The organism is Vibrio sp. Isolate25 (genome assembly GCF_022398025.1).
GTDB classification, from domain to species: Bacteria; Pseudomonadota; Gammaproteobacteria; order Enterobacterales; family Vibrionaceae; genus Vibrio; species Vibrio coralliilyticus_A.
In genome coordinates, this window is the sequence record NZ_JAKEUT010000001.1 from 806,137 (window position 1) to 863,807 (window position 57,671).

General features: G+C 44.0%; 47 protein-coding genes, 2 tRNA genes and 1 pseudogene (2 of these 50 only partly in view). 19 read left to right on the plus strand and 31 right to left on the minus strand.

What is annotated here, in order from left to right; all coding sequences use genetic code 11:
- A protein-coding gene (locus L1D15_RS03510; protein WP_239874688.1) for a phosphatase crosses the window boundary here: on the plus strand, positions 1 to 455 show its 3' portion. Its footprint begins 292 nt before the window's first position; the window shows 455 of its 747 coding nt (coding positions 293–747); its start codon lies beyond the left edge, outside the window; it ends in the stop codon at positions 453 to 455.
- 60 nt (positions 456 to 515) lie between these two features.
- On the opposite strand, the gene L1D15_RS03515 is transcribed toward L1D15_RS03510, so the two are convergent.
- The gene (locus tag L1D15_RS03515; protein WP_239835143.1) at positions 516 to 986 is read right to left on the minus strand and encodes an Lrp/AsnC family transcriptional regulator; all 471 of its coding nucleotides are present in this window, start codon (positions 984 to 986) and stop codon (positions 516 to 518) included.
- A 151-nt stretch (positions 987 to 1,137) separates the two neighbouring features.
- On the opposite strand from L1D15_RS03515, the gene L1D15_RS03520 reads away from it, so the two are divergent.
- Entirely contained in the window at positions 1,138 to 2,100 is a 963-nt protein-coding gene (locus tag L1D15_RS03520; protein WP_239864142.1) for a hypothetical protein, read from the plus strand.
- 29 nt (positions 2,101 to 2,129) lie between these two features.
- Here the strand turns inward: L1D15_RS03520 and L1D15_RS03525 are convergent, their stop codons facing one another.
- Entirely contained in the window at positions 2,130 to 3,692 is a 1,563-nt protein-coding gene (locus L1D15_RS03525; RefSeq protein WP_239874689.1) for a PAS domain-containing methyl-accepting chemotaxis protein, read from the minus strand.
- 419 nt (positions 3,693 to 4,111) lie between these two features.
- On the opposite strand from L1D15_RS03525, the gene L1D15_RS03530 reads away from it, so the two are divergent.
- The 7 genes from L1D15_RS03530 to cqsA all read left to right on the plus strand — a co-directional run bounded on the left by L1D15_RS03530 (position 4,112) and on the right by cqsA (position 12,859).
- Positions 4,112 to 5,461 carry a diguanylate cyclase gene (locus L1D15_RS03530; protein WP_239874690.1) on the plus strand — a complete coding sequence of 450 codons (1,350 nt, stop codon included), beginning with the start codon at positions 4,112 to 4,114 and terminating at the stop codon, positions 5,459 to 5,461.
- Positions 5,462 to 5,571: 110 nt separating this feature from the next.
- The gene (locus L1D15_RS03535) at positions 5,572 to 6,267 is read left to right on the plus strand and encodes a transporter substrate-binding domain-containing protein (RefSeq protein WP_239874691.1); all 696 of its coding nucleotides are present in this window, start codon (positions 5,572 to 5,574) and stop codon (positions 6,265 to 6,267) included.
- Positions 6,268 to 6,551: 284 nt separating this feature from the next.
- Positions 6,552 to 7,496: a ribosome biogenesis GTPase YlqF gene (gene ylqF, locus L1D15_RS03540; RefSeq protein ID WP_239835148.1), complete on the plus strand. Its 945-nt coding sequence runs from the start codon at positions 6,552 to 6,554 to the stop codon at positions 7,494 to 7,496.
- A gap of 94 nt (positions 7,497 to 7,590) precedes the next feature.
- Positions 7,591 to 8,568 carry a GTP-binding protein gene (locus L1D15_RS03545; protein WP_239875111.1) on the plus strand — a complete coding sequence of 326 codons (978 nt, stop codon included), beginning with the start codon at positions 7,591 to 7,593 and terminating at the stop codon, positions 8,566 to 8,568.
- 404 nt (positions 8,569 to 8,972) lie between these two features.
- On the plus strand, positions 8,973 to 10,373 hold the full coding sequence (gene clcA, locus L1D15_RS03550) for a H(+)/Cl(-) exchange transporter ClcA (protein ID WP_239874692.1): 1,401 nt from the start codon (positions 8,973 to 8,975) through the stop codon (positions 10,371 to 10,373).
- Positions 10,374 to 10,491: 118 nt separating this feature from the next.
- Positions 10,492 to 11,460, plus strand: a complete 969-nt coding sequence (locus L1D15_RS03555) for a TDT family transporter (RefSeq protein WP_239864148.1) — start codon at positions 10,492 to 10,494, stop codon at positions 11,458 to 11,460.
- A 217-nt stretch (positions 11,461 to 11,677) separates the two neighbouring features.
- Positions 11,678 to 12,859, plus strand: coding sequence for an alpha-hydroxyketone-type quorum-sensing autoinducer synthase (gene cqsA, locus L1D15_RS03560; RefSeq protein WP_239864149.1), 1,182 nt, complete (start codon positions 11,678 to 11,680; stop codon positions 12,857 to 12,859).
- Between the two features lie 37 nt (positions 12,860 to 12,896).
- Here cqsA and L1D15_RS03565 read toward each other — a convergent pair whose 3' ends face one another.
- The 4 genes from L1D15_RS03565 to L1D15_RS03580 all read right to left on the minus strand — a co-directional run bounded on the left by L1D15_RS03565 (position 12,897) and on the right by L1D15_RS03580 (position 20,427).
- Positions 12,897 to 14,954 (minus strand): hybrid sensor histidine kinase/response regulator, encoded by a 2,058-nt coding sequence (locus L1D15_RS03565; protein ID WP_239874693.1) that lies wholly within the window; start codon positions 14,952 to 14,954, stop codon positions 12,897 to 12,899.
- A gap of 119 nt (positions 14,955 to 15,073) precedes the next feature.
- Positions 15,074 to 18,115, minus strand: coding sequence for an SMC family ATPase (locus L1D15_RS03570; protein ID WP_239874694.1), 3,042 nt, complete (start codon positions 18,113 to 18,115; stop codon positions 15,074 to 15,076).
- 9 nt (positions 18,116 to 18,124) lie between these two features.
- The gene (locus tag L1D15_RS03575; protein ID WP_239874695.1) at positions 18,125 to 19,255 is read right to left on the minus strand and encodes an exonuclease SbcCD subunit D; all 1,131 of its coding nucleotides are present in this window, start codon (positions 19,253 to 19,255) and stop codon (positions 18,125 to 18,127) included.
- Between the two features lie 83 nt (positions 19,256 to 19,338).
- Complete coding sequence (locus L1D15_RS03580) at positions 19,339 to 20,427, minus strand: ketoacyl-ACP synthase III (RefSeq protein WP_239864153.1); 1,089 nt, start codon at positions 20,425 to 20,427, stop codon at positions 19,339 to 19,341.
- A 175-nt stretch (positions 20,428 to 20,602) separates the two neighbouring features.
- Between L1D15_RS03580 and trxC the strand changes: the two genes are divergently transcribed.
- Both trxC and L1D15_RS03590 read left to right on the plus strand, forming a co-directional pair.
- The gene (gene trxC, locus L1D15_RS03585; RefSeq protein WP_239874696.1) at positions 20,603 to 21,037 is read left to right on the plus strand and encodes a thioredoxin TrxC; all 435 of its coding nucleotides are present in this window, start codon (positions 20,603 to 20,605) and stop codon (positions 21,035 to 21,037) included.
- A 198-nt stretch (positions 21,038 to 21,235) separates the two neighbouring features.
- Complete coding sequence (locus tag L1D15_RS03590) at positions 21,236 to 22,396, plus strand: MFS transporter (protein WP_239874697.1); 1,161 nt, start codon at positions 21,236 to 21,238, stop codon at positions 22,394 to 22,396.
- Between the two features lie 7 nt (positions 22,397 to 22,403).
- On the opposite strand, the gene L1D15_RS03595 is transcribed toward L1D15_RS03590, so the two are convergent.
- Both L1D15_RS03595 and L1D15_RS03600 read right to left on the minus strand, forming a co-directional pair.
- Positions 22,404 to 22,793 (minus strand): nitrous oxide-stimulated promoter family protein, encoded by a 390-nt coding sequence (locus L1D15_RS03595; protein ID WP_239864156.1) that lies wholly within the window; start codon positions 22,791 to 22,793, stop codon positions 22,404 to 22,406.
- Positions 22,793 to 23,308, minus strand: a complete 516-nt coding sequence (locus L1D15_RS03600; protein WP_239874698.1) for a GNAT family N-acetyltransferase — start codon at positions 23,306 to 23,308, stop codon at positions 22,793 to 22,795. Before L1D15_RS03600 ends, L1D15_RS03595 begins: the two co-directional genes overlap by 1 nt.
- Positions 23,309 to 23,412: 104 nt before the next feature.
- Between L1D15_RS03600 and L1D15_RS03605 the strand changes: the two genes are divergently transcribed.
- Together L1D15_RS03605 and L1D15_RS03610 are read left to right on the plus strand one after the other, a co-directional pair.
- Positions 23,413 to 23,850, plus strand: coding sequence for a DUF4174 domain-containing protein (locus L1D15_RS03605; RefSeq protein ID WP_239874699.1), 438 nt, complete (start codon positions 23,413 to 23,415; stop codon positions 23,848 to 23,850).
- 206 nt (positions 23,851 to 24,056) lie between these two features.
- Positions 24,057 to 26,387, plus strand: coding sequence for a cytochrome c peroxidase (locus L1D15_RS03610; RefSeq protein WP_239874700.1), 2,331 nt, complete (start codon positions 24,057 to 24,059; stop codon positions 26,385 to 26,387).
- Positions 26,388 to 26,431: 44 nt separating this feature from the next.
- Here the strand turns inward: L1D15_RS03610 and nirD are convergent, their stop codons facing one another.
- The 13 genes from nirD to L1D15_RS03675 form a co-directional block, all read right to left on the minus strand.
- The gene (nirD, locus tag L1D15_RS03615) at positions 26,432 to 26,758 is read right to left on the minus strand and encodes a nitrite reductase small subunit NirD (protein WP_239874701.1); all 327 of its coding nucleotides are present in this window, start codon (positions 26,756 to 26,758) and stop codon (positions 26,432 to 26,434) included.
- Positions 26,755 to 29,238, minus strand: coding sequence for a nitrite reductase large subunit NirB (gene nirB / locus L1D15_RS03620; protein ID WP_239874702.1), 2,484 nt, complete (start codon positions 29,236 to 29,238; stop codon positions 26,755 to 26,757). The genes nirD and nirB overlap by 4 nt, the downstream gene beginning before the upstream one ends.
- 10 nt (positions 29,239 to 29,248) lie before the next feature.
- Entirely contained in the window at positions 29,249 to 30,091 is an 843-nt protein-coding gene (locus tag L1D15_RS03625; RefSeq protein WP_239874703.1) for an ABC transporter ATP-binding protein, read from the minus strand.
- Between the two features lie 12 nt (positions 30,092 to 30,103).
- Positions 30,104 to 31,072: an ABC transporter permease gene (locus tag L1D15_RS03630; protein ID WP_040121562.1), complete on the minus strand. Its 969-nt coding sequence runs from the start codon at positions 31,070 to 31,072 to the stop codon at positions 30,104 to 30,106.
- A 62-nt stretch (positions 31,073 to 31,134) separates the two neighbouring features.
- Positions 31,135 to 32,508, minus strand: a complete 1,374-nt coding sequence (locus tag L1D15_RS03635) for a CmpA/NrtA family ABC transporter substrate-binding protein (RefSeq protein ID WP_239874704.1) — start codon at positions 32,506 to 32,508, stop codon at positions 31,135 to 31,137.
- A gap of 261 nt (positions 32,509 to 32,769) precedes the next feature.
- Positions 32,770 to 33,351: an ANTAR domain-containing protein gene (locus L1D15_RS03640; protein ID WP_239874705.1), complete on the minus strand. Its 582-nt coding sequence runs from the start codon at positions 33,349 to 33,351 to the stop codon at positions 32,770 to 32,772.
- Positions 33,352 to 33,444: 93 nt separating this feature from the next.
- Positions 33,445 to 34,401, minus strand: a complete 957-nt coding sequence (locus L1D15_RS03645; RefSeq protein WP_239874706.1) for a glycosyl transferase family protein — start codon at positions 34,399 to 34,401, stop codon at positions 33,445 to 33,447.
- Positions 34,398 to 35,279, minus strand: a complete 882-nt coding sequence (gene cobA / locus L1D15_RS03650) for a uroporphyrinogen-III C-methyltransferase (RefSeq protein WP_019274439.1) — start codon at positions 35,277 to 35,279, stop codon at positions 34,398 to 34,400. The genes L1D15_RS03645 and cobA overlap by 4 nt, the downstream gene beginning before the upstream one ends.
- 11 nt (positions 35,280 to 35,290) lie before the next feature.
- Positions 35,291 to 37,888, minus strand: a complete 2,598-nt coding sequence (locus tag L1D15_RS03655) for a nitrate reductase (protein WP_239874707.1) — start codon at positions 37,886 to 37,888, stop codon at positions 35,291 to 35,293.
- Between the two features lie 406 nt (positions 37,889 to 38,294).
- A tRNA-Cys gene (locus tag L1D15_RS03660) sits at positions 38,295 to 38,368 on the minus strand.
- 12 nt (positions 38,369 to 38,380) lie between these two features.
- Positions 38,381 to 38,467, minus strand: a tRNA-Leu gene (locus tag L1D15_RS03665).
- 286 nt (positions 38,468 to 38,753) lie between these two features.
- Positions 38,754 to 39,401 (minus strand): HAD-IA family hydrolase, encoded by a 648-nt coding sequence (locus L1D15_RS03670; RefSeq protein WP_239864179.1) that lies wholly within the window; start codon positions 39,399 to 39,401, stop codon positions 38,754 to 38,756.
- 229 nt (positions 39,402 to 39,630) lie between these two features.
- Complete coding sequence (locus L1D15_RS03675) at positions 39,631 to 40,131, minus strand: flavodoxin (protein WP_239864180.1); 501 nt, start codon at positions 40,129 to 40,131, stop codon at positions 39,631 to 39,633.
- Between the two features lie 149 nt (positions 40,132 to 40,280).
- Between L1D15_RS03675 and L1D15_RS03680 the strand changes: the two genes are divergently transcribed.
- Positions 40,281 to 40,751 (plus strand): CreA family protein, encoded by a 471-nt coding sequence (locus L1D15_RS03680; RefSeq protein WP_239835173.1) that lies wholly within the window; start codon positions 40,281 to 40,283, stop codon positions 40,749 to 40,751.
- Positions 40,752 to 40,861: 110 nt separating this feature from the next.
- Positions 40,862 to 42,166 (plus strand): inosine/guanosine kinase, encoded by a 1,305-nt coding sequence (locus L1D15_RS03685; RefSeq protein WP_239874708.1) that lies wholly within the window; start codon positions 40,862 to 40,864, stop codon positions 42,164 to 42,166.
- Between the two features lie 35 nt (positions 42,167 to 42,201).
- Here the strand turns inward: L1D15_RS03685 and L1D15_RS03690 are convergent, their stop codons facing one another.
- Positions 42,202 to 42,807 (minus strand): beta-phosphoglucomutase family hydrolase, encoded by a 606-nt coding sequence (locus L1D15_RS03690; RefSeq protein WP_239864182.1) that lies wholly within the window; start codon positions 42,805 to 42,807, stop codon positions 42,202 to 42,204.
- Between the two features lie 138 nt (positions 42,808 to 42,945).
- Here L1D15_RS03690 and L1D15_RS03695 point away from each other — a divergent pair, with 138 nt between their 5' ends.
- A complete protein-coding gene (locus L1D15_RS03695; protein WP_239874709.1) occupies positions 42,946 to 44,709 on the plus strand; it encodes a methyl-accepting chemotaxis protein in 1,764 nt (587 codons plus the stop codon).
- Positions 44,710 to 44,771: 62 nt separating this feature from the next.
- Here the strand turns inward: L1D15_RS03695 and L1D15_RS03700 are convergent, their stop codons facing one another.
- The 3 genes and pseudogenes from L1D15_RS03700 to L1D15_RS22025 all read right to left on the minus strand — a co-directional run bounded on the left by L1D15_RS03700 (position 44,772) and on the right by L1D15_RS22025 (position 46,871).
- Positions 44,772 to 46,034 (minus strand): DEAD/DEAH box helicase, encoded by a 1,263-nt coding sequence (locus L1D15_RS03700; RefSeq protein ID WP_239874710.1) that lies wholly within the window; start codon positions 46,032 to 46,034, stop codon positions 44,772 to 44,774.
- Between the two features lie 36 nt (positions 46,035 to 46,070).
- Positions 46,071 to 46,646, minus strand: a pseudogene (locus L1D15_RS03705) (ACP phosphodiesterase).
- A gap of 102 nt (positions 46,647 to 46,748) precedes the next feature.
- Positions 46,749 to 46,871, minus strand: a complete 123-nt coding sequence (locus L1D15_RS22025; RefSeq protein ID WP_006960927.1) for a hypothetical protein — start codon at positions 46,869 to 46,871, stop codon at positions 46,749 to 46,751.
- Between the two features lie 355 nt (positions 46,872 to 47,226).
- Between L1D15_RS22025 and L1D15_RS03710 the strand changes: the two genes are divergently transcribed.
- The gene (locus L1D15_RS03710; RefSeq protein WP_239874711.1) at positions 47,227 to 48,432 is read left to right on the plus strand and encodes an aromatic amino acid transporter; all 1,206 of its coding nucleotides are present in this window, start codon (positions 47,227 to 47,229) and stop codon (positions 48,430 to 48,432) included.
- A 160-nt stretch (positions 48,433 to 48,592) separates the two neighbouring features.
- On the opposite strand, the gene L1D15_RS03715 is transcribed toward L1D15_RS03710, so the two are convergent.
- Genes L1D15_RS03715 through L1D15_RS03725 form a run of 3 tightly spaced genes read right to left on the minus strand, consistent with a single transcriptional unit; the run spans position 48,593 to position 49,935 of the window.
- Complete coding sequence (locus L1D15_RS03715) at positions 48,593 to 49,006, minus strand: GFA family protein (RefSeq protein WP_239874712.1); 414 nt, start codon at positions 49,004 to 49,006, stop codon at positions 48,593 to 48,595.
- Between the two features lie 19 nt (positions 49,007 to 49,025).
- On the minus strand, positions 49,026 to 49,421 hold the full coding sequence (locus tag L1D15_RS03720) for a GFA family protein (RefSeq protein WP_239864190.1): 396 nt from the start codon (positions 49,419 to 49,421) through the stop codon (positions 49,026 to 49,028).
- Positions 49,422 to 49,431: 10 nt separating this feature from the next.
- Positions 49,432 to 49,935, minus strand: a complete 504-nt coding sequence (locus tag L1D15_RS03725) for a GNAT family N-acetyltransferase (protein ID WP_239874713.1) — start codon at positions 49,933 to 49,935, stop codon at positions 49,432 to 49,434.
- Positions 49,936 to 50,146: 211 nt separating this feature from the next.
- Here L1D15_RS03725 and L1D15_RS03730 point away from each other — a divergent pair, with 211 nt between their 5' ends.
- Positions 50,147 to 51,454, plus strand: coding sequence for a D-serine ammonia-lyase (locus L1D15_RS03730; RefSeq protein WP_239874714.1), 1,308 nt, complete (start codon positions 50,147 to 50,149; stop codon positions 51,452 to 51,454).
- An 86-nt stretch (positions 51,455 to 51,540) separates the two neighbouring features.
- Here the strand turns inward: L1D15_RS03730 and L1D15_RS03735 are convergent, their stop codons facing one another.
- From L1D15_RS03735 to L1D15_RS03745, 3 genes are all read right to left on the minus strand, one after another.
- Positions 51,541 to 54,693: a multidrug efflux RND transporter permease subunit gene (locus L1D15_RS03735; RefSeq protein ID WP_239874715.1), complete on the minus strand. Its 3,153-nt coding sequence runs from the start codon at positions 54,691 to 54,693 to the stop codon at positions 51,541 to 51,543.
- 10 nt (positions 54,694 to 54,703) lie between these two features.
- A complete protein-coding gene (locus L1D15_RS03740; protein ID WP_239874716.1) occupies positions 54,704 to 55,822 on the minus strand; it encodes an efflux RND transporter periplasmic adaptor subunit in 1,119 nt (372 codons plus the stop codon).
- 103 nt (positions 55,823 to 55,925) lie between these two features.
- Positions 55,926 to 56,486, minus strand: a complete 561-nt coding sequence (locus tag L1D15_RS03745; protein WP_239835186.1) for a GNAT family N-acetyltransferase — start codon at positions 56,484 to 56,486, stop codon at positions 55,926 to 55,928.
- 264 nt (positions 56,487 to 56,750) lie between these two features.
- Between L1D15_RS03745 and L1D15_RS03750 the strand changes: the two genes are divergently transcribed.
- Positions 56,751 to 57,671, plus strand: partial view of a fatty acid desaturase gene (locus tag L1D15_RS03750; protein ID WP_239835187.1) — the 5' portion only. 207 nt of this gene lie beyond the right edge of the window; only the first 921 of its 1,128 coding nucleotides appear in the window; it begins with the start codon at positions 56,751 to 56,753; the stop codon falls past the right edge of the window.

A 57,671-nucleotide genomic window follows, 5' to 3' on the forward strand; every position in this document is an offset into this window, starting at 1 on the left:
TCGCGAGCTTTCACGAGCCTGTCTACAAACCGGCAACCACCCGTCAGCATACTCAAACTCTGATCAATGTTATTGAGAGTGGTAAAGTCGACGCGCTCGGCCACCTTGGTAATCCTAATTACCCATTTGAACTCAGAACAGTCCTTGAATGCGCTAAGCAACATAACGTTGCAATTGAAGTAAACAACACTTCCCTAACAGGCAAAAGCCGTAAAGGCAGTGACGTACGTTGCAGTGAAATTGTTGAGTTAGGTTCACAAGTAGGTGTCTACTTTACAACGGGCTCTGATGCTCACTTTTGCCATGAAATCGCAAGGCTAGATTTAGCAAAGAAGTTACTTCAACAACACAAGGTTGCTGAAGATAAAATCATTACAACCTCAACTGCAAGGTTCTTAAACTTTCTCCTTTTACGTGGCAAACCACGTATCGAAGAGTTTAGTTCACTTTATTAAAAACCAGACATATAACACAACCTACATTCTCAAAGCCCAGCTCAGTAAATGGACTGGGCGTTATTCAATCTCTTCGACATTCACTTCGGTACTAAATTTGACGGTGCGAGTGGAGACAGACGTCTGAAACTTTCGAATATTTTTATCTTGATGTAACACGCGTTCAATGAACTTCTCATAAGCACTAATGTTTGGCACACTCACAACCAACATAAAGTCGTATCCACCCGTAATCTGATAACATTGAGTCACTTCGGGGGCTTTCATTACTGACTGTCTAAAAACACTGTATATATCAGGTCTATCCCGCTCCATTTCGACGGAAACAATCAAGTTCATCTTATTTCCAGCCAATTCAGGGTTGATGATCGACACATCACCAATAATCACCTTTTCCTCTCGCAGCCTCTTTACTCTTTTCAAACAAGCGGGTGGAGACAAGCCAACTTCCTCTGCCAACTCGACATTCGCGATGCGATTATTCTTCTGTAAAATCGCTAAAATCTTCCTGTCTAAACGATCAATTTCCATAATTTCCTAAAAAGCCATTTTTGGAAAACTTTAACACGAAAGTTAAATAATAAAGAAATTTTAAATTACATCTACCTAGAAAATTGAACTCCAAATTTCTTTTAAGTCTATTAGCATTTGAGTTATCTAATTATTCTAAGCGGAACTTATCATGGAAAGTGCACGCAAATTCTTTCGCGATCTCCTTAAAGAAATATTCGATGTCACTTGGACACTTTACAAAGTGATGATTCCTATCATCATCATCATTAAAGGAATAGAGGAGCTCGGCGGTATTGCTCTGCTAAGCGAATGGCTTAGCCCTTTGATGAACCTTATCGGTTTACCCGATGAAATGGGGCTGGTTTGGGCAACAACTTTACTGACCAATATGTACGCCGGATTGTTGATTTTTATGGGCACTAATAGTGAGCTGACCGTTGCTCAGGTATCGATTCTCGGTTCTTTAATGCTCATAGCCCATTCGATACCAATTGAAGCTGCAATAGCCAAACGAGCAGGAGTAAGCCTAACGATCACAACACTTTTCAGAGTGGGTGGTGGTTTGCTCTTTGCTTGGCTTCTTCATCAGCTTTACCAGTTTGGAGATCTACTTAACACACCTGCACAAATCGTTTGGAACCCCGAGATTCCACCAGAACAAAGTCATCTAGAATGGGCATGGTCTCAAGTGGAAAATTTACTCGCCATCTTCGTTATCATTGCCGTATTACTCTTCTCTTTGAGAGTTTTGAAGCTACTAGGCGTTGAAAAGTTAATGGCAGTCGCGCTGAAACCGATACTTTCAGCACTTGGCATCAGTAGAGAAGCCACCAACATGACCATTATTGGCATTACTCTGGGCATTTCTTTCGGGGGAGGCCTGTTGATTAACGAAGCGAAACGCGGGCATATACCCGCGAGAGATGTCTTTACCGCTGTCATGCTACTCAATCTCGCCCATAGCATGATTGAAGACACCATCCTTGTGCTCCTAATTGGCGCAGATTTTATCACTATATTCTGGGGAAGACTGGCCTTTGCATTGATCGTAGTCGCCATCATTTCACAGCTCCTTAAGCGAGTCAGTGAGGCAACGTGTCAACGATATTTGTATAAAAGCGTTCAGCCATGACTATCGCCCTGCTGATTAGCAGGGCGCTTTTATTTCTCTTCAAAACGCTGGGCCAACTGATAAAACTCTCTAACTTGATTCCGCAATTCTTGTGAGTGCTGATTTACAGAGTGTGTTGCTGCTAAGTTCTGCTCAGCGGCGGAGGCAATTGACTGAATGTGTAGATTGACATCCCCAGACAGCTGGCGTTGTTTATTCGCTGCATCTTCAACTGTGCTCATTAAGTGATTCATTGACTGCATCATGGTTTCCACTTGAGATAAACGCTTAGCGCTTTCTTTTGCAACTGCACCACAAGCTTGCGTTTGTTCACGGTTAGTGATGATATCACGTTGCCAATTCTCTATAGTGGTCAGCATAGTTTCAATGCTGTCTTTAATTTGAACTGTCGCATTTGAAGTTCTGCCAGACAGTGCTCTCACTTCGTCTGCAACAACAGCAAAACCTCTCCCCTGCTCACCAGCCCGAGCCGCTTCAATCGCTGCATTAAGAGCCAATAAGTTCGTTTGTTCCGCAATTCCACCAATTTCTTGCATCATCTGGCTAACATTTTGAGCCTGCTCACTCAGTTGATAAGTGGTATTCGTCGCTTTTTCTGCTTGCACGCTTAGTTGCTCGAGGTTGTCATGTGTTTTATCGATCGTATCTTTTGCCAATAAGCAGGTTTTTAGTGTCACATCAATAAGGTCATGTGCCTCATGTGTGCTGGTTGACACCTCATTGGCCGACGCTTCCACTTCTTCAGTTGCCTCACGTACTTGACGAATGTCTTTAGTCTGCTGCTCCAACGCTTGGGTGACTTGTAATGTTGTTGCACTCAAACCGTCCGACAAATCCTGAAGAGGCTTAGCTGAGTCCGTCATACGACCTAACACAGTACGAATACGTGCAGACAGTAATTTAATATGGAAGTCCGCGATAGAAAATTTGCTGCTCCCGGAGTAAATCAAACGACTAACACTGTCGTACTTAGACTGGAGTTCTTTCAGTCGCTTTGGCGTGTCAATTAACTCCTGTCTAAAGAGCAAAGCAACGACAGAAAGCGGTAGGAAGCTAGACAACCAGCTTGCGCCACCTTCCAGTGACAGTAAATTCGCTATAACAGGTGCTGAAAGAGAACCTAGTAAAATGGCATAACGAAGTGAGTCGCCGATTTGCAATGACCAATTTCTTCCTGAACGTTCTGCCTTTAGCAATGATTGATAGGCTTTGTCTGCGACCATAACCCACTCTCGCTTAGGCTTAACGCGCACAGATTGGTAACCGGTCATTTCTCCGTTTTCGTAAATCGGGGTAACATAGGCATCCACCCAGTAGTAGCCACCGGATTTAGTACGATTTTTTACAATTCCGCGCCAAGCTTTGCCTTGCTTAAGATTTGCCCACATGTCGGCAAATGCCGCCTTTGGCATCGTATCATGGCGTACAATATTGTGATTTTGACCCAGCAGCTCATCCTGAGTGAATTCGGCTATACGACAAAAGGCTTCATTACTGTAGGTAATAACGCCGTTAAGATCGGTTGTTGAGACAAGTTGTTCGTTGGTATCAAGAAGAGTTTCACAGTCTGACGAAGTTTGGTTAGCACTCATGAAGGTAAACTTTTGTTGTAGTTATATGGCACGGAAATATAAACAATAATTCAAATCATGACAAAATATTAAAGTGATCTCATGTAACACTTTTGGATTATTTGATGAGTTTTTTTGTTTAAACACAATCACTTCCTCTCTATTTCAACTAACTAATCTGTTAACTACTGGCTCAAATAGAAAATGATCTCTACAATAACGGTGCAATTTTGCTCAGTTTCTCAGGTAACCCTTTATTAGTGTATAAATTAAAACACTTCAGTCTCAAACAGCTTACCATTCTGGTTTCGATCTCTGTCGTTCTCTTATTTCTAATGTTTTACTTTTCTTTTAAGGCATTATGGAGTCACGAGCTTGCGATAGAGGCATCACAGAAACGGCAACGCCTCGAAATTGAACGCGTACAAACTGTTCTAAAAATGGAAGAACTTGAACTGAGGGCTTCCTTAGAAGATTACGCTGCCTGGACAACATTAGCGCAATTCGTTCAAAATCCGAATGACTCATTTATCCAAGATAGTATTGGGCCCCACGCTTTTGAATCTAAGCTGCTTAACGGCATCATCATTTTTAATGATCAGCTAGACGTCACATGGAGCGCTTTGTACGAAGATGGTCGCATCCGTTCAGAGCAGTTTATTGCTCTCAATGACCCTGAAGTTGTGCATAAACTGCTTGAGCAATCGATTAATGCCTCAAGCGCTAAGATTGCCTCACATATCCAGTATGCGGTATATAAAAATTCACCTTATATCCTCGCCTCAGCTCGAATTTGCTTGAGCGATGGCAAGTCATGCAATTTTGGCTATATCGTCTTTATTCGTAAAATTCGTGATGATTTTATCTCTGAAATAGAAGCTGCCACGGGTGTAAAGATTACTGTTCATCCACTTAGCGAGCATGAATCTGTCCACAGTACCCTGCCAAATAACGTATCCATTATATATCGCGATGACTTTCTTGATGGTGATAATATCGCTATCGAAATCACTCACAGTGAGAAGCATCCCGCTTTTCTCACTTTCTCAGAAGCCAGCGTACTCGCTTGCTTTGCACTGGTCATGTTTGCGTTTAACCTAACCGTAGTTTCTAAATTGATCAAACCACTTGGAAATGCACAAAAAGCGCTGCGTCAATTTCAAAAATCCGGTGACATGCTGCCCAACGAAGCAACTTTTATTTCTAAGGAGATGAGAGGCTTCGCTCGTGACATCAACAACTTAATTACAGAGCTCGATGAAAAACGGGAATTGCTCAGAAAACAATCTATCATCGATCCATTAACAGGGATTGCAAACCGTCGTCATCTGTACGAGATGGCCAAGCACTTCATTGAAGAATTAGGCTATAACCAAATCGGTGTCATACTTGTCGATGTTGATCATTTCAAACAATACAATGATAACTACGGCCACATGGCAGGTGATCATGCGTTATGTCATATTGCCGCAGCACTAAATACCGTCGAATCACCCTATGAGCATTTAGTCAGCCGATACGGTGGTGAGGAGTTCTGTGTGATTCTTGCTAGTGACATAGAGCTGGATCTTAATGGATACCTTAATCAACTAGTTCAAGCAATCAGCAGTTTGGCTATTGAGCACGCATACTCACCGACAAGTCCATTTATTACTGTAAGCGCGGGGGCGACCTCAAAGCAGATAACGTCATATGAACACTTAACAAGTTTATTCCAGTTTGCGGATCAAGCCCTTTATATGGTCAAGCAGGAAGGAAGAAACGGCTATCGTATCATGGCGGCAAGCTAAGCCTTCTTCTGACTCAAGTTAAAAGTAAACACATATTGGAGTGCCCTTCATTTAACTTCCATTCTAAATGGACTATATAAGTGGTATACCCATAAGAAGCGATCTCGATAATGCTTACCAAGTTTTTCTCTTATTGTTGGTTAACCTTCCTCCTGCTTTTTATGCGCCCGGTTTACTCAGAACCTGTCGTTATCGCCATTGGTGAAGTTTACCAAAGTAAGACGCTGAATGAGGTCGTGGGCTTCACTCTAGTGGATGACTTAAAGCAGATTTACAACAAATTGGGAATCAATGTCGAGTTTGCTTACTTACCCAATGAAAGAGCCATACGAGCAGTCAGTGAAGGACGATATCAAGGGTTAGACTTACGAATTTCAAATCTCGCCAATGATGCAAATATGCTCAAGGTAGACGTTCCTCTCTACTACATCAGCATTTACGTGTACGGTTTCGAAGGGCAGTTTTATAACCGCCTAGAAGAAGTATCCGGTAAAATATTGGTCTCTCAACTAGGAATGAGATTTGTTGACAAGGTCAAAGACTACAAACGTCTATTCCTAGTCGAAAATGCCGAGCAAGCCGCTCTAATGGTGAGCAAAGGTCGCGCTGATTTGTGGCTAGCACCTGAAGCTGTTTACGATGTCGTGAAATCAAAATATCCCGATATAAAACCGGTAAGCAGCGCGGTACTCTATGAGCCTCTCTACCACTATATTCATATCTCCAACAAGCATTTACTCCCCCAACTGGAACAAGCGGTAAGAGAATTAGTCGCAGACAGGCAGAAGAAGCAACTGCCATTATGAAGTAACTAAACCAGTATCTGATGCATTGGCCGTCATAATAATAAACCGACTAGTTTGCCAGACTAAGCCTTCTTCCTCCGTTGAGCGGAAACAAGCGCTCAGAAATACAAGTTGGTTTATCTAGGCCTTTGTTATGAGAAAACTCCGGTCAGTGATAAGATTGCGACCAAGTCAATCTGCTAGGCGTAAAGTTTGGCCTCTTAAACTTGTGATGTGCCAATGCTTTGTTATTTTTAAAATCACACAGCAGATTAAACCATTAAATAAAAAGGCAATATTTTCAAATGGTTAACAATACAATTCAATGGTTTCCTGGGCATATGCACAAAGCCCGCAAAGAAATTGAAGAAGCGATCCCTCAAGTGGATGTCATTATCGAAGTGCTGGATGCCCGCATCCCATTCAGTAGTGAGAACCCAATGATTTCTGAAATCCGTGGTGAAAAGCCTGTCGTAAAAGTACTAAACAAACGCGACCTTGCTGACCCAGAGCTAACACAATTATGGATTGATCACTTCGAAAAAGAACACAACGTCAAAGCGATGGCCATTACCACTTCTAACACACAAGAAGTGCATAAAATCCTCGAGCTTTGTCGTAAGTTAGCCCCACACCGTGAAGAGATTGGTAAAAACATTCGCACCATGATCATGGGCATACCGAATGTAGGCAAATCGACCATTATCAATACTCTAGCGGGTCGTACGATTGCCGTGACAGGCAATCAGCCAGCGGTAACTCGCCGCCAACAGCGTATTAATCTTCAAAATGGTATCGTCTTGTCTGACACACCAGGAATCTTATGGCCTAAAGTTGAAAACCCACACAGTGGATTTCGCTTGGCGGCAACCGGAGCGGTTAAGGACACGGCGATGGAATATGAAGAGGTCGCCTTTTACACTGTCGAATACCTAGCAAAAGCCTACCCTGAACGTTTGAAGGAACGCTATCAGATCGAAGAAATGCCTGAAAGCGACATAGAGCTGATGGAAGAGATTGGTCGCCGTAGAGGAGCTTTACGTTCGGGTGGGCGAGTTGATCTACACAAGTGTTCAGAAATTTTACTTCACGAGCTACGTAATGGCACATTAGGACAAGTGACGCTTGAGCTGCCTGAAATGATCACTAAAGAGCTTGTTGAAGTCGAAATCGAAGCGGCGAGAAAAGCCGAAGAAAAAGCCAAGAAAAAAGAAGAACGTAGAAAACGTTATCTCAAAAACAAAAGATAGACAGAACAACGGCGGTATCTACCGCCGTTTTTTATGCTCGTTTCCATACATCTTTTGATATAGTCAATGCAGTTTTATCCAAGAGTGTTGCATGATGAAAATTCCAACCAATATCATTACTGGTTTTCTAGGTACCGGAAAAACCACCGCTATTCTAAACCTTCTAAAAGAGAAGCCAGCCGATGAGAACTGGGCTGTACTGGTTAACGAGTTCGGTGAAATCGGTATTGATGGGGCGATGTTGACCGAGCAAGGAGCGATGATCAAAGAAGTGCCCGGGGGCTGCATGTGTTGTGCCGCTGGAGTTCCTACCTCTGTCGCAATCACCGCTCTACTTCGCACGCAACCAGATCGACTTATTGTGGAACCCACAGGTTTAGGCCATGCACATAAGATACTTGCAACTCTGACATCTGTTCAGTTCAGAGATTACATTGATCTCAGAGCGACAATTGGACTCGTCGATCCTCGTAACCTTTCACGCCCTAAATATCTTGAAAATCAGAATTTCATTGACCAGCTCAGTATTGCAGATATCGTCATCGGCAATAAAGTCGATGAGTGCCATGTCAGCGATGTGGATGCGTTTAACGATTGGGTGGCGGATCAAAATCCACCCAAAATATACAGCCAGTTAGTCAAACAGGGGCGCTTCCCTATCGAACTTCTCGATAACCCAAGACGAAACCCAACGACGTCCGACAATATCGAGGCTCACCATCATCAACATGCAGAAGCTGAGCCTCAGTTTGCGCTCGCTCCTGATCAAACCATGATGCGTAAAGAAAACAAAGGGCAAGGTTACTTTAGCTGTGGCTGGCTGTTCGGAGCAGAAGTTACGTTTGATTTTGATGAACTGTTTTCAATGCTTTCTGATTTGACAGCAGAGCGAGTAAAAGGCGTTATGAATACCGATAAAGGTTGTTACTCATTTAATGTCAGTAATGGTGTCGTATCGGTGAACCAAATGTCACTGGAAGGTTTTGAAAGTCGACTGGAAGTTATTGATACCGAGCTTTTGCCATGGGATCAATTAGAAACCGAACTCAAACATATCGCAAAGCTAGGCTAAGCCCTAGACGACAAAAGGCGCACTATTAAGTGCGCCCTATCCCTCGTTACTCAATCGTGAGTCTGCGAATCAAGGCCATCTGTGGCTGCACCCTGATAATAAAACGAGGATCACAAAAAGATTTGTTGAATCCATCCAAATTGTAGGTAAGGCTGCAAATCCTCCATGCGGGTCGGTTCAGATTGCCTTACCCCTTAACTATGGTTCAAAACCACCAAAGTGCAAGGTAAGAAACGTGATCTCATGCCAATTCTTATCTATTTCTCGATCTTGGTATTCCCTCCATATTTGAAAATCAAATTTTCATTCTTGTCGCTATAGTTAAGCCTGCACAAGCGTATAATTCTTGCTGAAAACATTATTATTTCTAATGGCGAAATAAATCGTACAAGGGTGCAACCTATATGACTAAAAGAGAGAAAATTAAGCAGTCCCTGTTAGCCAGCATGCCAAAAGACGCTATCAACCAGTTTCTCTCAAAAGATAAAACGCCACTCTCCGTTCTTTTCCTTTCTTTGATCGTGGGTTTCTTAGCTGGAACCGTAGGCACCTTCTTCGAAATAGCGGTGCACTTTGTCTCCGAAACTCGAACTGACTGGCTAAAGCAAGCCATTGGTCGTGCACTGCCACTCTGGCTCTCTGCCTTCCTAATAAGCGCCGCGCTTGCTTTTATTGGTTACTATTTGGTTCATCGTTTTGCTCCTGAAGCCGCAGGTTCAGGCATCCCCGAAATTGAGGGCGCGATGGACGGAATCCGCCCTGTCCGGTGGTGGCGTGTTCTACCGGTTAAATTTTTCGGAGGAATGGGCGCACTTGGCTCAGGTATGGTGCTTGGCCGAGAAGGACCTACAGTACAAATGGGCGGGGCCATTGGCCGTATGGTGACAGATATTTTTCAGGTTAAGAATGACGACACTAAGCACTCCCTACTGGCTTCCGGTGCAGCTGGAGGTTTAGCCGCCGCTTTTAATGCTCCTCTCGCGGGAATCATGTTTGTCGTCGAGGAAATGAGGCCTCAATTTCGTTATTCGCTCATCTCAATACGAGCAGTCATCATTTCAGCCATTACAGCCAACATTGTATTTCGTGCCATCAACGGACAAGGCGCTGTTATCACAATGCCTCAATACCAACCACCAGAACTTGCAGCCCTTTGGCTATTCCTACTTTTAGGCGCAATGTTTGGCATGTTCGGGGTTGTATTCAATCGTCTTGTCACATTATCCCAAGATCTCTTTGTGAAGCTACATAGGAACGATCGGAAGCGTTATCTCATTACAGGTAGCTGTATTGGTGGCTTCTTTGGCATCATGTTGCTCTATTTGCCAGAAGTGACAGGTGGAGGTATTGATCTTATCCCAACCATCACTAATGGTGGCTATGGAGCGACAGTTCTCTTAATGCTGTTTGTCGCACGTATTGTAACCACTCTGATCTGTTTTGGATCTGGGGCACCAGGCGGTATCTTCGCCCCTATGCTCGCGCTAGGCACTTTATTTGGCTATGCTTTCGGGCTGATCGCTAAAGGGCTAATGCCTGAGCTGATGATCTCGCCAGGGATGTTTGCCATAGCTGGAATGGGTGCACTGTTTGCCGCAACCGTTCGTGCTCCGATTACCGGAATCCTTTTGGTTATCGAAATGACCAACAATTACTATCTTATTTTACCCCTGATCATCACCTGTTTAGGGGCGGTGATTTTCGCTCAATTATTGGGGGGACAGCCAATATATAGCCAACTGTTACATCGAACATTAAAAAATGAGAAGTTGAGACAGGAAGACCTTCCCTGCGACACCAAATGATAATTGCGCAGTCACCAACTGCCTTGATATGATCCTGAGCCTTAAGACATTTGTAGCATAGAGTATTACTCTCACTCATCGCCTCATCATCAATTTCAAGCTAATCAGGAATAAGCAGTTGAACTGGAGACGCTTCATACAATTTCAAAGTGTGCCGCCATCACAAGCCGCACTGGCATTAGGGATGATTGGCCTCGGACATGCATGGGCATTATACCTTCCTGAAATTGGTGTGTTTATACGTCCCTACTTAGCCGCAGGTGGCGCTGTCTTGTTGTTTCCTGTATTGATAAAGTATTTCAGTAACTACAGAACCTTTATCCATGACATACGCAACCCTCTCAGCGGTAGCTTGATGGCTCCAATGAGTATGGCATTACTTATCTTATGTGACTATCTGGCAGTGATATCCCCTTTGATTGCTTACCCATTATGGTTTGCCGCTTTATTGCTGCACATCACCATGATGGTTCTTTTCTTCTTTTTCCAGATAACTCGATTCAAAGTGTCCAACATTGTTCCCAGTTGGTTTCTCTATCCCGTTGGGCTAATCAGTAGCTCACTGGCAGGAACCAAGTTTGGACATACTGTTTTTTCAGAAACTCTCGTCAGTATTTGTATCACCATCTACTTCTTTATGCTGCCACTGGTGTTATATCGATTGATGTTTGAAGGAATGTTGCCACGTCGAGCAAGGCCAACTTTGGCCATCATGGCTGCACCAATAAACCTCTCCTTAGCGACTTATTTGGTTAATTTCCAGAAGCCCGATCCTATATTGACAGGAGCATTAGCTGGAATTGCAATAACAATGACACTGACCATTTACCTCTGCTACTTCCGGCTGATGAGATTAAAATTTCAGCCTTCTATTGCTGCAGTGACTTTCCCCTCCGTGATTAGTGCGATTGCCATGCATAGACTCACCAGCTTTTTCGAGCAATATCATCCACATTGGCACTGGCTTCACAAATTTGGATTTTTCGAGCTCAGTGTTGCCACAGGACTGGTAGCTTGGGTCTTAGTTGGCTATATCAAAATGTATTGGCCAGAAATTTTTGTCACACGCAAAAAAGAAGATTTATAAAAATAGCATTTCGTACTGAATAAATAGCAAAAAATACAATTAAAAACAAAGAGTAAGCTGGATCAGCGTATAGATAGATTTCATCAGTTATTATAGTTGATGATTTTATTTGCAACAGACTCCAAACTAATAAATATTGGGTGTCGAAATTATATCCATTTTGGTTCATATATCCCATTGTCAGCTGGCACTGGTTTATACAAAAAGGATATTTATTATGAATACGCTTAACCATTACCCACCCTTGCCAGATTTTATAAGTAAAAAAATAGAACACTATCTGGATGATCTTGTCCGTAAAAACAAAAACGGAAAACACTTAGTTTTAGGTGCTAGGCCAAGTAACAATGACCTCGTGTTACAGAGTAATGATTATCTCGATTTATCCAATAACGCTGAAATCATTGATCATCATGTAAATTCAATTTTGGCGCGTAAAAACAGCCCCTTCATGTCAGGGATATTTCTCAGAGACGAAGCGTCTCAACCCAAAGTAGAGAAAAAATTGGCCGAGTATGTGGGGTTTAAGTCTTGCTTGCTCTCTCAGTCTGGTTGGGCTGCCAATACAGCACTACTACAAACTGTTTGTGATAGCGAGACCAATGTCTATATTGATTTCTTTGCACATATGTCATTGTGGGAAGGAGCAAGAATTGCGGGAGCAAATATCCACCCTTTTATGCACAATAACGTTAAGCATCTGGATAAGCTGATTAATAGACACGGACCTGGTATCGTTCTAGTTGACTCTGTATACAGTACAATTGGAACCATGGCACCCCTTGTTGACATTGTCTTATTGTCCAAAGAGTATGGCTGCGCAATCGTCGTTGACGAATCACACTCTTTAGGCACCCATGGCAAGCAAGGGGCTGGGCTGCTTAAATCGCTTAAGCTAAGCCACCAAGTCGATTTCATGACCGCGAGTCTCGCAAAAACATTCGCTTATCGAGCTGGGGCGATTTGGTGTAATAATCAGGCTAATGATTGTATTCCCTTTGTCGCTTATCCTGCTATTTTCAGTTCAACGATGTTGCCACATGAACTGGACAGATTAGATAAAACGTTGGACGTCATAAAGAAATATGACAATGAGCGGGATTACCTTCAAGAAATAAGTCGTTATTTAAAAACGAACTTATCAAGTATAGGTTTAACAATTCGTAGCGATACACAAATAATTGCTCTTGAAACCGGTGACGAAAAAAATACAGAGCGAGTACGCGATTTTCTCGAGTCTCATGGTATTTTTGGCGCTGTATTTTGTCGACCAGCCACAACAGCAAATAAAAATATAATTCGATTATCTTTAAATAGCTCCACCACTAAATCGGATGCAGATCAGATAATAAATACTTGTAAGCTGGTTAATGAACAGCCAGATATGTATTTTATTTAGACAACGTAAAGGCTAACCTCAGCCCTTGAGCTTAGCCTTAAATCCAATTAGAGATTTTATCTAGCAACACCTCAGTTCCCGCTGGCTTAATAATATAATCATTCATCCCCGACTCATGGATTTTATCAATAGCGCCAGATGTTGAATCCCCGGTGTGCCCTAAAATAGGAACATTGGCATATTCACGATCAGAAGAGCGAATCGCATTGGCCGCATCTAGCCCATTGAGTTGTGGCATTTCAATGTCCATAAGAACTAAATCAACCAAATTGTTCTGTAGTTTATCCAACACCTCTTGACCATTTTGCGCCTGTATCACTTCAAATCCTTGCTGCTCAAGCAGGATTGATGTGTAAGTACGTAAAGAGTGATTATCATCGGCAATAACAATAGTTTTACCAACACGTACCTCTTTACGAGGGAGCAGATTTCTATCCGGTTCTGGTGACTCAAAGAAGAGTTCATCCAAGACACGACCAGGCTCAAGCAACATACGATGTTTTTCTACTGGGTAAATAGTTAAATGCCTTTCAATATCATTGTGGTAACGGTTGTTTTCATCATATAGGAATACAATCCGTGCTTCGGTAAAGTGAAGTTTATTTTCTAAAGCTGCCAACTGATTTGGAGACGTAATCACAGCATCTAAATCAATAAAGATGAGATCATATTCAAACTCGTATTCTTCCCGGCTATTGGCGAGCTCAATATCAACAGTATTGAGTGTGAAGCCTTTATAGAATGATTGCTCATTAAGAAGACGAGAAATCACGCTGGTATCACCAACATAGAGTGCTGATTTAGATTTCATCAGATCCAATTTTATATGGTCAACTTTTGCTGATTGGTACTTTGGAAAGGTCAAAGTAAACTCCGTCCATTCATTCAGCACCGACTGACAGCTGATTTTACCGCCAACTGCTTGCATCACTTTGCGACAGAATGGCAAACCTAATCCATAGCTCCCAGATTTACCAAAGGTATAGAAGTCCTTAAAAATATTCTCTAGCACATCAGGAGCAATACCAACACCATTATCCCGAAAGGTCATGACATTGTATTTTTCATAACACCTTAATTCGATATTGATTCTAAAATCTTCACCACTTTGATAGTAAAAAGCATTTTTCAGCAAGTTGTATAATGCGTATTTAATGAGGGTATCACTGCCGAAAAAAGCGGCGTCCTCTTCACAGTGAAACTGGACAGATTGCTTATCTTTAGAGCTTTTATAGGCAAAGCTAGCGAGAGAATCTTCTATTACCCTCTTGAGTGATTGCTTTTTGAACGTCGAGGTAGAAACGCGATTTTCATCAATTGAAGTCAGCAATAAGTCTATCGTTTCGTTACCGTACTGTATGACCTCATCAGCATCACTCAACACTTCTCTAGCGATAGTCAGCTCCTGATGAGACATTGGGTAAAAGTCTGAGTACTTTGACTTATCATCAGGAAGAAGAGAGCTGAGAACATCAAAAGAAGCCTTTAGAGCGCTGAGAGGGTTTCGCATCTCGTGCGCGATGCCAGCACCAAAAGATTTCGCGATTGATACTTTACTCTCATGCTCTACTTGGTTTCTGAAATAGAACAAATTACCAAAGACATAAGTAAACAAAAAAATGGGTATGTAAGGCCAAACAATCTGTTCGATGGCGTAAGAAAAATCGAACCCATAAACAGCAAAAAACGCAATCAACAGTGAAAATACGGCTTGCAGTAACATCAAACGTGTCTGGTGAACCAATAAGATATGGAGAAATATAGACGCCATAAAGGACATCGCCCATATCGTAGACCACTGATTCATAAACATCATGAAACTAAAGAAACAAGGCAAACAAAACGCGATAGATACTAAATAGTATTGAGGCATGTACTTTTGCAGATACTTAGGCAACGAGTGCCTAAACGCGATCACCGCAAACAATGCGGAGCAAAGTAATCTTAAAGCAAGGTTTTCATAGGGTTGTGGAAATAGATACGACCAGACATAGTAATAGGTCGGAAAGCCAAGCAGCCCCATCCATCCCACTAGCGTTAAGTTGGGCTCCGCATACTGGTATACCTTACGTACTGATTCCAGAACTGCTGTCATGAGTGTTCCTGGTGCCAATCAAAATGCACTGAGTTAAGTTGAGTCCTACTTTTTAGCTTTTAACTAATAACTAGCACACTTAATGATAAGCCACCAGAATATCAACAGTAAATGCTAACTCATGCAGCATTTACTGTTATCGTACTTCCCGCTCGGTCTGACTGAACATCTACACGCAGTGACATCTGCTCTTTTAGCTCACTGACATGAGAAATCAGCCCTATCGTTCTTCCAGTCTGTTGCAGATCAATTAACGTTTGAATGGCAAGATCTAATGACTCTGGGTCTAAGCTCCCGAAACCTTCATCAATAAACAACGTATCTAAGCGAATACCACCACTGTATGACTGAACAACGTCAGAAAGACCGAGTGCTAAAGATAAGGCGGCCATGAAGGACTCTCCCCCTGATAACGTGGCTACATCTCTACTTTTGCCTGTGTAACTGTCTTCCACAACCAGATCAAGCCCACGGCCAGCTGAACCTTTGAATCCATCCTTTTTGCGGGAGAGAATATAACGTCCCTTACTCATTATGCTGAGTCTTTGAGAGGCCTGTATTAATACATCGTCCAGTAGCACGCCTAAAACAAATCGGTGCAGACTCACACGGCTACCAGTTTTACCGCTCGCAACATCATAGAGCGTTCCGTACACTTGGTATTTAGCTTCCAGCTCGGTGTTCTTCTCATGCAGTTTAGCGATATCTCTACACACCTTTTGATAGCGTTCAAACTTGGAGCGAATCGTATCTAGCTGATTCCTCGCCTCCACATATGCTTGGCTATGTAGGGCGACTTGTTTATCTAACTTCTCTAAATCAGGCAATGACTGATTTTCGAGCGAGTGTTTCAAGTCCTCAATGGTTTGCTTAAGCTTCACCTCAGTGCGTGCATAGGCATCCACTGACGTTTCCCAGTGCTCGATTTGCTCTTCTGTGGCTTTACTGTCTAAATAATGCTGTTCGTTTGTAAACGGCGTATTCTCTATTGAGATATGCCATTCAGTCTGAGCTTTATCTAATTGTCGATGTGCTTCTTCCAACGATTCAATATTACTTTGCCTTTGACCCTCAAGTGCCGATTGCTGTTTAGCGAGTGTTTGCTGAGTCTCACTGGCCTTCTCAAGCTGTTTTTGAACTGACTCGATGGATGTTTTGATCTGCGTATGCTCTGCTTCAACAAGCTCAATAGATTGGTATTTTTCACCTATAGATTGAGCCAGCATATCTAACCTTTGTCGGAGGGTGTTCTCTGTGGCAACATGTGCTGATATTTCTTCCTTGAGCTTGTTAATCTCGCTTTCACCATTGTCACAACGTTGATTGAACGCTGTCACCGTCGCTTGCATTTGTTCGAGGTTGATGGCCACCAGCCTCTCGAGTTTAAGTTTTAACTCTGCATGCTGTGTTGTAACTACATGGAGTGACAGAGCTGAGTGCTCTCCTAACTCGGCTTGAAGCTCATTGAGTTGACTCTTTTGGCGCTCAATCAATAACTTTTGCTGTTCCACCAATTGAGTTTGCTCATTCAAAGCTTGCAAAGATTGGCGTTCTTGATGACGCCATTGCTCAACCTGCTCTTTAGTGACTTCTTCCCCTTCAAATGAAGTCGGATTTGGATGTTCTTTGCTGCCACATACTGGGCATGGCTGATCTTGTTGTAGCCTTTGTGCAAGAACGGCTGCTTGAGCATTATGCCAACGTATTTCACCTCTATCAGCTTCATTGCGCAACTTTTCCCATCTGGTCTTAAGCTCAGATTGACGAGAAAGCATTGGCTTGAGTTCAGCATCAAACACCTCTAGATCTTTCGAAATATTCTGCTTCTTAGTTAAATCCTTGATTAAATGGGATAAACGCATCAGTTCAGATTCAAGGGCTGATTTGTCCGTCATAGCCAACCTTGCTGCTTCAAACTCTTGTTGCGCTTTAGTGGCTTCTAATAAAAGCTTTTCTTTGTGTGCCTGATACTTAGACAAAGTCTCATCATAGCTTTTCTTTTTTGCTGTAGAGTCTTTTATTTTTAGCTCAAGCTCGCGCTTTTCCAATAACTTGGCTTTGATATCATCCAAGAAGTAAAGCTTATCCGTTTGCTCAGGGAGTGCCTGAGCTTGTTGATTTACGCTGTCCAGGATCTGTTTATGTTCTTCAAGCGCAAGATTTGAAGCTCGAAGCTCTTTTTCAAGCGCATTACCTTTTTCCGTGGTATCACGAACTAGCTTTAAAGCCGATGACCAATTCGCATAAGGAAGGTCTAACTTGCTTGCCTGTCGCGCAATCGTTAGGTTGTGCTTTATCTGCTCATTAGCCTCTCTTTGTTGAACATGCTCAGACAACGTACGTTCAGCGATGGCTAACCTTTCAAACTCAGTTTTGAGCTGAATTGCCTTCTGTTGATTCAGTTTCGATTGGTTCAGCTTCTCTAACTGCCCCTTTTCACTTAAAGTAAGCTCTTCAAACTGTTTAGAAAGCAAGTCGATATGCTCGGTAAGTTCCGCTTCACTATTCACTCCCGCAACCTGAAGCGCACCGCGAATTTGATTATCAAATTCATCTTTCGATTTGATGATGGTGCTTGCCTTTTCCTTGAGTGCAAACTCAATTTTCTTGTAAATATCGGTTTGAAATAGCTGACCAAATATTTCTTCTCGTTCTTTAGAGCTCGCGAGTAAAAGGTCACGGAATTTTCCTTGCGGTAGCACCATTACCTGCCGAAATTGCGTTTCATTCAAACCAATCAAATCCGTGACTTCCGTCTTTACTTGAGCCGTTTTGCTTGTAATCAGTCGTTCTTCATTCGTAATTTCATACAAAGAGGCGGTGTGCTTTCGTGTTGTTGTTCCTTCGCCTCGTGCTTTAGGCGCAAGTTGATCAGGTGATCTCGTGACTCTGTAGTTCTTACCCTTAAGTGCGAATTCGAACACCACTTCGGTCGGTAACGAAAGCGTAGCCATATCGCAGCGCATCTGCGTCCCTTCTCTTTCATTGCCCGTTGTCTGGCCGTACAAAGCAAAACAAATGGCATCTAAAATTGAAGTCTTACCTGAACCTGTTGGGCCGTTAATCAAAAACAGCGGATTGGAACCAAGCAATGTAAAGTCGATAGTTTCAGTGTTAGCAAAAGGACCAAATGCCTGCATTGTTAGTAAGAGTGGTTTCATCACTTATTCCTATTGCTTCGTTAACTGATTAATGATGTCATTGATGGCATCAGTTTGCGCTTCGGTAAGTTCACTGTTTTGTGCTTCGAGGAAGAAATCTTTGAACATATCCACTTCACTTCGTGCCAGTTTGGCCTGAGCCATTTCTTGCTCGACACCCATTAACATACCGGGCTTTTCAATATGTAGAACATTGGGGTAAACGGTACGAAGCTTTTCCATAGGGTTGAGAATGGCGTGTTTATCCAGCAAACGGACCAACAAGTAATCGTACTGGTTAGGATCAGTCTTTCCCTTTGCAATGATTTCATCTAGCTCACCTTCAATAATTCGCATTTGGTGAGGCGCGCTTAAATCAATATGAGTAGCAGATTGAAAGCCTTGCTTAGTGATTTCAACCAGCGTTATACCTTTCTTTTGGAACTGCTCTGAGAAGCTGTACTTCATTAAAGAACCTGAATAACGGATATACTCCTGCCCTTTTTTTTGTGGCTGGTGCAGATGCCCCAAAGCGACATAGTCAAAATCGACAAAGTGTTCATGGCTAACCCTATCTGAGCCACCAATGGATAAAGGTCGCTCTGAATCTGATTCAATAGCCCCATCTACAAAGCAGTGACTTATCAACACATTCTTTTGGTTAGGTTTAAATTTGGACTTAATTTCTTCACTTAGCAGTTGATGAGCATCATCATGGGTCGAAACTGGCTGACTAAAATGATGCCGCACCAATTCAGGGTCATTGTATGGCATCCCATAGAAGGCGACTTCCCCAGCGTCAGTATTCAGAACAACCGGTTCCAACATCTCTTCAAAATTTGCAATGATGTGCAATCCCGCGTTTCTCATCTGTGAAGCGCCAAAGCCAAGCCGTTGCGCGCCATCATGATTACCGGGAATAAGAATAACTGGCAACTTCAGTTCACCACACACTTGGCTAACGAATTCATTCATTACTTCAATCGCAGCGGTTGGAGGAACAGAGCGATCATAAATATCGCCAGCGATCACTAGAGCATCGACAGGGTGTATTTGTATATATTCGATCAATTGGGTAAGTACCGCTTTTTGATCATCAAGGAGAGAAACGTTGTGAAACTGGCGTCCGAGATGCCAATCAGAGGTGTGAAGAAACTTCATTTAAGCCCTGCGTTATTCTTATCGTCTAGGGCTAGATAATACCATTCTGGACAGCCTCCTATCCAGAATGGCGTTAAGATTCGCTAATTAGGAGCGTGCTGCTTACAGAATCTGATCGCTTCGTCGAGTAATTCGAGAGCAGACTTATCATTTTCAGGCAATGCTGCATCGCTTTGACCCAAAGGTGTTACGCGGTCACCCCACTTGATATGACCAGCTCCCCATGTCAAACCTGCACCAAACGCTGCAAGAAGCAGGTTATCGCCAGGCTTAACAAAACCTTGCTCCATAGCTTCACACAAGGCTAATGGCACAGTCGCAGCAGAGGTATTTCCATACTTCTGGATATTAACAAACGCTTTATCTTGGCTAATACCTGACAAATCACAAAGCGTTTGAATGATACGGATGTTCGCCTGATGAGGAATAACGACATCAACGTCATCCGTCGAAAGTTGACTGCGAGATAGTACAGTTTGTGCTGCAGAACCCATGCCTTTGACTGCACGTTTGAAAATTTCTTTACCTACAAAATTAAAATCCCAGTAACCGTTATCTGCAGCAAAACGATCCATAGACGTACCAAATTTTGGTACAGATAGAATATCGCGCCCTTTTGAGTCACAGCCGAGCTGAGCATGTTGTAAGCCCACAGGTTTATCTGTTTTGCTCAGTACTACGGCACCGGCACCATCACCAAATAACACAGCCGTATCGCGCATTGTCCAGTCGATAAAGAAAGAGAGACGCTCTGCACCTATAACCAAGGCATTTTGGTAGCTGCCCGCCTGAATCATACGAGTCGCTGTCTCTAGGCTGTAGAGAAAACCTGTACACGCAGCATTTAGGTCAAACGCTGTAGTGCCAATCATGCCGAGGTTTTGCGATACTTTGGAGGCAATATTTGGGATGAGGGAATCTGGTGAACACGTTGCAACTATCAGTAGGTCGATATCGCACGCTTCAAGGCCTGAACATGCCAGTGCGTGCTTAGCAGCCACTGTGGCTAAGTCAGACGTGTTCACATGGCTAATACGGCGATTTTCAATCCCCGTGCGCGTGCAAATCCATTCATCTGAAGTCTCAAGAAAGGTGCTTAAATCATTGTTAGAGAGCGTTGTTGGTGGTACACATTTACCCCAACCTGTAATTTCTGCATAGAATGTGGTCATTCGAAGCCTTTTATTTTTATTTGAGTTAGCGGCCCATTCGATCTGTTCAGTCCGACTGAGAGAACTCTTGGGAAAATACTATTTTCAGAGTATAACTAGCGAATATCTGTGGTGTCACCTAATTGGTTAAATGGACGTCACACTTGCGTAGAAAAACACAAACAAGAGAAAAGTCATGTCTACATTCAATACACGTTGTCCTTCTTGCTCAGGTGTCAATCGTGTCCCTAATGAAAGAGTGTCTGAAAGCCCGAAATGCGGCAAATGCCAGTCGCCTTTACTGGATGGCGCACCCGTTGAAGGAACCGAACTCAACTTTGATGCAATTTTAAACAGCCCCCATCCTGTCGTCGTCGATTTTTGGGCACCTTGGTGCAACCCTTGCGTTGGCTTTGCACCTGTTTTTTCAGATGCCGCCAAAGAGCGAGCAAATAATGTTCGATTTGTAAAAATTAACACCGAAAGCCAGCAAAACCTTGCAGCTAGATACCAAATTAGAAGTATTCCGACGATTATGGTGTTTAAAAGCGGTGAAAGAATCGATGTAATCAATGGCGCCTTACCTAAAGGTCAATTTGATCAATGGCTTAATGAAGCATTACTGAAATAAAAATATCGAACATTTCAAATTAACAGACCGCTTTTATGGATTATGAGCGGTCTTTTTTTACTCATAATAAACAATCGTATCGAAAAATGATTTTTATCGACACGACCAAAATTATTCGTTTTACCCTGCCTTAAAACCACCTCATAGTCGCGCCCAAAATACGTTCCACTTTATTAATGAACTCAAGAGGCTACGACGTTGGAAAACATTCTTGCTCCTGCACCAAAAGCTCGCATCACTGTCCCTGTGATTGCGCTGGCTCTTTATGCGGTTGCGTCAGGCTACCTAATGAGCCTGATACCACTGATGCTATCGGATTACGGGCTAGACAATTCGTTGGCCAGTTGGTTAGCCAGTGTATTCTATGCAGGTCTTTTAGTCGGTGCGATTGCGATTGAACCTTTAGTCACTAGGCTAGGCCACAAAAATGCGTTTGTTCTTTGTTTGGGCCTATTCATCGCGACTATTTGTACATTACCTATATTCCCTAGTTCAACCTCTTGGCTGTTAGCACGCTTTTTTGCTGGTATCGCTGTCGCTGGTGTGTTCGTTATTGTGGAATCTTGGTTATTACATGGCGATGAAACAGCCAGAGCAAAGCGACTTGGCCTGTACATGGCTGCATTATATGGTGGAAGTGCGCTTGGTCAGTTGGGCATTGGTATATTAGGTATACATGGCGGCGTACCTTTTATTGCAATTTCGACCTTGTTACTTCTCGCAATCGTGGTGCTGTGGTTTGGAGAAAGCGACCAGCCAGAGTCTGCACATACAACCAATCTATCACTTAAACAGATCACCAGATTGAGCCATGCAGCCATTATTGGCTGTATTGTTTCTGGCCTGATCCTTGGCGCGATTTACGGCTTAATGCCGCTAGAGTTAGCTAAGCAAGGGATTGCCCATGACGACATAGGTGGGTTAATGGCTTTAATTATACTTGGTGGTATGGCAGTTCAGCCATTGGTTCCATTGATGTCAAAGTACTTTGGCCGCACTTTATTAATGGCCTTCTTTTGCTTACTTGGTGCTGCTTCTAGCAGCATGATTCTGCTAGACGATACTATTCGAGTATTAGCCGTCGGGGTATTTCTGCTTGGCGTTGCGGCTTTTGCTTTATACCCAATTGCGATAAACCTTGGCTGCGATCAATTGGAACAGCACTATATTGTCTCAGCGACCCAAGTCATGCTTTTCAGTTATAGCGTAGGTTCTGTATTCGGGCCTATCGTTGCTGGCTGGTATATGGCGAGTGACCATGGACTGATGGGATACCTGTTCGCAATTCTACTCGCTACTTGCTTATATATGCTCGTTGCGAGTATTAAAGCAAAACACCAAGCTGTCGCTGGAGAATAACCTCCCATCACTTCTGCTTCCTTCTATGCCGGTTAGACGCTCCACTAACCGGCCTATCTGGCGCAGCTCTTCGCTCATGAATCAAATGCCGAACCGCAAGAATTGGATGAGGTAGCAACATTTTTGGTCCGGAGTAACGCATGACTTGCCGCATTTTTTCTTTGGGTTCAGGCTTATAGCAGTGGATCGGACATTTATTGCAGGTCGGCTTGCCTTGACCATACGGGCAGCGATCAAGCTTCGCCTCAGCATACTCTTTCAGCTCTAGGCACGAATGACACAAACAACCGTCTGGCAATCCATGATGATCGCGGCAATAAATCGCAATCATTGCACTGACCGTTTTGAGCTCCGTCAGCAAATTACCTTGTAAAATATTCGAATGAGTAAATTTCATTAGTCTGTGAATGACAATTGATACAGAAGTAAGTCTACTTTATCGCTTATCTGATTTTGAACTTTGACGTAGGTAAAACCGAGTCGATTTAATAAGGCCTTACTGCCTTCATTATCCGAAGATGTGATCGCAACTAATTCATCAATATCACGACGCTGTTGTGCATATTTAACAATGGCTTGCCCTGCTTCTAACCCATAGCCCTGCCCATGTGAATCCGGCATAAAACCATAACCAATATCATAAGCCTCTAAATCGTCTCTCTTTATCAGGCCGCAAACACCAAGCGGCTCGCTATCTGATTTATTTTCTACGATTAACAAGCAGACACTTTTTTCCCTTCTCATCGCAAGGATATTGTTGCGAATATACTCAGTGGCATCACTTCGGTTTCTAATCTGTTTGTCACCAACAAAGCGTAGAAAACCGTCGGTGTTATAGAGTGACTGAATAAAAGCGGCATCATCCTCTGTTGGTAAACGCAGTATCAAACGATGAGTTTCTAGATTTTCCATATCAAGTGCTTACACATTACTTAGGTTAGAGGTGAGCTTACCACCTACACTTAACGTAGAAAGTGATTGAGGTTTGAAAGCCCAATTTTCCACGGAGGCCAAACATGCGTAGCTTTATTCTCGTATTATTGCTTGTTCAGAGTATAGGCTTGGCGTGGAGTTATCCTGCCCACTCACACAAATGGTCTCATAGAAGTGTCATTTATTTCGCTCCAACCAATGATGAACATGTGAAGCAATTCTTGCTCGAAACCTTGATCAATGAGTGTGAACTCTCCGATCGTGACATTATTACTCTGGTTATAACCCAAGACGGCTTTACCATTCCATCTTGGGTTAAAAACGAATTTAATCTACTGAGCATGTTCAGAGCCTACGGTATCGAACCGGGTACACACACGGCAATACTAATAGGCAAGGATGGTTCCGAAAAACTTCGTTGGGGTAAAGAAACAGATTGGGAAAATATTAAGCAAACCATTGATTTGATGCCAATGCGTCAACATGAAATAAAGCGGAGGCCAAGCCCATGCTCTGCATAGAGCCAGAACTAAATCCCCATTGACATTCCTTCATCAATTAGAGTAATTAATCAACAAACAGGGCCAGATATAAATATCTAATAGATCCTTGCCATTGCACATTATCAAATAATCACTTACATTCCCCAACCCAATAGTTAATAACTATAATAATCATTATCATTTAAGTGCAATCTAGTATGTTTATCTCTTTTTCTAGAAGCAAAATGGCTATCGCTTTGTCAGTCGTTTTCGCCTCGCTCACTACCGGTTGTTTAGACGACGGACTCAACACCACTCCTGATTCAACCACAAGCCTCCCAACAGCAACAATGCGTGACATCTCAGTGAATGCTCAAGTTGACAGCACAGATGCTGCAGGCAGCTTATACACTATTCGACAACTCACCACGAACTTGTTAATTCAAGGCACGGTAGCTGATGATGGAAGTATTCACGAAACTATTCCTGCTGGAGCTAATCTCAACGAGCCATTGCAGATCAGTGTCGACATGACCAATGACACATACAAATCGTTAACTGACAATGTAGCCACACTTGAGGCAATCAATACTAACCAAGCCTCGTCACAATCCACACGAACTCTAACGACTCGTGAAGATGAGGACACTAGATCGACAACACCTCCTATCAGTATTTCACTGCGCACCACAGCAGAATTTGCCTATGCAGATAAAGACCAGAATGGCTTACTATCGGATGACGAAATCAAACAAAAAAACTTGGATTCCATAAGCGCAGATTACCTGGAAGAAGTACAGGATTTAATGATTGCTGCCGATGTCATTCAGCAAAATCCAGGGAAGCTGTACTACAAATCGACATACGAGATGATGACTGATTTTCATAATGACGAATCAGCCAAGAATGCTTTTTTCGCCAGCAACAGTGATTCAGTACGTGACGCGCGTGCCAACCTGTTTAACGAAATCGAACCAACTAACCCAGAAGTCGTGGACTTTCTTCGTCTAGACACTAATGGATGGCCGCTGAAACATCAGTCTCGATCGTATGAACAAACGCCTTGGGCTTGTGCCGATGATATTCGCCGAGTTTCTCTCCGCAACTACGGAACAAGGCTGTGGCACTTTGATCGCACCAAGACAGGCAATATAGACAACACAACCGTGAAGAGGCTTATTGCATCCGCTAATCAAGCCCAACTGTGTAAGAAAGCGGGGTGGCGATTGCCATCTGTAGCTGAACTAACCACCCTACTTGATGGTGGCGATAGTAAGTTTCCTAATACTTTTCCATTTCTATCACCAGATTCCAGCTTCTGGGCCACTGATGATGAAGAAAACACAACACTGGTGTCCTTCTCTACAGGTAGCGCAGTGCTAACAGCCCCGAATGAACGTTCATCCGCTGTAGCAATATTACATAATTTTGAGCCTTATGATGTTTGGTTTAACATATCGCCAACAGAAACTCCCGTCGATCTCGCAGTACTAAGAAGCCAATACTCTCAAGCGCCTGAAAACTGGCCGCAACCAACAGTGGATGACGGAGTGGAGTGGAAAGAACTAGGCCTGAAACCTGCTGTCCCTTTTCCAAGCGATAACCCATATTCGAAACAAAAAGTGGCATTAGGTAAGGCATTATTTTTCGATAAGCGCTTGTCAAAAGACGATACCATCTCTTGTGCAAGTTGCCATGATCCGAGCAAAGGTTGGGCTGATGGGCTCAGAACCGCGGTAGGTATCAATGGGCAAACCGGAAAAAGAAATACGCCAACCATTCTTAACACAGCTTACTATGAGACCCTATTCCTAGATGGACGTGTTTCTTCTCTCGAAGAACAATCATTACACCCTATTTCAAACCCGATTGAAATGGGCCTCCTCCATGATGAGATGTTAAATAAGCTGGATAACATTAACGAATACAAGCCATTATTTACCGCCGCGTTTGGCGATAACCAGATCACTCTAGATCGAATTGCTAAATCAATCGCAACGTTTGAACGAACCATCATCAGCCAGGAAAGTGCCTTTGACCAGTTCCTTGAAGGCGACCGCACTGCCATGACCGATCAACAAATTCATGGCCTTCATTTATACAGAACCAAAGCTCGCTGCATGAATTGCCATAGTGGTCCATTAATGACCAACAACCAATTTGAAAATATCGGGCTGACTTATTATGATCGAAGTCTCGAAGATCGAGGACGCTACAACGTAACAGGAAATCCATCTGACATGGGTAAGTTCCGAGTGCCTATGCTTCGAGATATAAAATCTACCGATCCGGTAACGCACCTTGGTTTATTTGATTTAAGTATCGTTACGGGTAGCGGACGCATTTTCGGCCTTCTTGCTATGTACAACAACGGTATGACACGAAATCGTAGCGGTAATTTCCCCCAATATGCCAACAAATATGACAAGAAGTTCCCTGAGGTTTCACCACTGATTGAAAGGCTTGGGATGACTACGGAGGAATTACTCGCTCTTGACTCATTTATGTCAGCGATTTCAACACAAGTGCGAGATGACAGCGCAAGTGAAGCCGAACTCGGCCTAACATTCCAATAATAATGAGGGCTGATATCCTTCAGTATCAGCCCTCTTTTCCATATTTAGATTAATACTAGATATGGAGTTTCTTCTTCCACCGGCCAACATTTAATCTTTACGTCTGGTTGTTCAATACATTGACCTGTTTTTAGGCTGAAATGCTGCTTATAAAGGGGAGAAGCGACACACAGCTCTCCTTTAACATCACCAACGATGCCTCGATTCATCACGTAAGCCTTACCTATCGGGTCCCAGTTTTGTATCGCAAAAACCCCTTTATCAGGAATTCGGAAAAGCGCCACTTGTTCACCGTCAATTAATGCAGCCCTACCTTCGTAGGGTACTAAGTCATCCAATCGGCATATTTTTAGTTTCTGGTCGGTAATCATAGCTCCTCCTTAACTGGAATTCGCTGCCCTCTGATTCGCTGGTAAGGGAGCGCTTGGCTCGTAGAGTCATCATTGATGAACGGACGGAATTTGCTGAGCTTATCCGGATTTTCCAGTGTACTCTTCCACTCACATTGGTAGGTTTCGACAATATGCTGCATTTGGCTTTCGAGTGAGTCACACAAGCCCAATGAATCCTCGATCACCACTTGTTTCAGATACTCAAGGCCGCCTTCAAGGTTTTCCATCCACACTGAGGTTCGTTGCAAACGGTCAGCAGTACTGACATAGAACATCAGCACCCGATCAATGAGTTGTACTAACTGCTCTTTAGTCAGGTCTGAAGCCAATATATCAGCATGTCTTGGGCGCATCCCCCCATTACCACACACATAAAGGTTCCAACCTTTTTCTGTAGCGATAACGCCAATGTCTTTGCTTTGCGCCTCTGCACATTCTCGCGTACAGCCTGAAACCGCGAACTTGATCTTATGTGGCGCTCGCAAGCCTTTGTATCGGTTCTCCAATTCGATAGCTAACCCTACAGAGTCATCAACGCCATAACGACACCATGTTGAACCTACACAAGATTTTACTGTGCGAAGTGACTTCCCATAGGCGTGACCCGTTTCAAAGCCTGCATCGATCAGTGTTTGCCAGATCTCCGGTAACTGCTCCACTTGTGCACCAAAAAGGTCGACTCGTTGACCGCCAGTGATCTTGGTGTACAAATCGAACTTCTGCGCAACTTCACCAAGTACAATGAGCTTCTCCGGTGTAATCTCACCACCCGCAACCCGAGGGACGACCGAATATGAGCCGTCTTTCTGTAGGTTTGCCATAAATGCATCATTTGAATCTTGGAGCGCACTGTGTTGAGGCTCCATGATGTGTTCGTTCCAAAGCGAGGCAAAGACTGATGCTGCGGTTGGTTTGCACAGATCACATCCTAAGCCTTTGCCATGCTTGCTCAATAAAGTGTCAAAGTCTTTGATTTGCTCGACCTGACAAATATGAAACATCTCCTGTCGAGACATTTCAAAGTGTTCGCAGACATGATTATTGACTTCAACACCCATCGCCCTTAGCTCAGCATCCAGCACTGTCTTAACCATATTGCTACAGCCACCACAGCCTGTCCCAGCCTTGGTTTGAGTTTTCAGGGTATCTAAATCATGTGCACCAGCCTGAATGGCCGACACTAAATCGCCTTTGGACACGTTGTGGCAGGAACATATGATCGCTATATCGTTCATTTCTCCTTGCAGCATACTGGTATCAAACAGGAGATTGGCGGCGTGATCAGGAAGTTCAGTTTGATTAAGATAACATTGCAGTAGCGCATCGTAGTCTGAGTTGTCACCCACCAAGATAGCCCCAAGTAAAAATTTACCCGTTTCATCGACAACTAGCTTTTTGTAAACACCGGACACCGTATCTTGCAGGGTCATCTCCTGTGCGCCTTCCGTCGTCTTATGAGCATCACCAATCGACGCCACATCGACACCAAGCAGTTTGAGCTTGGTGCTCATGTCAGCGCCCGTAAATCCTGTCGTTTCTCGTGCTTTGAGCTTGTCTGCCACTACCCGCGCCATGGCATATCCGGGGGCAACCAGCCCAAAAATCTTTTGTTGCCACAACGCGCACTCACCAATGGCGTAGATGTTTGCGTCGCTTGTCTGGCATTCATCATCAATCACAATGCCACCTCGCTCCCCAAGTGCGAGCCCGGCTTCCCGACCAAGTGCGTCTTGTGGCCGTATACCTGCGGAAAACACAATGACATCCACTTCCAATGGCTCAGCATCTTTGAACACCAAACGATGCTGAGCGGTTTCGCCATCGCAGATCTTTTCTGTGATCATTGAGTTGTGAACGCTCAGCCCCATGGCTTCGATTTTTTCTTTTAGCACAGTGCCCGCTCCGTCATCGAGCTGGACTGGCATCAAACGCGGTGCAAATTCTACAACGTGGGTCTTAACTCCAAGCAGTTTTAACGCATTTGCGGCTTCAAGACCTAGCAATCCACCGCCAATAACCGCACCTGTTTTCGCCCCTTGGCACGCTTGTTTGATCTGAGAAAGATCTTCCAAAGTACGATAAACAAAGATGTCTTCTCTGTCTTTGCCTTCAATCGGCGGAACAAAAGGATACGAACCTGTCGCAAGCACCAACTGGTCATAGCCAAGAATATCTTCGCCATCCAGTACAATACGTTTAGCCTGCTTATCGATAGAAGTGACCTGACTACCCAAAACCAACTCAATCCCGTGTCTCTGATACCATTCCTCACTACTTAGCATTAGATCCTGATGAGACTTTCCCGAAAACAAAGACGACAATTGAACTCGGTCGTAGGCAATAAACCTTTCTTCACCAATCACGGTGATCTTCTTTTCCAAATGCGCCCCACGCTCGACGAGCTGTGCGACAAGGTGGTGGCCGACCATGCCATTTCCGACAATCACTACATGTTCCATAATCACTTCCTTATGCTGTCTTCGCAGGTACAGGTTTACTGTTTACTTTTTTCTTATCTGCTGGCGACTCTTGTTTCGATTGTTTTTCGTACAGGAATTTCAAAACAGATTGACGATAGCGCTGATACACAGGGTTTTCAGCGAGTTCCACGCGATTTCGTGGGCGAGGAAGTTCAATTTCCAGAACTTCACCAATGGTTGCCGCGGGCCCGTTGGTCATCATGACTATCTTGTCTGAAAGCAGCACAGCTTCATCAACATCGTGAGTTATCATAATCACGGTATTGTTTAGCTCCGCCTGAATGTTCATTAATGAGTCCTGAAGGCGTGCGCGTGTTAGTGCATCCAACGCGCCAAACGGCTCATCCATAAGCAAGACTTTTGGCTTGAGTGCCAGCGCTCTAGCGATCCCAACACGTTGTTTCATCCCTCCAGAGATTTCATCCGGTTTTTTATCTGCAGCTTGAGTCATCTGAATCAGGTCAAGGTAGTGCTCAACTTGCTCGCGAATCCAGTGCTTACCTTTACCACCCGCCACCTGCTTTACCGCCAGCTCAACGTTTTGATATACCGTTAACCAAGGGAGTAAGGAATGATTCTGGAACACAACAGCCCTATCAGGCCCTGGCCCGCTCACTTCACGGCTATCGACAATCACGCCACCATCAGTGGGTAGATGTAGCCCTGCGACAAGGTTGAGGACCGTTGATTTACCACAGCCAGAGTGGCCAATCAGCGACACAAATTCGCCTTTATTAATTTGGAGGTTGACGTTTTTCAGCGCGATAAATTCACCATTGGGTGTCGGGAATCGCATTCCGAGTTGCGTCAAATCTAATAGTGGTTTTGACATCATTAATTCCTTTTATCGCAATGCTTGCTGTTTGTTCCATGAAAGCCATTTCTGAAGCTGCAACATTCCTCTGTCGAGCATTAGTCCAATAAAACCAATCGTAATAACGGCGACCATAATCCGCCCTAGTGATGCTGAACTGCCGTTTTGAAATTCATCCCAGACAAATTTCCCTAGCCCTGGGTTTTGCGCCAACATCTCGGCCGCAATGAGTACCATCCATGCAATACCTAGGGATAACCTAAGGCCGGTGAAGATCATAGGAATAGCTGAAGGCAGAACAATGGTTCGGATATGCTGCCACCAAGAGAGCTGCAGTACCTTGCTGACGTTAATCAGATCTTTGTCGACACTCGTAACACCGACAGCAGTATTAATTAAAGTCGGCCATAAGCTACACAAAGCCACCGTCAGTAGTGAGTTAATAAAAGACTTCGCAAACAAAGGATCGTCACTCACATAGGTCGCGCTCACTACCATGGTAACAATAGGTAACCAAGCCAATGGCGACACTGGTTTTAGTAATTGAATGATTGGGTTAAATGCTTGATAAAGCCCTTGGTTGAGCCCCAGCATTATCCCGAGTGGGATGGCAATCAGTGTCGCCAACAAAAATCCGGCTGCCACCGTAATTAGGCTGGTGATGATCTGGTCAAAGAATGTCGGCTTTCCTGTATAAGGCCTTATCTTCACTTTTGCTTCAGGATTCTTTGCCAACTTTGCTGCGTTGCGCTTTTCCTGACGTTCAATAAAAGCTTGTTCTTTGTCTCTCTCTTGCCAATGTTCGTTAACCAGATTACTAAACTGTTGATATGTCTGAACTGGCCCCGGCAATGTGCCGAGTGATGTCTCGACCTGACGGGCGCTTAAATGCCAAAACATGAGAAACATCAGAATGCCAATCAGAGGGAACAGAATCAGTTTACTTTTATTAGCCACCAGCTTAGGGCTGGAAACTAACGATATGACATTGCTAGGCATACTTACTCCTTTACTTCTTAATTCCTTTTTAAAGGAGAGCAGATTGCTCCCCTTCACTGCCTCTAAACCTTGTCTTTACCTTTCAAACCAATGCTGAATTTCTTGAGGTAGGCATTAGGCTCGCGACCGTCGTAAACAATGTTGTCGATGAAATGGGTTTGAGGAGCTCGAAAGCCATCTTCCTTAGCGAAATCCGGGAAATCTTTCGCAGTCAGAACACCGTCCTCTATTAATGCATCGGCTGCTTGCTGGTAGATATCTGGTCGGTAGACTTTTTTCGCGATGTCCATGTACCAGTCATCCGATTGTTCCTGAGAAATTTGGCCCCAGCGGCGCATTTGCGTCAGATACCAAATAGCGTCGCTGTAGTAAGGATACGTTGCGTTGTAACGGAAAAAGACGTTGAAATCCGGCACAGCTCGCTTGTCGCCTTTTTCGTATTCAAACGTTCCCGTCATTGAATTCGCGATCACTTCTACATCTGCACCAACGTAATCGCTTTTCGCCAGCAGTTTGACTGCTTCGTCTCGGTTGGTGTTGTTATTTTCATCCAACCAATGTGCTGATCGAATTAAGGCTTTCACAACCCGTATGTGGGTATTTGGGTATTTCTCTGCCCATGACTTCGACACGCCGAATACTTTCTCCGGATTGTTTTTCCAGATTTCATAGTCCGTAACCACTGGTGCGCCAATCCCTTTAAACACCGCCTGTTGATTCCAAGGTTCACCTACGCAGTAACCTTTGATGGTACCCGCCTCCATGGTAGCTGGCATCTGTGGTGGTGGTGTTACGCTCAGCAATACATCTGCATTGACTTGTCCGCTGTTATCACCCGTTTCAGGTGCGTAGTAGCCTGGGTGTATGCCGCCTGCAGCTAACCAGTAACGTAGTTCGTAGTTATGTGTCGAGACTGGAAACACCATCCCCATGTTGAAGGGCTTACCTTCATCAAGGTAGCTTTCGACAACTGGTTTGAGTGCATCCGCTTTGATCGGATGAACAGGTTTTCCATCAGCCTGTTTGGGGATGTGTGGCTTCATCTCTTCCCAAGTATCATTAGATACCGTGATCGCATTACCATTTAGGTCCATGCTAAACGCAGTGATCACTTCAGCCTGTGTACCAATACCGATGGTTGCACCCAAAGGTTGACCAGATAACATGTGCGCGCCGTCAAGCTCACCGTCAATGACACGGTCAAGCAGAACCTTCCAGTTAGCTTGCGCTTCCAACGTGACATACAGACCTTCATCTTCAAAAAAGCCTTTCTCGTAAGCAACCGCAAGCGGCGCCATATCAGTGAGCTTAATAAAGCCAAACTTCAGATCTTCCAGTTCAGGCTCGCCGAGTTCAGCCCAAGCAGACGGTACAGAGACCGATAATGCTAGGGGAAGAGCCAATAGTGATTGTTTAAAAGTTGACGTCCATTTCATTCGCTTTCTCCAAATAAAAAGCGCTACTGCTCTTTCGAGCAGTAGCGCCGTTGCATTCCTTCATTACCGCCGTTGGTAACGTTGAATCGCGTGTGAACCAAATTTCTAAAATATGTATTCCAAGTTACGTGCCAATACTATTTTTCTTTTTATTTCATAACCTTAAAAACCTGAAGCATTTAGTCAAAATGATTGATGCTATTAAGTTGTGCATACTGCACCATTACGGAAATTTATACCTAACCCAAAAGAGGTAGTTCGCTATTTCAAGGTTTCTAAAGTGATCAATATGTTTTTCGCCACTTGAGCCAAAGTCTGGCTCGACTGCATTGCAGATTTTCGCATCGCTTTATAGGCAGACTCTTCATCCACATTATGCATTTTCATCAGCAACCCTTTGGCTTTTTCTATCATTTTTCGCTCTTCCAGTTTCCCTGCTAAGGATTCAATTTCAGACTCCATCGCCAGCAATGATGTCCTCGCAATAGCGGCATGTTCGAGCCAAGGTTTAAGGCTAAGATCAGAATCGGCAGGTAACAAAACGTAATCCATACGCTCTGGTAAACGATTAATATCATTGGATAAAAACTGCTTAATCACGACGAGTAATGGCCGCTGTTTCTCGCGACAAACATCAATGATTAAACGGAGTTCTGCACTGGGCTGTTTCCAACCCGCGACAACATTGGCACACGGCTCACGTTGCAACAAGGCTTCAAATTGGCTTAGCTGACATCCTATGACATCGTCATAATCCTGAGCCAATAAGGTGGTCAGCCTTGCTTGTTCTTCCAGCGAATCGCAGCAAACAATGGTGGGAGTTTTAGAGATTTTCTTTTGCATAACATTCCTTGTTTTATCTCTTTGCTTGTAAGAGACATAACAAGGAATGTGCCAGAGTGATTAAGTCAACTTAGGTAGGGACTCAAAAAATGCTTATGAGCGAGACTCACAATGTTTTGACCATAGCTGATACGCTTGTTCAAAGGATTTGTCTTTATCGCCCGTTTCAGCAAACAGAATGCTAGCCATTGTGGTAACAACGGTGTTCGCCATCATATTCAGCTCTTCCTCTGGCGTACCTAACGGACACTCATCAGGCAATGGAATGTCTGTGAGCATTTGTTCCGTCCAATAGTGCGATTCCACACCGGAAGGCCTACTCATCCAAACCGTTTGGCTGACCTTAGGATTATACTCGGACTCCCCAGATTGGCCTTTGAAGGACACAACCGCATGGCGAGTCAGCCCGATTTCACTCTCTACCTCGGCATGCAACTGCTGGAATCCGGGGTGAAAGCTGCCACGAATGCCAATCTTGGCACCACCTGGGTTTAGCGCTCTCACAACAGTGTTAATTGGGGTACGTAAACCATAGCGATTTTTCCAACCAATCATGGTTTCAGCTTGAGGCGCGAAATGCTTGAGTGGTAAGTATGCAATGTTACTTTCATGGAGCACATTCTTGGCGTGCTCAGCGGACTCGACCTTTTTGACATCCAGCACACTCAGGTAATCTTCTGCATGCTCTCGCCCTGCAGGCCTATCATGATATCCGTGCAAGAGCACTTTTCTGCCGCTATCAGCCAGTATTTTCGCTGCCAACAGATGCCATGGTTTACCTGCGGCTTTTCTTTTACCTGCATAACATGGCCAGTCAATATCAGCGCCAATGTTAGGTACTCGAGATTGAAATGCTTTCACGAAGCCGGCGATTTCCTGACGAGTTTCATTTTGCACACGAATCAGCATCAGCAGCATAGCCATCTGATCATCGTCGCATCGCCCATCAAGGTAATCATCCATGACGTGAAAAGCTTGATCAAACGTCAGCGGCTTACGGCCTCGTTCACCTCGACCCACCGTTCGAATACATTCCTGAATTATGCTCATATTACCTCTTGAGAAATCACTGACTCTACGGTCGCGTTAAGTTGTTCACGAAGTGTGACGACTTCCCCTAAGATAATCAATGCCGGACTCACACCTTTCAGCGCTTCTGACAGACTTGTTAGGCGGCTTAAGCTTGATACATAGACTTTCTGCTGAGAGCTACACCCGTGTGTTACTACCGCTAAAGGAAAGTCATCTCTCATACCGTGACAGAGCAATCCATCTTGTATCTCACTGGCCTTTTCCAATCCCATATAAAACACCAACGTTTGCCCAGACGATACGAGTTGAGCCCAAGCAGGTAGCGCGCCTGATACGACTTGCCCCGTCACAAACGTCACGCTTCGGGCCAACGCTCTGTGCGTCAATGGAATGTAGGACGCCGCTGCACAACCAATTGCGGCGGTGATGCCGGGTACTACTTCATAATCAATGTTGTTTTGCGCCAGCAGTAGCCCTTCTTCACCTCCACGACCAAAAATAAAAGGGTCTCCTCCTTTAAGCCTCACGATCATGTAGCCAGACTCTGCTAAATCCACCAAAATCTGACTGATTTCTTCCTGTTTTAAACTAGGCTGACCACAGCGTTTACCTACATAGATCAGTTTCTCGGCCTTTTCTGCTAGATCTAAGATCTCTCGATTGACTAAGCGGTCGTAAACCACCACATCAGCCTGCTTAATTAGTTTTAACGCTTTGACGGTCAGTAAGTCAGGGTCATTTGGACCAGCGCCAACTAGATAGACTTTTCCTTTTGTTCGATAGCGGTCAAGTTTGTGTAGCTTACAAGAATCGTTATACAGTCGACGGTGTTCGCTGAAGCTTGCACCATTCAAGTCTGAATATGAACCTTCCCTTAGATTGATATCGTATTTCATCTTATGCCCCTTTATTTCATCACTGCTGTCTTAGCACTATGCTCATTCACTAACGCTTCAACCTGAGGAATACACGAGCCGCAATTAGTGCCGCATTTGAGCTGATTTTGTAATTGGGAAACATTGTGACAACGACCGCTCTCCAAAGCAGAAGTAATCTGTTTGTCGCTAACTCGAAAACAGCTACATACCAGTTGGCTGGACTTCTCACTTGAAGCAACCGTAATTAGCTCAGCAAATGACAGTGGTTTACCAATCAAATCAATCAGTTTGGTGTAGTCAATTTCAACAGGCTTGGGGGAGACAACAAGGATAGAAGTGACAATTCGGCAACTTGAGGTCTCTTCATAATCAAAAGCCAGCCAGCCTACTGGCAGATCAAGCATGATCCTCTGTTGGTTAGATTTCTGACCATAAGACTTGGATACGCGTTTTGTATTAGCAAATCGCCAAATGCCAGACTGCTTTTCCGCCTGAAATGCACAGTAAGCAAAAGACTCTTTAGAGAACTGAGCACCAATGTACAAACCGTAGCTAGCAATCTTCTCTGGCAATACTTCAACACGACTGGACTTAAAAGCTGGCTGCCCAGAATGAGGGTCGACTAAGCGGCTTACCACCGCATTAACTTGACTATTTCCAGCATAATCTCCAGCCCAATGCATCGACATATACAGCTGTTTTATCGGCAGGCTGTCTTCAATCGTGGCTTTAGCCAGTATGCTGTTGGCACCGTTCACGACTCTAACCAACTCACCCTTTTTAGCACCTAACAGATCAGCGGATAATTGGCTCATATGAACCGTAGGCTCCAACTCACTAGCGGCCAGATGGGCAATGTGCCCTGTCCGTGTCATCGTATGCCACTGGTCTCGCTGCCTACCTGTATTGAGCCACCAGTGGGGGGCTTGAGCTTCTGGCATCTGGTCACTGACAACAAATTTTGCCTTACCATCAGGAAAACTAAACTTCCCATCTGAAAATGGCTTGTCTTTACCCCACTGCTGAGGTTTCCAATTGTCATATTCTTGTTCGGAAATATCCGCGTGCTCAGAGAGATCAAGCATCAACGATGAGTCTTGATTCAATCCTGTCATGGCGGCGAACTCTCTAAATACTTCCACCTCATTGGAGAAACCAAATCCGTTTGCTATTTCCATTCGCTCACAAAGCTTCTTGCCCACTTCACAAATCGCTTGCCAGTCTGGCTTAGCACACCCAGGTGGTTGAATAAATCGACGTTGCCGAGTTATGCGTCTTTCTGAATTGGTGACCATGCCCTGCTTTTCTCCCCAGCCAGCGGCCGGTAAAAGGAGATTGGCGTATTTCGCAACATCCGAATCAGGCGTGATGTCAGAAACAATGACCATTGGACAGCGTTCCAATGCTCGACGGACGTAGTCATGATCCGGCATGGATACCACGGGATTCGTCGCCATGAGCCAGATAACCTTGATATCACCACGTTCAACCGCTTCAAACATCTCTACCGCTTTCAATCCCGGTTTGGTCGCAATATCAGGTGAGCGCCAAAACGCTTTGATAGCATCAATCGATTCTTGGTCGAAGCCGCGATGAATCGCTAGCTGATTGGCCAGCCCGCCAACTTCACGCCCACCCATGGCATTGGGCTGACCAGTAATCGAAAACGGTCCTGCGCCTTCTATACCAATAGAGCCAGTGGCTAAATGCGCATTAATGATCGCATTACCTTTGTCTGAACCAGTTTGTGACTGGTTTACACCCTGACAAAATACCGTAACCACTTTCCGTGTTTCGCTAAACCAGCGATAAAATGTCAACAGCGATTGTTTATCAATACCAAGTGTATCGCTCAGTTGAGCGAGAGTGAATTTGGAACTTTTGAGCTTGTCCGCTAACTGGTTGAAGCCTGAGGTGTTCCGCTCAATAAATTCAGTATCCAAGCAGCCAGTGTCAATACAGTGCCTTATAAGCCCATCGAAAAGCGCGATATCAGCATCGTTGGGGATAGAAAGATGCAGATCCGCTTGTTGAGCCGTTACCGTTTTTCGAGGATCAATCACAACGAGTTTCAGCTTTGGATTTTTTTCTCTTGCTTGCTGGATACGCCTGAAGATCACTGGGTGTGTCCATGCGGTATTCGCGCCGCATATAACAATGAGTTCAGCTTTATCTAGGTCGCTATAGTTGACTGGTACCACATCTTCCCCAAACGCACGATTATGTGCCACTACAGCAGAAGACATGCAAAGCCGTGAATTGGTATCAATGTTTGCACTGCCAACGAAGCCTTTCATCAGCTTGTTTGCGACATAATAATCTTCAGTCAGAAGCTGGCCCGATACATACATCGCAACAGAATCAGGACCTTCCGTTTTTATTGAGTTGTTCATGGCTCCTGCAATCACATCTGTCGCTTCATCCCAACTGATTTCTTTGCCATTGAACTTAGGGTAAAGCAAACGAGACGGCATATTGAGGCTCTCAGCTAACGCTGAACCTTTCACACAAAGCGCCCCTTTGTTCGCAGGATGCGCATCGTCACCTACAATCTTCCCTTTATCGACTTTCACCCCACAGCCGACTCCGCAATAAGGACAGGCTGTATTTATACATTCCGTTGTCATCACTCACTCCTTGAAATAAAAAAGCCTCCTCCACTGCTTTAGTGAAGGAGGCTTCTTTGCCCGTGACGTTGTTGTTTTCCAATCAGCTCTACAGCAAATGTAATGCCATCGAATAACATCATAATTTTCAGGTAGTTAATTAGGTTACCATACTAAGTCTGCACCAATGCCGTGCAGTTTATGACCATTGTGGTTCGATTTTTCAATCAGTCACCGTAAAAGGTAACTTTTATATTACGAAGAGGCGGATAGGTTGGAACTACCAACTATAAGTAATGAGCCAAAGAGACAAAGCTAATAGGAAAACAATCATCCGATAGTAATATCGCTACTCTCTAAAATGAGCTTTTCGATACGCAGATACAAAAAAACCAGCCTAAGCTGGTTACTGTATTCTCAAAGATAATGGAGGCGCGTCCCGGAGTCGAACCGAGGTCCACGGATTTGCAATCCGCTGCATAGCCACTCTGCCAACGCGCCTCATTTTTTAGATGGTGCCCCGGGCCGGACTTGAACCGGTACAGCGCGAACGCCGAGGGATTTTAAATCCCTTGTGTCTACCAATTCCACCACCAGGGCAACGCAATCATGCGATGGTAACACCATCTCTCACCGGCCTGTGCCGTGAGAACGAGGCGTACTTTAACGGATTGAGATTTGAGATCAATAAAAATTTTGTCTTTTTGATTCAAACGGTTAAAAACCAGACTTTGCGGGATAATTGACGAGCACTTTGAGCAAAAGGCGTTCGTTATACTCGTTGTTCAAGTCACACTGGAAGTTAGGTACTCGGTATTTAAAAAGCCGTTAGCAAAAGAGACGAGAAGACGAACAAAACATATTTATGCCTAACTGCGTGGCTCCACTAGAGCAAAGCTTCTAACTCTTTTAGAGTCTTAATTCTCACAATATTTTCTGAATGAACCTTATTGTTAAGGCCGACTAGGTGGATTGTCTTAACTCCTGCTCGTATCCCTGCTTCCAACCCTTTTGGCGTATCATCGACATAGATGCATTCGTTGAGACTAAATCCCATATTCATCGCACTATAATGGACTAAGTCAGGTTCAGGCTTCCAACTATTGGTATCAAACGCTGAAAAGATCTTGCCCTTGAAATAGGGCAACAGACCCGTGATTTGCAGTGTTTTTTCAATTTTTGTTTTTGGACCATTTGAAGCGACACAATACTCAATGCCTTTTGCTTCTAAGTATTGAATAACATCAAATACTCCTTCCATTGGCTTTAAGTCGGCCTCAAACCGCTTTTCCAGAGACTTTCTATATATTGGCTCGAGTTCGTCCAATGAAACATTCAGGTCTAACCGATCTCGCATATCGGTAAGAATATCGGCCAGTTTACCTCCCTCAAAATGCTCTATTGCCGTCTCTAAAGACAAGTGAACGTCGTATCGATTGAACACATCGCAAAGTGCCTGACAACAAAGCCTTTCACTATCCACTAAGGTTCCATCACAATCGAAGATCACACATTGAGTCTGAGGTTTACCCATTCCAGTTTCCTTTCTATAAGGTACTCGTCAAATACTATGCGAGGTAACTGAGATTGGAATGATGGGGTTAACACTTCAATCAAATACCACTTAGTTGATGATAAAAATACCGGACGTGTCACTAATTGATATGCTAATTGCATGAATTCAATACTAATAACACCAAGTGGACTAAAAAGAAGCGTTAATTGGTATGCGGATAACCGTGTCTATACTATCGTTATAGGCTTTATGATTCGATGTATATATTCGAGAATAGTGATGCTTCTACGCTGGGGTGACCCAGTAAAGAGGCAATAAATGCAGTAGGCTCGCTAGCACATGACACCACATCAGAAATCAATAATGTGTTGTCTAGTTTGGTTACAATAGCTGCAGCAGTGGGCTCTCCATTTTGAAAACCTACATAAAGATCGCATGGCTCTGAGAAGATAATTTGGCTCAAAAACTCAACTATCAGCTCTTGATCCCGCAGCTGTTCCCACCTTTTCGACTGAAGTAAAGAGAACATCACCGTCAGACGATGAAAGTCCACCTTATATATATCTTGCGTAACGAAATCAGTACCAGCATCAAGCTTATCATCCAGTTTTTTGAACTGACTATCTGCGCTTTTTTCTAGAAACAGAGCTCTCCCCGCAAGGCTTTCTTGAGTCGGAAACTCTACATCGACGTGCTGACTTAGCCATTGGTTCTTGACCTCAACAATTGGATTCACACTTTCGGTCATACTGGGTGACTACTGTATTTTATGTGTCATTACCGTGAAGCTTAGCGATAACGATCTGATGTCTCAAGTATTTTAAGGATATCTGCTGTCATCTGTGTCAAACTAGGCAAGTTCACAAACGGAATTCAATCATTAGGACAACTCACATCATGTTCAAAAAAATCGCGACCGTATCATTGCTGGCCTTAGGTTTAACAGCCTGTGACAATAGCGAAGTTGGCGATGTCAGCCTAGGCTTGTTCACACTAAAAGACATCAAACTGAATCACCTCAAGGATCCGGTGGTTACAGGTGTTACCTGCCATATTGCCTCTATTGAAGCCGACCTGAGCCTCGCAGATCCAAGTGATAGTTCAATTTCTTGTCGTCAAACAGGGGAAATTACCCCTGAAATGTTAGCGGCCATTGATAAATCAAAAAGTGGCGAAGTGGTATTTAAGAAGTCGAAAAGTATTTTCTTTAAAAGCATGAAGGTACGTCGAATTTTTGATGCCGAAAACCAAACACTGATGTACTTGTCATATTCGACGAAAGAGACATCTGGCAGCTTCAAGCATAGCCTTTCAACCGTGCCATTGTGGGGTACAAAGGCATACGGTATCCACACTACGAAAAAGTAGACGAAAAAGAGCCAAACGTTTCAGTTTGGCTCTTTTTTGTGTAACAAAAATGAAAGCAATCTTATTTTGATGTGATATGATGCGCGAAAATTTCTAACCGCACTCTTAAAATGAAGTTTCCCGGACAGCGCAAATCTAAGCACTATTTCCCGACTCACGCTCGTGATCCTCTTGTCAACCAAATGAAGCAAACACCTAAGCTTTACCGACCAATCATCGTTGGTGTTGGTCAGACAATCGTTGATATAGAAGCTCGTGTGGACGACGATTTCCTCGCTAAATACGACTTGAGTAAAGGGCACTCTCTCGTGTTAGAAGAGAGCAAAGCGGATGCTTTATATGATGAACTGGTACAGCGTGAACTAATTACACACCAGTACCCTGGCGATACTATTGGTAATACATTACACAACTACTCAGTACTTGCCGACAGCAAGTCTGTACTCTTGGGTGTGATGTCAAAGAAGATCGAAGTCGGCTCTTTTGCCTATCGTTACCTATGCCGTACTTCTTCACGTATGAACCTTAATCACCTGCAAATGGTAGAAGGCTCTATTGGTCGCTGCTATACGCTCATTTCAGAAAATGGCGAGCGCACTTTCGCCATTAACGAAGGCCACATGAATAAGCTTCGTCCGGACAGCATTCCGGAAGATGTCTTCGACAAAGCCTCCGCTTTGGTCGTTTCGTCATACCTAATGCGCGGAAACCCTGAAGATCCAATGCCTCAAGCTGTGGCTCGAGCAATCGAAATTGCTAAATCTAAAAATGTCCCTGTCGTATTGACTCTGGGTACAAAATGGGTGATCGAAGGCAATGCGAAATGGTGGCAGGACTACATTAAAGAAAACATTTCCATCGTTGCAATGAACGAGGAAGAAGGCGAAGCATTAACTGGTGAGAAAGATCCGCTTCTAGCCGCAGACAAAGCGTTAGAATGGGTTGACTTGGTACTGTGTACTTCTGGCCCTGTTGGATTATATATGGCAGGTTACACTGAAGATTCAGTAAAGCGCACAACAGAATTGCCATTACTACCGGGTAACATTCCTGAATTCAACAAATATGAGTTTAGCCGTGCTATGCGCAAAAAAGATTGTGCTACACCGGTGAAAGTCTATTCTCATATTGGCCCTTACCTTGGTGGTCCTCTAGAGATTAAGAATACCAATGGCGCAGGAGACGCGGCACTGTCGGCACTTTTACATGATATGGCGGCAAACAGCCATCACCAAGTCAACGTACCGAACTCATCCAAGCATGATCAGCCATATTTGACGTATTCATCGCTATCTCAAATTTGCAAATACGCTAACCGAGTCAGTTATGAAGTGTTAACTCAGCATTCCCCTCGTTTGGCTCGTGCTCTTCCTGAGCGTGAAGATAGCTTGGAAGAAGCGTACTGGGACAGATAAGTTCTCATACTGAAAGAGCCTCTATGCGGCTCTTTTCACTCTGCTGAGCAAGGATAAAAAACCAACTCAGCCCCTTCCACCATCACACAGTCCATGTTTGCTGCATGGGCAGCTTTTTTGCCCAATTCAGTATCTTCAAATACTATACATTGATTAGGTGTGAGTTGAAGTTGTTCAGCCGCTTTTAAGAAAGTGTCAGGGTTTGGTTTGTGATTGACGACGTCAGTTGCCGTAACCAAGGTATCTAGCTTATCAAGGATTTGGCTTTCTTTAAGCAACCTTAAAGCACTCTCTCGCTGACTGCCTGTGCCTACCGCGATTTTTTTTCTACCATGGAAATGGTTTAAAATGTGGTTGGTTGAATCAATTGGTAGACCAAAGTCATTAAGCCCTGCAAATGCCTTCATTTTGAATTTCGATACCTCCATAGGATCTAACGACAATCCATGCTTTTTATTTACTTCAGTCGCGATTTTATAGCTTGGCATACCTCCTAAGCTATGTAGCCAGTCTTGCGTAAATGGAAAGCCAAATTCACGTGCAGTCACCGCCCATGCCTTAAGGTGTGCTGGCATGGTATCGATTAAGGTTCCATCCATATCAAAGATTAAACCTTGATATTGCTCCAATTGTTTTAACATTTTGATATTCACCGCTCTAAGCATTGATAGCATCAATCATTATTCATCAAGATTATATCAATTGATATATATATGAATAGCAACTACTCTTCAAAAAGAAGTCAACAAACTAACCGCTCAATTAACTCAGGTAGTCCCATGAATATCAAGAATAAACTGTATTCATTAGGTGCAGTCGCCATTTTAGGGGTTGTTTCATTACTTTTAGCAACTTCTCAACTTGCCCAAACCACCAATCAACTTAATAAAGCGAATTTACTCGTGGCAAAGCTGGAAATTCGCCTTCTCAATCTAAGGAGAAATGAAAAAGACTTTCTTCTTAGGAAAGATATGAAATACCTCGATAAGTTTAATAAGAATATGGATATCTTTCTTGATCTCGAATCTGAGTTAGCTCCTATTCTTGACGATAACGATTTACCTTCAAGCTCACAAGTAAGACAAGATATTTTGAAATATCAAAATGGGTTTACCCGCCTTGTTAATGCTTTTGATGCTCTTGGGCTCAAGCCAGAAGAAAAGCTTATAGGACGCTACAATGCCGAGCTTAAAACATTAAGGCGTTCATTATCGAGTGATCAGTTAGTCGATCTGTTTGAATTTGATGCGCTCGTGGCAAAAGGTGAAGTTAATCCCCAGTTACTACCAAGTAATGCTAGTCAGCTAGCTAACGCTGCCAATCAAGTGATAGCCCAAAAGAAAACCATTGGCCTAAAATACAACGAAGGCTTACTCGGTGAAGCTCGAGGTTTATCCCATGCTGTAGAAACACAGTTCAAGACTTTCTCAGGAGCACTGGATGAACAAAGTGAGATCACTAGAAAAGAACTCAACCTGATCAAACAAGGGGTCAGTATTGCCGTTGTACTCTTCATCCTTGGCTTTATCTTCCAAATCTCTCGCTCTATCAACGTGCAAGTTGCCGCTCTACTTTCAATCATCCAAGAAATTGCCCGAACGAACAATGTCGCCCTGCGCTCCCAGCTTTCTGGTAATAACGAACTCGTTTCAATCGGCAACTATTTCAACCGCTTGCTAGATAAGCTGGAAGAGCTGATCTCAGGGACACAATCAAAATCTTCAGAATTATCCCAAAGTACGCAAAGTATGCACAACGAGCTTCAGAGCGTTATAGAGCAATTCCATGTTCAAGCGGACCACACATCAACTATGGCAACATCTGTACAAGAGATGGTTTCGACGATTAACGAAATCTCAGAAAGTACCGCTGTAGCTGTCGAAGGCGTTCAACAAGCTTCAGTCAATGCTCAACATGGCCGAGAAGTTGTGGAAGAGACGGTTAAGAATATTAGCCAACTGTCGCAAATTTTGTCGGACAGCCAGGGGTCAATCAGTTCTCTAAACGATCATGTTGATAAGATAGGGGATGCCGTCAACATCATTCAAGGTATCGCCGAACAAACGAACTTGTTAGCACTAAACGCAGCAATAGAAGCAGCACGTGCTGGTGAACAAGGACGCGGTTTTGCAGTCGTCGCTGATGAAGTTCGAGCCCTTGCAAGTCGCACTCATCAATCAACCGAAGAGATAACCAAAGTGGTCACGGCTATTCAAACTCAAATGGCCACTGTGGTTACTAATATCGATCAATGTAACGATCAAGGACAACAAACACTAGGTGCATCTGAAACATTGGATGAAAGTTTAGGTCAGATTATCACCGACATGACAAACATTCAGGCCAACTCTGAACGTATTGCCTCTGCGATTGAAGAGCAGGGTATCGTAATGAACCAAGTCAGTGAGTCAATTACTGAGCTCAACACTATTTCAGAGGGTAACATGCACTCAGCGCAAAATTGCCTCTCTGAGGTTGATAGAGTCTCGCTACAAGCCAGTGAAATGGATAAAGCCGTTGCTGAATTCCAGACCTCTAAATAAAAGTGAGTTTCTGATATAACAGCGAACAAGCGCTTCATAACGAAGCGCTTTTTTATTCGAGCTTATTTCTTCTTGCCACGATGCGCGTGGATCTTCAGCTTTGCTTTCATTTTTCTCTTTTCTGAGGAACGGCTTTGTCGCCTTCCACCTCGCTCTCTTTCAGATTCCACTGGCTCATTCAAGCTAGGCTCAAAACCTTCTAACCACTCTTGGGGCAAACGTGAATCCAACAGCCGCTCTATTGCTTCTAATAAATACTCTTCATCTTTGCTCATAAGAGAGACAGCAAGTCCCTCTTTACCCGCGCGACCTGTTCTCCCAATGCGATGGACATAATCTTCAGCTTTATAGGGCATATCAAAGTTAACCACTTGTTCCAACTGACTAATATCTAATCCTCGCGCAGCTACATCTGTGGCGATCAGAGCTCTGATGGCTCCAGATTTAAAATCATCCAACGCTTTTTGACGAGCACCTTGGCTTTTATCTCCGTTGATTGATGCTGCTTTAATACCATCCAACTTGAGCTCTTTTGCCAGCGCGTCACTACCCTGTTTAGTCTTCGTAAAGACCAAAACCTGTTGCCAATTTCGTGAACCAATGAGATACGCCAGCAGCTCGGCCTTTCGCTTCTTGTCGACAGGATAAACCATTTGTTTAACGGTCTCGGCAGTACTATTTGAAGGTGTGACTTGGATTTCAACAGGGTCGTTCATCAGCTTGTAGGCAATGGTTTTAATACGCTGATCAAAAGTGGCGGAAAAGAATAAAGTCTGACGTTCAGGCTTAAGCTTTTTCAATATTCGTTGAATATCAGGCATGAACCCCATATCCAACATTCGGTCTGCTTCATCCAATACCAAGTAGTCTGTTTTTCTGAGATTGATATTTTTACAGTAAAGGTGATCCAATAAACGTCCAGGCGTTGCAATCAAAACATCGCAGCCTTGTCTTAAGTTTTGCGTCTGAACATTCATACTAGTCCCCCCATAGGCGGTCACAATATTAAGCTCAGTTGTACTCGCATAAGCCGTTAAGCTGTCAAATACTTGCTGCGCCAGTTCACGTGTCGGCACCACGACTAGGGCCAAAACGTCATTCGATTGTGGATCACGAACCGTTTGTTCATTCAGTAATTTGCTTAACAGCGGCAATCCAAACGCGGCTGTTTTCCCCGTTCCGGTTTGTGCTCCGGCAAGGATGTCTTTCCCCTCAAGTACATGAGGAATCGCTTGCTCCTGAATAGGTGTAGGTGTGTTAAAACCTAATCTCTCTACGGAAGAAATAAGTGTTTGAGGCAGGCCAAGCTGTTTAAATGAGGACATGGTGACTTTCCAAGTGAAACTGGGCTGCCGATTCTATCAGAATCTTTTTGCATCGTTTAGTATCTCTGGGTACAAGCTATGGAAAATTTCTTTCAATGGTTGATAACGCTGATCTAACGTAGCAAAACAACGTGATAGCTCCCCCATTCTTGGTGAACGAGTCGACATTCTTTGCAGAGCGTACTCGATGTTCTCAAGTTCCTGATAGGATTCAAGCCACCGGCCTTGCCACATCGCTTGGCTGACTATGACAAAACGCTCAGGCAGTACTTCTGGGGACTCTATTCGCACCACACGCTCTGCATCATCACAGAAATCTTTCAATCTGTGCTTATGGTATCGCGGCCACTCTGAAGCAAGGCAATGATCCCAAAACATATCCAGTGCAATGCCTGAAAATCGTCGGCTTTTGCCGCCAAAGTATTGCCTTGCTTGTCGCATAAGAGCGTGGCTGTCTGTCGTACTGTCAACAAATCAATGAAGCTTGATGCCCTGAACTATGCGTGGTGAATACCGATGTGTAGGGTTCCCCTTGACAAAGTCTCCAAGCAAATTCCCTAATAAACTCGACTGGCAATGCTGAGCAATATGCAGGTGGGCAAGATAATTCATGACTCTGCTTTGTTGGATGCGTTAACTCCATAAAAGCACAAAGCCAGCGCATTTGCACTGGCTCTTTCTGTAATCAACTTGAGTGTTGATTTAAACGAACGATTATTTATTGAAGATTTCTTCAGCTAGCTCTTCGATTGACTGCTCATAATCTGACAGTTCAAAACCAATCTCCATAGCATCCAGCAATTCAAGGCATTCTTCGTTCAATGTTTGGTCACTCATTCTGACCTCCTTAATAACAAACAATTTTATAGACCTGTTTTCAAGTCTCAACATGAATATAGGGCCTATTGCTCCTTTTTAAACCACTTATATGACAGTTTTTTGAAAGAACAAAGTAAATAATCATAGTGATATGAGTTTTATCGCAAGTAATCGTTTGCATCTTTATTACGCAGATTCAACCACCAATAACGTATAAAAAAATTTACATCACTGGATATATATATGTACAAAGCACTTGAAATGCTCTCTTAAATTCTACAAAATGGCGAAATACTAGTTTTTCAATAATGAAATTGGTGCTTAACATAGTTTTTAGCACTAAGTTACTTCAAAAACGTAAAGATTAACGTACATGACTAATTCAAAAGTTCTGGGTAGCACTTTGATCATCGCAGGCACTACAATCGGTGCTGGAATGCTCGCTCTACCACTTGCTTCAGCTGGAATCGGCTTTGCTACCTCTCTAATCATTATGGTCGCGCTTTGGGCATTAATGGCTTATACCGCTCTCTTGATGGTGGAACTCCACCAGCACGCTGATTCAAGTGCGACTTTACACACTCTTGCAAAGCAGTTCCTTGGGCAAAAAGGTAAGTGGGTTGCCAGCTTTTCTATGCTGTTTCTGTTTTACTCACTTTGTGCTGCGTACATTGCAGGTGGCGGGGCTCAATTTGGCGAGCGTCTTGCGCAGTTCACTGGCCTTGAAATCACAGGGACAGCATCAACGGTGATCTTCACCATTGTGGTCGCTTCAGTCGTTACCATAGGTACGAGTACCGTCGATAAAGTGAATCGTGTTTTATTCACAATCAAGCTTGTCGCGATGGCTATGGTGCTGACATTTCTTGCACCAAACGTAACAGAATCATACCTGCTTAATATGCCTATTGAGCAAGGACTTATCGTCGCATCTATCCCTGTTATTTTTACATCATTCGGTTTTCATGGAAGCATTCCCGCTATCGTCAACTACCTAGATGGCAATACACCTTCGCTGCGTAAAGCCATTATAGTGGGCTCTTCTATTCCTTTGATCATTTACGTTTTCTGGCAAATTGTAACCCTTGGTGTGGTAAGCCAAGATGCGTTGGTCGATAACCAAGGCCTAAGTGGACTGATTTCAACGTTGTCGACCAAAGTCCACCAATCAGGTCTTGGTCAGACTATCGGTGTATTTGCGGATTTAGCGCTGTTAACTTCTTTCCTCGGTGTCAGCTTAGGGTTATTTGAGTTCTTGGGAGACAGCTTCAAGAAGAAAAACGCTTCTTCTAACAGAGCTATTGTCGGTGCCATCACCTTTGTTCCTCCAATGGGCTTCGCCTTGTTCTATCCTCAGGGGTTTATCATGGCACTTGGTTATGCTGCGATTGCACTGGCAGTTTTAGCCATATTCTTACCCATCATGATGGTGAAAAGGGCACGCATTGCAGAGAACACGCAAGACAGTTACCAAGTTTTTGGTGGTAACGCAGGCCTTATGATTAGCGGCACCATTGGCTTTGTTATTGTGGCAGCCCAACTGCTCATTACCATGGGCGTTCTGCCGTCACTTGGTTAAACGCTCTGTCAATTTCTAAAGGAAATTTTAGCTTTCTCTTCACATAAAATCCCCAAGCATTGGCTTGGGGATTTTTAGCTCACTGAGCTCTGTGACTTCACATTCAGCATCTGAATTCGTTCATAGATAAGAAAGCAGGTAAATGAGCACAGCTTCGGAATTAAGGCTGCTTATCAAAACATGCAACGCCCTTGGGAATGTACACCCAATCTTGCTTTTCACTTAGCCAAACATGCATTTCTGGCTCAAAGATAGCGTTATATTCGGCACCTACAGGTTTCAGCTTGAGTTTAATGGTCGCCATATCATCTGGGTTGTAGTGGTAAACACGATTGCCACATCCCTGACAAAATTTGGCAAAGTTTTTGTTGCCACTCTCAGCGATGCGATGCCATTCACTCAACTCCCCCTTGAACTTGATATCTTGGGTTCTAACCATTGCCGTCACACTGTATGGGCTAGTCGATAACTTTTGACATTCTTGGCAATGACAGGCAATGACCTTTAAAGGCGCAGCGCTAAGCTGGTAAGAAACCTGCCCACACTGACAAGATGCATTGATTGGAAAGTTCATGATAGTTCCTCATTTTATGTTATCGATCAGCCGGATGATTAACCCCATCGTGAGTGACAATCTCACCTAATTCAAAGGGGTTCACACCTTCTAAGCACCCTACATTGAACCCATATTCAGATGGGTCTGAGCGACGCTGATGGTGGGTGTAAATTCCGCACTCAGAGCAAAAGTAGTGTTTTGCCGTCCCCGTATTAAACTGATAAAGCTTTAGCAGCTCTTGCCCTTTCACTATTCGTATCCCATTGAGCTTCACCGACGCAACAATCGCCCCTTTTCTTCTGCAAATCGAACAGTCGCAGCGCCGAGGTTTATCGATACCCAAGGGAAGGTGTAGCTCCATTTCAACCTTGCCACAATGGCAAGTCGCTTTATGATACTCTTTGATCGTGGTTTGACCTACTTGCTTAATCATTCATTGTTCCTCAAGCGATACGTAACTGAAATTCAATACAGTCTATAGGCTCTCCATTCATCTCTGCGTAATGATTTACTACCTTATTCTGCTTGAACCCATTAGCTATCAATACCTTCTGAGACGCTACGTTCTCAGTCGACGCATAGGCGATCAACGTCTTCACTCCGATTTCTTCAACAGCTTGAATAATGTTGGACACTGCGAATTTTGCTACACCACGGTTCGTAAAAGATTTACCCACACGATAGCCAAGATGTGCAACCTTTTTTCGGCGGTTAATATTGGATACATTCACGCGTCCGAGAATTTCACCATCCTCAACAATCAGCATCGGAATCAGTGTCTTCGCAGTAAATTCAAGCAGGAACATCTGGATGTGTTCTTGAACACCTTTCTGTGAGTAAAAATCTATCTCGCGAGGAGGGATGTTGGCTTCAAACCATTCTCTGTTTTGAAGCTCGAACTCAAGAAGTTTCTCCCTGTGACCTTCTTTAAGTAATTCAAGCTGCATATCAAGTCCTTTATGGTTAATGCCTGCAACCAATATATCGCTCGATATTAGTTAATCCCATGTTTATATTAGTATTTTGTTAATCATGTACAAAAAAGTTTGCCAATCCTATTTCGACAGCATCATTCACACTTAGTGAAAAAGTATTATTTGCCAGCCAAAGAGTTCAAGCGTTACATTGAGTTATGATTTCTTACCTGTTGATTGCTCTATGGATGACCTCTTAGTTCAGTACCCTCTCATTAACCGTTTAACTCAATATGAAGAAACGAGCTGGTTTAACCCCAATATAACCAGCACAAAAGAAGCCCTCCCCTTTGTGGGTTTAACACAATCAGATTCACTGGATGCTTCACAGCGATTACAACGCTTTGCCACTTATTTAGCGAAAGTCTTTCCTGAAACAGCAAAGACTAATGGCATTATCGAATCCCCCATTTATGAAATCCCTGCCATGAAGTCTCAGTTGGAAGCGACTTATCAAACCCAGATTGCTGGTCAACTTTTGATGAAAATGGATAGCCATTTGCCCATTTCAGGCTCGGTCAAAGCAAGGGGTGGTATCTATGAAGTCTTGACCCATGCCGAGCAACTCGCCATGAGTCATGGTTTACTCCGTAAAGATGAAAATTACCAAATACTCGATACTCAACCATTACGCGACTTCTTCTCTCGTTTTAGTATTGCCGTTGGCTCGACAGGGAACCTGGGACTGTCCATCGGTATCATGAGTGCTCGCCTAGGCTTTCAAGTCACTGTGCACATGTCATCGGATGCAAGAGAATGGAAGAAGACAAAGCTTCGAGAACATGGTGTGACTGTACGAGAATATGATAGCGACTACGGCGTTGCCATCGAACAAGGACGCTTGGAAGCCGAGCAAGATCCCAATTGCTTTTTCATTGATGACGAAAACTCCAAAACACTGTTTCTTGGCTACTCGGTAGCGGGTGAAAGAGTCAAAAAGCAATTTGAAAATATGAATATTCACGTCGATGAACAGCACCCTTTATTTGTCTACTTGCCTTGCGGTGTCGGTGGAGGCCCAGGAGGGGTGGCTTTTGGTCTTAAGTTGGCATTTGGCGATCATGTGCACTGCATTTTTGCAGAGCCAACACACTCGCCATGTATGTTACTCGGAGTACATACTGGGCTACACGATCAAATTTCCGTTCAAGACATCGGTCTAGACAATATAACCGCAGCGGATGGTTTGGCAGTTGGCAGAGCATCTGGGTTCGTCGGTAGAGCAATGGAGCGCATGATCGATGGCTACTACACTGTTGCGGACGATACACTTTTCGCACAGTTAAAGCTGCTAAAGAAAACAGAGGGCATTGAACTTGAACCTTCTGCGCTCGCTGGCATGAAAGGCCCAATCATTGCTTGCAAGGATCGCGAGTATTTGGCTCGATTGAGCTTATCTGAATCCGCTTTGGAAAACGCGACTCATCTCGTCTGGGCAACAGGTGGCGGTATGGTTCCACAACATGAGATGGACAAATACCTCACAGAGTAAATACCTGTAACGACACTGGAATTTTAAGACTAATATCAAAAATCCCCTTAGCTTCTGCTAAGGGGATTTTGCATTATTTCGTTGGCTTACTCATCATCTAAGGGAAGCCGTTTAGTATTACCACCATGGACTTTTTCACGTTGACGCTGAACAAGCGCGTAAAAGCCTGGGATCAAGAAGGTTCCCGCAAGCAAAACACACAGCAGACCGCCAATGAGAGAGATACCCAATGAGTTTTGACTTACATGCCCTGCTCCCACAGCAAAAATTAACGGGAAGATACCCAGAATAAACGACCAAGATGTCATATTCACTGCCCTAAATCGCAGTTTTCCCCCCTTCACGGCAGCCTCGGCAATTGGCGCATCTTTATCTTCTCGTTCAACTTTTGCAAATTCAACAATCAAAATTGCGTTCTTAGCTGCGAGAGCGATCAAGAGAACCAAACCTATCTGAGCATAGAGGTTAAGTGGTGTTCCAGTCAGGTTCAGAGCTAAGAACGATCCTAAAGTGGCGATTGGCACCACCAGAATGATAGCTAGAGGAATACTCCAACTTTCATACTGCGCTACCATAAACAGGTAAATAAAAATCAAAGCCAGAGCAAAGGCAAATATTGCTTGGTTGCCTGCAAGCACTTCCTGATAAGCCATCCCCGTCCATTCGTACTGATAGCCTTGAGGCAATATCTCAGCCGCGACACGTTCCATGGCTTCAATTGCATCACCGCTTGAGTACCCCGGTGCAGGTTGCCCCTGAATAATCGCACTTCGATACATATTATAACGCCATGCCACATCCGGCTCGAATATCTGCTCATAGCTTACTAATGTACTGAGTGGAATCATCTCTCCAGCTGACGAGCGCACGTGAAAGCGCTCTAAATCTTCCATTCCTGTGCGGTACTCTGCATCCGCCTGCATCGTCACGCGGAAGTTCTTACCAAACATCGTAAAGTCATTGACATATAGCGACCCTAAGTTGCCCTGTAGCGTTTGAAAAATGCTCGATAGTGGAATCCCAAGTTGCTGAGCCTTCTCTCGATCAATATCAACGTAGTAATGTGGAACGTTAGCTCGGAATGTACTAAAGCTACGTGCAATTTCCGGTTGTTTATTCGCTTCAGCAATGACTTGATCCATCACAACAGCAAGATCACTGCGACTTCTGCCAAGCGTATCTTCTAAGACGAATTCAAATCCAGATGCAGCTCCCATCCCCGGCACTGCAGGCGGGCCCATAGCAAAAACTACCGCTTGCGGAAGCTCAACTACAGCTCGACCATTGATTCTGTTGGCGATGGCAGCCGCTGAGTGTTCTCCATCCAGCCCATTTCGAGTCTCCCAATCATGAAGTTTGATAAAGAGCGACGCCCCATTGGAAGCGGCGGCTCCCGTCATGAATGAGTACCCATTCGCGACTGTGATACCGTCAATGCCCGGCTCCTGTTCAATCATCTTAGCCAATTGAGCCGTTGTAGACTCAGTGCGGGATAATGATGCAGAATCAGGAAGTTGAACGTTAACAAGCAAAATACCTTTATCTTCCTGAGGTACAAAAGCTGTAGACGTTGTTTTGGCGAAGAAACTCACAGCTGCTACCGCAACAACGAAAAACACCACCAGCAATAGTGACTTCTTGACCAGATAGCCGGCAATTTGACCGTAGCGTGTGGTTATTCGCTCAAGGCCACTATTAAATGCCTTAAACCAGCGTGCCGTATTGCCACCACCTTGTTTTAGTACTAAAGAGCAAAGTGCAGGAGATAATGTCAAAGCATTGATCGATGAAATAACCACAGAGATACAAATCGTGAGTGCAAACTGGCGATACATGATGCCAGTTATTCCCGGAAGCATCGCCACAGGAAGGAAAACAGCGAGAAGCACGAGTGTTGAGGTAATGATAGGCCCCGTCACCTCTTTCATCGCTATCAATGTTGCTTTACGTGTACTAATGGACGGATCTTTCGCCATTGTTGTATCAACGTTTTCAATCACCAGAATAGCGTCATCAACCACAATACCAATTGCCAATATTAATCCAAACAGCGTTACTGTATTTATCGTGAAACCCGTTAACTGCATGATGGCAAAAGTGCCTATCAGAGAGACCGGGATAGCAATAACCGGTATTAACGTGGCGCGAGCACTACCAAGGAACAAATAGGTGACGGCAATAACCAGCAAAATCGCTTCGACTAAGGTTTTGACTACGCCTTTAATCGACTCCGCAACGAACACTGTAGTGTCATAGCTCGTCTCGTAAGCCATTTCTTCTGGGAAGTTAGCGCTGAGACTATCAAGTAGCTCCATCACCGCCCTTCCACTTTCTAGGGCATTCGCATCAGACTGGAGTGACAGTGTCACTATTGACGCATCCTGTCCGCGGAATTTTCCAGTCCCGTCATAGAATTTTTTGCCTAGCTCTACCCGTGCAATGTCTTTAAGGTAGACCGTTGAGCCATCACTATTGGCTCGTAATACAACGTTCTCAAATTCATCAACACTTTCCAATCGACCTTTAGTCACAAGGTTAAACTGCACTTCTTGCGCACTGCTGTAAGGCGCTGAACCAACTCGTCCTGCTGCAACCTGAACATTTTGCTCTGCCAAAGCAGAGTGAACATCACTGGTGGTTAAATTCAGATTTGCCATTTTCTCTGGGTCAAGCCAGACACGCATAGCAAACTCACCACCACCTAATACGTTAACTTCACTGATCCCTTTAACACGCGCTAGCTGGTCTTTCAGATTCAAGTTTACATAGTTGATTAAAAACTGATCATTGTACTTACCATTTGGTGAGTAAAAGTTCAGAACCATCAAAAGGTCCGGTGAACGCTTTTTGACAGTCACCCCAACCATACGCACTTCCTGAGGCAGCTTCGACTCGATCTGTGCGACTCGGTTCTGAACATTGACTTGCGCCATATCTGGATCAGTACCAACATCGAATGTGACATTGAGGCTATACGAACCGTCATTGGCACTTTTCGAAGACATATAAATCATGTTTTCAATGCCATTGACGGATGTTTCTATTGGGTCAGCGATCGCCTGTTCAACCGCTTCCGCACTCGCACCGGTGTAGAAAGCGCTAACACTCACTGACGGCGGGCTAATCTTTGGGTATTCAGCAATAGGTAAAACGGCGAGTGATATTGCTCCAGCCAGAGTCAATATAATTGAGATGACCAGCGCAAATTTTGGACGCTGGATAAAGAAACGACTTAACATTTAAGCTCCTCTACTCAACGTCTGTGTTTTCATTTATGCGCACAGGAGCACCATTACGAACTCGCTGTAAGCCCTGAGTGATCACTTGATCCCCTATATTCACCCCACTGGTCACGATAATACCCTCTTCTAGTTGGCGACCCAGCTCAACATTACGGCGCTCAGCAATATTGCCTTCAGCTACTACCATAACAAAGTTTCCTTCCAAGTCGGTTTGCACCGCTCGGCGTGGAACCACAACCACATCTGTCGGTTGCTTTTCTCTAAGCTCAACACGGATATGCTGGCCAGGTAAGAGACGATAATCTGGGTTAGGGACTTGAGCACGCATAGCGATAGTGCCCGTGTTTAAATCAATGCGATTGCCAAGGAAATCTAGCTGACCCAAATGTTCAAAATGCTGACCATTCTCTAATACAACTTGCACTTCAACCACATCAGCAGAACCGTCACCTTTCATACGGTCTATACCCATTTCTAAACGCTCTCGCTCACTGATGCTAAAACGAGTATGCACTGGGTCTAAACTGACTAGTGTGGTTAGAATACCTGACTGAGGCGAAACCAAATCGCCCGTACTGACCTTGCTTTGACTGATACGACCAGAAAATGGCGCACGGATCTGCGTGTAAGACAAATTAACCTTGGCTAAATTTAACTGAGCATTACCCGCTTCAACTTGGGCTTTTGCGCCTAATAGCGCAGCATTGAGATTGTCGAATTCAGATTGAGAGATGCTGCCTTTGGGTAAAAGATTTTTTCCTCGTTGAAAGTCTAACTCAGCTTTTTTAAGTTCAGCATTAGCTTGTGCTAATGCTGCTTTTGCGCTGGCGACCTGAGCTTCAAACGAAGAAGGTTCAATAGTGAAGAGTAGCTGGCCTTTTTCAACCATCTGACCTTCTTCAAAATGACGGGATTTAAGATAACCGGTAACTTGTGCAGTAATATTTGTGTCTTCTATCGCTTCGACTCGCCCGATATAAGATTTGCTTTGCTGATAAGGAATAACCGATGCTTGCTCCGTGACGACAAGCGATGCTGGCATGTGTTTCTGTCCCTGATTTTGCTCCCCACATCCTGAAAGAAGTATCGCACTGGATAGTGCCGTAACTAGTAACGTTTTTTTCATTGAATAGACCGCTAGGTAAATTGAGAAAACAGGCTGCCGCCAAAGTACCTAACGATCTTGTGGGTATTGTCCGAGAATTATCAGGAGAACAGGCTTATGTGTTTCAACCTGTTACGACTTCTGTCGGAGTGTAACTTTGAATACTTTCAAGCAAATCAGCGCCAGATTTCCAAGCATAAACTAGCTCAGGGGTCTGGCTACCACATGGAGCATTCCATAAACGCTCCTCAACCAACTGACCACCAATACGCTCATAGAAGTCTACCGCTTGTTGATTGCCTTTGATGACTTCAAGATAAACACCATTATCCGGAAAGTGTTGAGTAATCCACTTTGCCATCTCTACGATAAGCTTCACGCCTAGCCCACGGCCACGATAATTATCATCAATATGTAACGCATCGATGATAGTGCCTTTTTCAAAGTCATGATTGCCAAAAGCACAGATAAAGCCACAGAGTAGTCCCCCTTCTTCCAACAAAAGAACGTGTTGGTTGAACGGAGGGTTGATCAATCTCGTCTGCCAAATAGCCATTCGTTCATCCTGAACTTCATTTTTGAGATAATCATCAGCAAGAAGCCCTTGGTAGAATGTCTTCCAACTTTGCGTATGCAGAGTGGCTATTCGCTCGTAGTCACTATATTCAGCTACTTTTAATTCCATTTGTAGTTCCTTATTACTTCCTGTAAGGATTGCTTATCTCTTCATACTATAAAACATTTAACTAAAAGCCAATCGTACTACGAGGATTCTAAGAATAATCCCCGCTAATCAGCTCAATTCCCCTTAAACTTATTTATTGATGATATTGTTATAAATTCTGACAATTAACCCTTCACTGAACTCACACGACATCTAACTTTCATTTGACTTACACATGTACGCTGATATTCTGGCGCACATCTGTTAGCTGAATGGAAATTTGAAATGTCTTTAAAGGAAAAGCCACCGCTGATATGGCTTAATGTCATGCTTTTTCTCTCTAGTTTTATTGTGGCTACCGTTGTTGCACCTTGGTATGGCTTCAAATACGGATATGATGTGGAGCACTGGCTTTGGCTGTTGATAACTTTTTCCTTTTGTAACCTTTCAATCACCGCGGGCTATCACCGCTTGTGGTCCCACAAAACCTATGACGCTCATTGGTCGCTAAGACTGATCTTCGCTTTAGGTGGCGCGTTCGCTTTACAAAATAGTGCTCTACATTGGAGCTCAGACCATAGAGTCCACCATAAGCATGTCGACAACAATGATAAAGATCCATACTCCGCCAAACGTGGCTTCTGGTTCTCGCATATTGGGTGGATGCTAAGACACTACAATCCAGCGACCTATTCTGATTACAGTAACTGTCGAGACTTACAAAAAGACAAAATTGTAATGTGGCAGCACAAACACTACCTGTTGCTTGCCATTGTTATGAATATCGGAGTACCACTGTTACTAGGTGTTCTCTATCAGGATATCTGGGGCATGTTACTAATGGTTTGTGTGGTACGTCTGGTGTTAAGCCATCACTCCACATTCTTTATCAACTCTCTGGCACACATTTGGGGATCGCAACCCTACACTGATAAGAACACGGCACGAGATAATGCAGTACTCGCAGTGTTCACATTTGGCGAGGGTTACCACAACTATCACCATATTTTTGAAAATGATTATCGCAATGGCATTCACTGGTGGCAGTACGATCCAACAAAGTGGCTTATCAAGTCTTGTTCATGGCTTGGGCTAACCAAGAAGCTTCGTGTCACGCCCAAACTCAAAATAGAGAAAGCAATGGCAAAGCAAGACTTAGCCAAAGCATCTAAAAACGTCAGCAAACTTCCTAACGCCTCACTGCTT

Coding starts and splice junctions, on each gene's coding strand:
- L1D15_RS03685 (WP_239874708.1), top strand. CDS start 40,862: ATGAAGTTTCCCGGACAGCGCAAATCTAAGCACTATTTCCCGACTCAC.
- L1D15_RS03535 (WP_239874691.1), top strand. CDS start 5,572: ATGCTTACCAAGTTTTTCTCTTATTGTTGGTTAACCTTCCTCCTGCTT.
- L1D15_RS03565 (WP_239874693.1), bottom strand. CDS start 14,954: ATGACAGCAGTTCTGGAATCAGTACGTAAGGTATACCAGTATGCGGAG.
- nirB (WP_239874702.1), bottom strand. CDS start 29,238: ATGGAACATGTAGTGATTGTCGGAAATGGCATGGTCGGCCACCACCTT.
- L1D15_RS03645 (WP_239874706.1), bottom strand. CDS start 34,401: ATGAGCATAATTCAGGAATGTATTCGAACGGTGGGTCGAGGTGAACGA.
- L1D15_RS03640 (WP_239874705.1), bottom strand. CDS start 33,351: ATGCAAAAGAAAATCTCTAAAACTCCCACCATTGTTTGCTGCGATTCG.
- L1D15_RS03700 (WP_239874710.1), bottom strand. CDS start 46,034: ATGTCCTCATTTAAACAGCTTGGCCTGCCTCAAACACTTATTTCTTCC.
- L1D15_RS03695 (WP_239874709.1), top strand. CDS start 42,946: ATGAATATCAAGAATAAACTGTATTCATTAGGTGCAGTCGCCATTTTA.
- L1D15_RS03520 (WP_239864142.1), top strand. CDS start 1,138: ATGGAAAGTGCACGCAAATTCTTTCGCGATCTCCTTAAAGAAATATTC.
- L1D15_RS03575 (WP_239874695.1), bottom strand. CDS start 19,255: ATGAAGTTTCTTCACACCTCTGATTGGCATCTCGGACGCCAGTTTCAC.
- trxC (WP_239874696.1), top strand. CDS start 20,603: ATGTCTACATTCAATACACGTTGTCCTTCTTGCTCAGGTGTCAATCGT.
- L1D15_RS03630 (WP_040121562.1), bottom strand. CDS start 31,072: ATGCCTAGCAATGTCATATCGTTAGTTTCCAGCCCTAAGCTGGTGGCT.
- L1D15_RS03720 (WP_239864190.1), bottom strand. CDS start 49,421: ATGATTAAGCAAGTAGGTCAAACCACGATCAAAGAGTATCATAAAGCG.
- clcA (WP_239874692.1), top strand. CDS start 8,973: ATGACTAAAAGAGAGAAAATTAAGCAGTCCCTGTTAGCCAGCATGCCA.
- L1D15_RS03730 (WP_239874714.1), top strand. CDS start 50,147: ATGGATGACCTCTTAGTTCAGTACCCTCTCATTAACCGTTTAACTCAA.
- L1D15_RS03525 (WP_239874689.1), bottom strand. CDS start 3,692: ATGAGTGCTAACCAAACTTCGTCAGACTGTGAAACTCTTCTTGATACC.
- L1D15_RS03580 (WP_239864153.1), bottom strand. CDS start 20,427: ATGACCACATTCTATGCAGAAATTACAGGTTGGGGTAAATGTGTACCA.
- nirD (WP_239874701.1), bottom strand. CDS start 26,758: ATGATTACCGACCAGAAACTAAAAATATGCCGATTGGATGACTTAGTA.
- L1D15_RS03610 (WP_239874700.1), top strand. CDS start 24,057: ATGGCTATCGCTTTGTCAGTCGTTTTCGCCTCGCTCACTACCGGTTGT.
- L1D15_RS22025 (WP_006960927.1), bottom strand. CDS start 46,871: ATGAGTGACCAAACATTGAACGAAGAATGCCTTGAATTGCTGGATGCT.
- L1D15_RS03605 (WP_239874699.1), top strand. CDS start 23,413: ATGCGTAGCTTTATTCTCGTATTATTGCTTGTTCAGAGTATAGGCTTG.
- L1D15_RS03600 (WP_239874698.1), bottom strand. CDS start 23,308: ATGGAAAATCTAGAAACTCATCGTTTGATACTGCGTTTACCAACAGAG.
- L1D15_RS03670 (WP_239864179.1), bottom strand. CDS start 39,401: ATGGGTAAACCTCAGACTCAATGTGTGATCTTCGATTGTGATGGAACC.
- L1D15_RS03515 (WP_239835143.1), bottom strand. CDS start 986: ATGGAAATTGATCGTTTAGACAGGAAGATTTTAGCGATTTTACAGAAG.
- cqsA (WP_239864149.1), top strand. CDS start 11,678: ATGAATACGCTTAACCATTACCCACCCTTGCCAGATTTTATAAGTAAA.
- L1D15_RS03715 (WP_239874712.1), bottom strand. CDS start 49,006: ATGAACTTTCCAATCAATGCATCTTGTCAGTGTGGGCAGGTTTCTTAC.
- L1D15_RS03735 (WP_239874715.1), bottom strand. CDS start 54,693: ATGTTAAGTCGTTTCTTTATCCAGCGTCCAAAATTTGCGCTGGTCATC.
- L1D15_RS03690 (WP_239864182.1), bottom strand. CDS start 42,807: ATGTTAAAACAATTGGAGCAATATCAAGGTTTAATCTTTGATATGGAT.
- L1D15_RS03655 (WP_239874707.1), bottom strand. CDS start 37,888: ATGACAACGGAATGTATAAATACAGCCTGTCCTTATTGCGGAGTCGGC.
- L1D15_RS03740 (WP_239874716.1), bottom strand. CDS start 55,822: ATGAAAAAAACGTTACTAGTTACGGCACTATCCAGTGCGATACTTCTT.
- ylqF (WP_239835148.1), top strand. CDS start 6,552: ATGGTTAACAATACAATTCAATGGTTTCCTGGGCATATGCACAAAGCC.
- L1D15_RS03710 (WP_239874711.1), top strand. CDS start 47,227: ATGACTAATTCAAAAGTTCTGGGTAGCACTTTGATCATCGCAGGCACT.
- L1D15_RS03680 (WP_239835173.1), top strand. CDS start 40,281: ATGTTCAAAAAAATCGCGACCGTATCATTGCTGGCCTTAGGTTTAACA.
- L1D15_RS03675 (WP_239864180.1), bottom strand. CDS start 40,131: ATGACCGAAAGTGTGAATCCAATTGTTGAGGTCAAGAACCAATGGCTA.
- L1D15_RS03595 (WP_239864156.1), bottom strand. CDS start 22,793: ATGAAATTTACTCATTCGAATATTTTACAAGGTAATTTGCTGACGGAG.
- L1D15_RS03625 (WP_239874703.1), bottom strand. CDS start 30,091: ATGTCAAAACCACTATTAGATTTGACGCAACTCGGAATGCGATTCCCG.
- L1D15_RS03725 (WP_239874713.1), bottom strand. CDS start 49,935: ATGCAGCTTGAATTACTTAAAGAAGGTCACAGGGAGAAACTTCTTGAG.
- cobA (WP_019274439.1), bottom strand. CDS start 35,279: ATGAAATACGATATCAATCTAAGGGAAGGTTCATATTCAGACTTGAAT.
- L1D15_RS03530 (WP_239874690.1), top strand. CDS start 4,112: ATGGAAGAACTTGAACTGAGGGCTTCCTTAGAAGATTACGCTGCCTGG.
- L1D15_RS03545 (WP_239875111.1), top strand. CDS start 7,591: ATGAAAATTCCAACCAATATCATTACTGGTTTTCTAGGTACCGGAAAA.
- L1D15_RS03635 (WP_239874704.1), bottom strand. CDS start 32,508: ATGAAATGGACGTCAACTTTTAAACAATCACTATTGGCTCTTCCCCTA.
- L1D15_RS03745 (WP_239835186.1), bottom strand. CDS start 56,486: ATGGAATTAAAAGTAGCTGAATATAGTGACTACGAGCGAATAGCCACT.
- L1D15_RS03570 (WP_239874694.1), bottom strand. CDS start 18,115: ATGAAACCACTCTTACTAACAATGCAGGCATTTGGTCCTTTTGCTAAC.